A 51889-nucleotide genomic window follows, 5' to 3' on the forward strand; every position below is an offset into this window, starting at 1 on the left:
AGTCTGTAAGATATCTGTAGTAAGATTGTTCATAGGGAAGTCCTCTTTTCTGTGAATGTAGTGTGGTAACTCTATTCTACAGAAGGGGCTTCCTTTTTTCTATTTACACAAGATATTTTACACTCTCGCCTTACTTATTATATAGATAAATTCCAGCATGACAAGTCAGTTTACACTAATTTAACTTAAGGACATTATAAGCAATAAGTGTGAAAAATAAATGAAATATTCGCTATCTTTAATAGGTAAACGTCTTTTAAGATATTTGATATCTATTGATATTGCCTGAGCAATTAATGCAAAACAAAAAACTACTGGATACACATAAGCTATCCAGTAGTTTTATTAATTAATTATTCATTGAGTAACTCTTCGTATAAATTAATATAGTCTTGAGCTGGGCCTTTCCAACTAAAGTCACTCTTCATTGCTTGCTCTACTAGCTGGTTCCAAGTTTCTTGATCATTGCGGTAGATATGTAGGGCTAAATTAATTACATCCATCATCGTTTGAGCATTAAATGGCGAGAAGCTGAACCCAGTCCCTTCACCAGTGAATTGATTATATGCCTGAACAGTATCTACAAGGCCACCAGTTTCGTGAACGATTGGTAAAGTCCCATATCTCATGGCCATCATCTGTGATAAACCACAAGGTTCAAACGCACTTGGCATTAAGAACATATCCGAACTCGCATAAATCATTTGAGCTAGCTCGACATCAAACATAATGCAAGAACGCATCTTATCGCGGTAAACTTCTTCAAAATATCTAAACGAGTTTTCAAATTGCTCTTCACCCGTACCGAGTAAGACGACTTGAACATCTTGTTGAAGTAAGTCATTCAATTTTTCTTCGATTAACTGGAAGCCTTTTTGATCTGTTAAACGACTTACCATTCCAATGATTGGTACATCAGGATTCTCTGGTAAACCTAAACGTCGTTGAAGTTCAAGTTTATTCTTAGTTTTCCCTGACATATCTTCAATTGAAAAATGATGTGGAATAAGTGGATCAGTTTCTGGATTGTTTGAATCATAGTCAATACCATTAATAATCCCACGTAATTTCCAACGATTATGACGAATCACAGCGTCTAAACCTTCACCAAATTCAGGTGTCGTAATTTCATTCGCGTAAGTTGGGCTGACGGTTGTTACACGATCAGAGAAATTAATTCCACCTTTTAGATAGTTAACTAATTCATTATATTTAACGCCGTCATCCGTAAAAGTGTTATAACTTGTCCCAAAGACATTCGTTAATATATTTGGATCATAAATTCCTTGGAAGCGAATATTATGAATCGTAATCACTTTACGAATTGACTTCAAGGCATTCTTCCAATGATATCTATCCACTAACATGGCTGGTATCATTGCTGTTTGCCAATCATTACAGTGAATAATATCTGGAATGAAGTCTACTACTTCCATCATTTCTATAATAGCAGTTGAGAAGTAAGCAAAGCGCTCGCCATCATCCCACTCACCGTATAAATCGGGTCGATCAAAATAACTTAAATTATCTATAAAGTAGTACATGACATTATCATGTTTCAATGTTTTGATTCCACAGTATACGTTTTTGTTTCCTAATTGAAAACGGAAATGAGAATGCTCCTCTAATTGGCTTTTGTATTTTTCTGGCATCTTTGTGTAATTCGGTAATACAACTCGAATATCAACGCCTTGTTTAACTAATTCCTTAGGTAATGCCGAAGCAACATCCCCTAGTCCTCCAGACTTAAAGAATGGTGCTGATTCAGCTGAAGCAAATAAAACCTTCATTTTTACCCTCCTAGTCTGCTAATACGTGTGAATTTTTACCAATAACTTTTATATCATCGGGTGCTCCAATAATTTTAGCACCTGGTTCCACAACCGTATTCTTATCGATGATTGCATAGTCAATTTGAGCACCTTCACCGACTTTTGTTCCCTGTAAAAGGATACTATTAAGTACAGTAGCATCTTTTTCTACAACCACACGACGGTTTAAAACTGAACGTTTAACTGTTCCTGAAATAAATGTATCACTCCCAACAAATGACTCACTTACTTTTGATTCAGGAGCATAGTAAGTGGGTGATCCGTGTTTTGATTTTGTTAAAATTGGAATGCTCGTTTGGAATAATGAAGAAAAAGTTGGGAAACTTAATAAATCCATATTCGCTTTGTAGTATTTATCAATTGTATCAATATTTGAAGCATAACCAGTATATTCAAATCCGTTTAATGAACAAGCTGTCGCATAATGTTGTAATAATTCATTAAGTTCTAGATAAACTTCGTCTTCAGTGGCTTGATCTAAGATACTTAGCATCTTATCAACACTTAAGAAGTACATATTTAAACCAAGATTTACTTTCCCTGTTTGACTTGGTACAACATAGTTTGTGAATTTCTCAATCTCATCGCCATTAAAGACAATACCATGTGCTAACATTTCATCGTCTGAAACTTGGTTCTCATCGAAGTGTTTGTAAACAACAGTTACACCTTTATCGTTTTGGATATGTTGTTGTCTAACTGCAAGAATATCAACGTTAGCAATAATTTTACTTCCGGCAACAAAGACATAATCTGCATTTGATCTCTCTAAAAATAAGCGGTGGTTATAATAAAAATCTTCATGTTCATGAGATTTTGGATGGTTTTTCTTCCAATCTTGGTGTGAGAAAGTAAATATACCTCCACTGACTTCAGATTGTAAATCCCAAGCAGCTCCTGAACGAACGTGGTCATAAATAGAACGACCAGATTCACCAATGAATAATCCGACAGATTCAATCTTAGCATACGCTAAGTCTGAAAGCATAAAGTCAATAATACGGTAACGTCCTGCGAATGGTAATCCAGCGATAGGACGATTGTTTGTTAAGGGTTTTAGTTGAGTTGTATCTTCTGTTAAATTTATAATTGCACAAATATTATTTTTCGCCATCATTCTTTGGGCCTCCTACCTTATCATAAAATCCAACTACAGCAATTTCATCTCTTGTTCCGACAACTTTCGCTCCGTCTGCGATCACTGCACCTTCACCAATGATTGCGTAATCTATCTCACAGTTTTCTCCAATGACAGCGTCAGACATAATGACTGAATTTGATACTGTAGTACCATGAGAAACGGTTACGTCTTGTGAAATAATTGAATCTGACACTTTACCAGCTACATAACTTCCGTCTACAATTAAAACATTCGAAATTTCTGCATCTTCAGTTAAGAACTGAGCACCCGTTACTTTATTTGATGTGTAGACTCTCCAAGAATTTCGCGTTTCATTTAATGGATGATCAGGGTTTAAATATCCCATATTCGCTTCCCATAGACTTTCAATCGTTCCTACATCTTTCCAGTAACCTTCGAATGAATAAGCAAAACAGTTCTCAGCGTTATCTAAATATGTTGGGATAACATCATGACCAAAGTCTTCTAATACACGGTCTTTAGCTGAATCTTTCACTAAATATCTACGAAGTGTTGGCCAGTCAAAGATATAAATTCCCATTGAAGCTAAGTTGCTCTTTGGCTCTGCTGGTTTTTCTTCGAATTCAATAATGCGGTTACTGTGATCTGTATTCATAATTCCGAAACGTGATGCTTCGCTCATATCAACTGGGATAACCCCAACTGTTAAACTTGCATTATTCTCAACGTGGAAATTATACATTTCACTGTAATCCATCTTGTAAATATGGTCTCCTGATAAAATTAAGACGTTGTCAGGATTTAAAGAGTCTATATAACTTATGTTTTGATAAATAGCGTTCGCAGTTCCTTTAAACCACTTTTCGCCATCTGTACTTGAGTAAGGTTGTAGTATGGTTGCTCCACCATCACGACTATTTAAGCCCCAAGAAGCACCTTTTCCAATATGTTCATTTAACTCTAATGGTTGGTATTGCGTAACAACCCCAACGTTTTTAACTCCAGAGTTAGCACAATTACTTAAAGCAAAATCAATAATTCGATACTTTCCACCAAAAGGTACGGCTGGTTTAGCGATATTCTTCGTCAGGACTCCTAATCGAGTTCCTTGTCCACCAGCTAAAATCATTGCTATCATTTCATGTTTCATTTTACAGTTAGAATATTGTTGATCGTTGGCGAGACGGTTTAACTATGTTAACCAATATTCTATCTCCTTTCCTATTTCTTTACGCCTGAAATACGTTTGGGACGGATGTAAAGGACTGAAGTAGCAGGAATAATCGTCTTAATCGAAAACGGTTGGTCATTTGTGTCGATTGCTTCGGTTTTTAAATCTGCTATCGGGTCAACCCACGCACCACCGAATTCTTTCATTTCTGAATTTAATAAAACTTCATAAGTACCCTCGAATGGAACGCCAATGCGAACATCTTCTCTTTGTACAGGAACGAAGTTACAAATAATTATTAAAAAATCATTTGTTTTTTTACTATGTCTAATAAAGGTTAAAACACCTTCGTCATAATTATCTGCATCTAATACCGTCAACCCATCTACGGAATGATCCAATTCATGCAGTGATTTTTCTTTAAGACCTAAATGGTTTAAAGTACTCATGTAGTGTTGATATTCACTATTGTATTCTCTTTCCAAATCAATCCATTCTAATTCGTTATAGTATCGCCACTCTAAATATTGACCAATTTCATTCCCCATGAAATGCAGTACTTTACCAGGTTGAGCCATCATATAACCATGAATTAGTCTCAATGTTGCGAATTGATTGTAGCGGTCTCCTTGAATTTTACCTAACATAGAATTCTTACCATGTACGACTTCATCATGTGAGTATGGTAGGATATAGTTTTCATTTAACTGATACATGAAAACAAAGGTAATCAATGTTAAATTTTTTGGCCGATAGAGTGGATCCATCTCAAAGAATTTCAACGTATCATTCATCCAACCCATGTTCCATTTGAAGTCAAAACCAAGGCCACCTTCCTCGACACTCTTTGTGATGCCGTTCCAATTAGTACTTTCCTCAGCCATCATGATTGCTTGGGGCCATTCTTCATGAACAACGGTGTTTAATTTCTGTAAGAAATCAACACCTTCAAGCTTAATGTTCGTTCCTTCTTCATTTGGAGTCCACGGCCCTTCATCAAAATCTAAGTAAAGCATATTAGATACGGCATCCACTCGAATGCCATCTATGTGAAACTCTTTTAACCAGAATAATGCGTTGGACATTAAGAAGCTTTGAACTTGAGTTCTCCCTAAGTCAAAATTAAGTGTTCCCCAGCCAACATTATTCGCTTTATTCAAATCTTGGTATTCAAACGTTGGTGTACCATCAAAATATGCTAACCCATTTGAATTTCGTGAATAATGTCCTGGAACCCAATCTATAAGAACGCCGATGCCGTTTTGATGAGCGTAATCGACGAATTCTTTTAATTCATCAATCGTTCCATATCGTCCACACACTGCATAAAATCCAGTGATTTGATAACCCCAAGAGGCGTCTAAGGGGTGATCCATTAATGGCATAAACTCGATATGCGTGTAACCCATCTTCTTCACATAAGGTACTAATGTTTCAGCAAGTTCTTGGAAACTATAACTTCTTCCATCTGTATGTTGACGCCAAGAACTAAAATGCACCTCATAAATTTGTAAAGGTTCTTCTAGTATGTTCTTCTCACGCTGTTTTTTAATCCAACTTGAGTCATTCCACTCATAGTCGGGTAAATCCCAAACAATTGACGCATCTTTCGGTGCCGTCTCGTGTCGGTAGGCAAAGGGATCCATCTTATATTCAATATGTCCGACACCGTTATCAATACCATATTTATAATGTTGCCCCTTTAAATCTTCATTAAAGTATATTGACCAAATGCCGCCATCAATATATTCTAATTCCTTCAAATTCCAATTTGTAAAGTCACCTTGAATAAATACTTGTTTCGCGTATGGTGCCCAAACATTAAATCGGTAACCAATCTTATTGCCGTCTTCAACCCGCTGACTTCCTAAAAATTTATAGGCTTGTCTATGGGTTCCTTGATTGAAAAAATAAATATCCTTTTCAAAATTCGAAGCTTTGGCAAGTTCACTATTCATTTAATCCCCTCCTTATTAGCATCTAGTACTATAGTTTTATTATAACATGAAAGCGCTTTTTTCTGTATCATTCTGTTAACTCCCGTAACAATATTTTGTAATAAAATATATTTAACAATGTTCATATTTTCATTATAACCTATATCTCATTTTTATTTAATCAAAAAATGAAAATTTACATTTTCTTAACAATTAAATTCGTTTATGGCACAAAAAAACCACGAAGAATTAATTCTTCGTGGTTTTATTCGAACGGCGAAATTAATATAATTAATCGAAGTCTCTGTTCACAGCAGAGAGCTTGCTATACTCGTCTTCCCGACGTTGATGTTAGTCAGTAGTATATCACCTTGCAATCTACCTGATCGCTTTTCGACTCATCGCATAATACTATTATATAGCATTATCATTTTTTAGCAATTACTTTTTTAACGAATTTAATTAGATTATGATTAAATCAATTTCTTTTTTTTATTTGTACTCATTAATTTAATTTTATCTTGAGTTTTATTTAATTTATATAGTTAAAGTTTTCATAAAAGATTTTAATTCAGCGATGAAATCTGTTTCATAAATACTTTTTTAATTAATTAATTTTCCCTTTATGAAGATAGGAAACTATATCTACCATTCTTTGGCGGTGATGTGCCAGGTTTATTAGATTAAGATTAAAATAAGTGTTGATTTTTAATTTTAATTATTATACACTTACTTTATCAACAAAAAGGAGGCAAAGTATTATGCAAAAATCTAACCCAAATATTCAATCTAACATTCAGCGATGCTTTGCTATCCAAAATATAGCTTTATTATTAGACATGCCTTAGGATTTTAATCATTAATGATTAGAGTCCTATTCTTCGTGAATACGGGCTCATGTCACATGACGAGCCTGAATAACTCAGGCTCGTTTTTTTTGTTGACTATTACTAAATAAATGAGGTGGTAAACGTGGATAGCTTATCAGACTTATCAGATTTATCGGACTTATATATGACTTTAAAATACACAATTTACCAAATTAAACTAGGAGGAACTTAAATGTTCAATTCAATTAGAAAAAAACTTACAAAAATTATTGCTACTGCTACCATTGCTACTAGTGCATTCACACCTACCTTTACAGCTTTTGCCCAGGACGAAGATCCAATTAATCTAGGTGTTATTTATGAATTATCCGGTGCCGTAGCAGCATACGGAATTACACAATCCAACGCGATTAAGATGGCGGTTGAAGAAATTAATGAAGATGGCGGAGTGATGGGTCGTCCTTTTAATATCGTTGAGTACGACACTAAATCAGATGATACAGAAGCTGCCATGATTGCGACTCGTTTAGCAACCCAAGATGATGTTGTTGCAATGATTGGTCCTGCGACAACAAGTCAAATGCAAGCAGCAATCCCAGCAGCAAATGAATATCAAATCCCATTAATTTCTCCATCAGTGACTAATAATGATATTACCTTTGATGACGATGGAAATGTTCAGCCCTTCGTATACCGTTCATCATGGCCAAATTCATTCCAGGGTTCTGGGATTGCTAAATTTGGATACGAAAATATGGAAGCAGAAAAGATGGTCGTTCTATATGATAACTCAAGTGATTATGGTTCTGGGCTATATGATAATTTTGTTGAAGGTTATGAAGGAGAGATTGTCCATACTGAAACTTTCACACCGGAGATGAATGACTTTAGTGCGATTATCTCAAACATTGCTGCTCAAGATTTTGATGCAATTACTATACTAGCCTTTTATCAAACTGCTGGTCCAATTGTTAAACAAGCTCGCGAGTTTGGTATCGATGCTCCAATATTAGGTTCTAATGGATTCGGTAATGATATTATTTATGAATTGGCTGGCGCTGAGAATATGAATAACGTTTACTACGCTTCACTTTACCCTATTCAAGATGAAGACGAATTTGTTGAAAAATACCGTGATCAATTTGACTCAGATCCAGATATGTTTGCTGCTCTAGCTTACGACACAATTTATATGCTTAAGAGTGCCATTGAACAAGCAGGTAGTGATGACCCAGTTGCAGTCAATGAAGCGCTTGAAAATCTTGAAGAATTCTCTGGAATTACCGGCGACTTTATCTTTGATGAAAACCATAACCCGACAAAAAATGTTGTAAATATGATTGAAATTCAAAATGCTGAAGAAACTGCAGTTCATGAAGTGGTCTTTGACTAAAAATAGAAGTACCCAAAAAACCGCTACAAGCTTGAATTCAAGCTTGTAGCGGTTTTTTGGTGTCTTGTTATTTGTTAGACATTACTTCTAAACGGTATCCATCTGGATCTGTAATAAAGAAGTATGTAGTTGAATTATCTGATAAAGATTTCATTTCGGTCATTTCATAGCCAGATGCTTTTGCTTTTTCGAAAGTTTCTTCTAAGTTATCAACACCTAAAGCTAAATGACTGAATCCATTACCGATTGTATAAGTTTCTGAATCGTAATTGTAAGTAAGCTCTAATTCAAAATCACTTCCAGGAACCGTTAAGTATGATAAAGTAAATTTATCTTCCGGAAAATCTTTCTCGCGACTCACTTCAAAATCAAATACACCCATATAGAATTCTTTTGATGCTTTTAAATCTTGTACACGAATACAAGCATGTAGTAATGTTTGTGCCATTCCCTCACTCCTCATTTATAATAAATTAAATATATCAGACAAACGAATGACAAACAAATTATTGGCCTTACATATCCATCGTTGAGAATGCAAATGGTACTAAACCTTCCACACTAGTTTCTAAGACTTTACCATCTTTACGCGTTAAGTATACTGGTGTCTCAGGTTCACAAAATTCGACCATCACTTGACGACAAATACTGCAAGGTGGTAGAAATTCATCTGTATCGCCTGAAACCGCAATCGCTTTAATTGTTTTAGGTTGATAGCCTTGACTGATTGCTGTGAAAATTGCGCTACGTTCTGCGCAATTAGTTGCACCAAAGGAAACGTTTTCAATATTTACCCCGGTAAATAATTCTCCATCATTCATTTCGATGGCTGCACCGACTCTAAAATTTGAATAAGGGGAGTACGAATTAGGCTTAATATTTATTGCTTCTTCGACTAATTTATCTATCTTTTCTTGCTTCATACTAACACCATCCTTTTATTTGTAACTATATTATAGCTTATAATCAGCTAAAATAATTATTTTTTTGTAAAAAAAAGTCTTTTAAGTGAGGATGTTACGCCTCACTTAAAAAACTTTATATATGACTAATTTTCAAATTTATTTCTTAATTGGTCCCCATCAAAAAGGTAATCTTTATCTTCTGTTACTAATACTGGGATACCTACTTGATTCGTTTCTTTTTTATCATTAAAGACAGCTTCATTATCCCGAACTGCCAAGAATTCTTTTAGGTTGGAAATCGATTCAGTGATATTCACACTTTTGAAACGAACCTCTAAACGGTTCAACTCATTTAGAAACGATTTGGTGTCTGGACATACATCACTATAATATAAAATATTGTTTTCCATTTTTTCACTCCTATTTGTTACCTAATTTATTTATACGTTACATTCCTCATAATTTCAACTATTTTGATTTGCTCATCATTCAACTTTTAAGTATAATTGGACAGTGAGTGATAAAATTTGATAGAAAAAACTTGAATTCTATTTAATATTTATTGTCATATTAATGGAGGTAACAATGGAAAAAAATGAAAAAAACGATAACCAAAGTTGGTTGCTTCGTTTCGTAAAAGGTATGTTTGTTGGATCAGGCTTTATTGTTCCTGGTGTCAGCGGGGGTGCACTCGCAGCAATCTTCGGTATCTATGAAAGAATCATTAATTTTTTAGCTAATATTACTAAAAACTTTAAAGAAAATGTTCGCTTCTTTTTACCGGTTGGTATTGGGGCGTTGGTAGGTATTGCCATTCTTTCTTGGGGAATCAGTTATTTACTTGGTTCTTTCGAAGTCATTATTACTTGGTTCTTTATTGGTGCTATTGTTGGAACCGCTCCGGCTCTTTGGGCTGAAGCTGGAAAAGAAGGGCGTGATAGAAAAGATTATATAATTATGATCATCGCTTTTGTTTTCGGTATTATTCTACTTGGTTTTGGGAATCAGCTATTCAATGGTGCGGTTCAACCAAGTTTTATTGCTTGGATGGTCTGTGGTGCTTTAATTGCTTTGGGAATCTTAATCCCCGGAATGAGCCCATCAAACTTTATTCTATATATGGGATTATATCAAGCAATGGCAGACGGATTTAAAACTTTTGATTTGGTTATCATTATTCCAATCGGAATTGGTGGTTTAATCACTATTTTATTACTTGCTAGAGTGATTGAGAAGATTTTCAGTACAAATTATAGTGAATTCTTCCACTTTATCGTTGGAATTGTGTTGGCATCAACTTTAATGATTGTACCTCTTGGTTCAAAATACGCTGTCTTTAGCTTTTTAGAATTCTTGATGTGTTTTGTATTATTCACTCTGGGTGCTCTTTTAGGCTGGTGGATGTCACAACTTGAAAATCGTTATAAGTAAACTAATATTTAATAAAGCTCCTCATTTAATCCTGATATTGGGTTAAATGAGGAGCTTTTTGGTACAGCTGATTATAAGACTAGTTCTGCTTCGACAATTTCTTGGATATATCTTTGTGTATTATTCTCTGCATGCTTAAATGTAATTATGTCTAAAAGCATCGACAGTGCGCTATTCCCTAATTTTTGAGCATTAATATCCACGAATAACTCGTACTTTTCACAAGATTTATAAGACTCATATGCTTTAAAAGTTGCCATTGGAATAGGCTCTTTTCCAGCTGTTTCCCAGCCAGAACGAATCCCCCGAGCAACCAGCTGGTCAGCTATAACCACCCCATCTAATTCGGGCAATTCTAATAATTTTTCAACTAACTGATATCCTACGTTTGATAGGAATTGAAACTCATTGAATACAAGCGACTGATCCACTTCTATTCCATGCTCTTCAAGCGCTTTACGATACCCTTCATATCTTAATTCGATAAAGTTTAACGACTTCTCTCCCCCAACAAAAGCAATCTTTTTCCTGCCTTGCTTAATAATTTGAGAAGTTATTTCATATGACATGCCTTCATTGTCATTATCCACTGAGTTCACCGCCTTAATTGTTGGCGTTCCAATAACAACAAATGGAAAATTAATTTCTTTTAAGAAGTGAATAATTTTATCATTTATTTTTGAATAAAGAAAAATCAATCCATCGACTTGTTTACCAAATACCATAGTCTTAATTCGATCAAGTCTCTCATCTTCCGTATTTCCTGAACTTAAAAGTAATGTATACTTTTCTTCATTCGCCACTTCATTCATACCACGTAATACAGTTGGAAAGAATGGATTTTGATAGAATGTATCTGTATTATCTGGCAATACTAAGCCAATAATACGTGAGGTACTATTAACAAGACTTCTTGCGTTCATATTTGGATAATACTTTAATTCATCCATAATTGTTCTAACTTTTGTCTTTGTCTTTTCACTGATTGATGGGCTATTTGATATAACCCTAGAAACAGTAGAGGGAGAAACTCCTGCTACTCTAGCAACATCTTTTATTGTTACTGACATTTTTACACCTCAATCTGATAATTCGTCCCTTTTACGCAAACGATTGCGTTTTTTTAATTATACTAAAACATTGTCCTTAAAGCAATCACAGTCTGTAATAAAATATTTTAATCGCTTTCATTACGAAAACGTTTGTTTTTTATTTGTTTCTCTCTTATAATGGAATTGTATTAATTATTACATCTCCTTTTCGTTATGTAAGAGTTTTCAGTTATCTTAGCGAAAGCTTTTGCATAACGGAAAGGATACAAGAAAATTATTTTAGTAGGAGGTTATACAATTTGACACGTACAAGTGGTGTATTAATGCACATATCATCATTGCCAGGCCCTTTTGGCATTGGAACATTTGGACAATCTGCTTATGATTTTGTTGATTTTCTAAAAGAGACGAAACAAACTCATTGGCAAATTCTTCCGTTAACAACAACCAGTTACGGTGACTCGCCTTATCAGTCCTTTTCAGCTTTTGCGGGTAATACGTATTTTATAGACTATACTCTTTTGGAAGAAGATGGTTTATTAGAGAAAAATGATTATGAATCGGTCAACTTTGGAGATGATCCCGAAAAAGTGGATTATAGTTTAATTTACAAAGTTAAACGCCCTATCTTAGAAAAAGCTGTGAAACGGTTTATTGAACTGGGTGACTTTGACGATTACTACCGCTTTGAAGAAGCAAATAAGGATTGGCTCATTGATTTTAGTGAATTTATGAGTATTAAAGAAAGTTTCAATGAAGAACCTTGGTATAACTGGGACGAAGCGAGTATTAATCGAGAACCTGAAACAATGAAGGAATATCGTGAGACACTCAGTGATCAAATTAATTATCATAAAGTGACTCAATATTTATTCTTTAAACAATATAATCAATTAAAGAAATATGCGAATGATAATCACATTCAAATTGTTGGGGACATCCCTATCTACGTATCTAGAGATAGTGTAGAAATGTGGGCAACACCTCAATACTTCAAGATGAAGAACAAAGTAGAACCAACGCATGTTGCTGGAACACCGCCAGATAGCTTTTCAGATGACGGGCAATTCTGGGGGAATCCAATTTATGATTGGGAATATATGAAGGAAAATGGCTATGACTGGTGGATTTGGAGATTAAAAGAAAGCTTTAATCTATACGATGTTGTTCGTATTGACCATTTTCGTGGATTTGAATCTTTCTGGGAAGTTCCTTACGGATCAAAATCATCGGCAGCGGGTCAATGGACAAAAGGTCCTGGCTATGACTTATTCAAACATATTACTGATGCCCTTGGTGAACTAAATATTATTGCTGAAGACTTAGGTTTCATGACTCAAGAAGTTATTGATATGCGTGATAAGACTGGTTATCCTGGTATGAAGATTTTACAATTTGGTTTTAATGGTTTCGAGGATAGTATCGAACTACCTCATAACTACATTCCGAATACTGCAGCCTATGTGGGAACGCATGATAATATGACTGCTCGTGGATGGTATGAAGATACTACGAACCAAGCAATGAGAGACCAGTTAGATTCTTACTTAAACAGACGCTCTGGAGAAAAAATCTCTGAGGCATTAAACCGTGGAATCGCTTCTTCTGTGAGTGATTTCGCCATTTACACAATGCAAGACTTACTCGATTTAGATAATAGTGCCCGAATGAATGAACCATCAACCATTGGGCATAACTGGCAATGGCGTATGTTAGACGGTGCGATTGATGAACCTCTTAAAGAGTCATTAACTAAACTCACTGTCGAGTACTTCCGTGCACCTCAACAATATAACCCTGAGCAAAATGAAGAAAATACGGATGAATACGTTGAGTTGGAAGCATCAGACACTAAAGGTGAGTATCACCCAGCACCAGAATTAGATGATGTGGAAACAGATATATAAGAGTTATTAGTGTCTATTTACTTTTATAATCAGTAATATATATGTAGTACGTTACTTAAAATAAATCAACCCATAAAGGAGTTCAAAATGAGTATTTTAGAAAATTATGTTTTAGATAACTTTGATAAGCCGATTCGTGAGTGTTCGGATCAAGAGATGTATAAGGTCTTACTAGATCTTGTTCGTGACAAATCACGTGAATTACCTACAAATGATGACAAAAAGAAGAAATTATACTACTTTAGTGCGGAGTTCTTAATTGGTAAATTATTATCAACTAACCTTTTAAACTTAGGTATTTACGATGAAGTAAACAATGAGTTAATCGCCAATGGTAAAAACATCATGGACATTGAGCAAGCAGAATTAGAACCTTCATTAGGTAATGGTGGATTAGGTCGTTTAGCAGCTTGTTTTGTCGATTCAATTACAACTTTAGGTATTAATGGTGATGGTGTTGGACTGAATTATCATTTTGGTTTATTTAAACAAGTCTTTAAAGATAACCAACAAACTCAACTCCCTGATCCATGGATTACGGAAGAATCATGGTTAATCAAAAACGAAAAATCATATGAAGTGCCATTTAATAACTTTACTCTAAAATCAACTTTATATGATATCGATGTCTTAGGTTATAATAGCGATACTCGAAATCGATTACGACTGTTCGACTTAGATTCAGTAACAAGTGATATTATCGAAGAAGGAACGATTCACTTTGATAAGACTAATATCGAAGAAAACTTAACATTATTCCTATACCCTGATGATTCAGACCGTGAAGGAGAATTATTAAGAATTTTCCAACAATACTATATGGTATCGAACGGTGCGCAGTTGATTCTTGATGAAGCTGTTGCTCGTGGAAGTAATTTACACGATTTAGCAGAATATGCAGTCATTCAAATTAACGATACTCACCCTGCTTTCGTTATTCCAGAAATGATTCGTCTATTAACACAACGTGGTATTGATTTTGATGAAGCCATTCAAATCACTCAAACAATGACAGCATTCACTAACCATACAATCTTAGCTGAAGCTTTAGAAAAATGGCCAATAGATGAATTAGAACAAGTTATGCCAGAAATTGCGAACATTATCCGTGAATTAGATAATCGTAAAAAAGATGAATTCCCTAATAATCACGCCGTATCAATTATTGATGAACACGACCGTGTACATATGGCACATATGGCTATTCATTATGGTTACAGTATCAATGGAGTGGCTGCATTACATACTGAAATCTTAAAAAATTCAGAATTAAAAGCATTCTTTGATATTTATCCGAATAAATTTATTAACAAAACAAACGGTATTACGTTCCGTCGTTGGATTATGGACGCAAATAAAGAACTTGCTGACTTCATTGATGACCTTATTTCAGATGAGTGGAGAACTTCAGCGAATCTAGAACCATTATTAGACTTTAAAGATGATGAAAATGTCCTTACTAAATTGCGTGCAATAAAGTTTAATAATAAACAACGTCTAAGTCATCGATTAGAAACTATGCAAAATGTTACGATTAACGAACATTCAATTATTGATGTTCATATCAAACGTATTCATGAATACAAACGTCAACAAATGTTATTACTTTATATCATTCATAAATACAATGACATTAAGAATGGTAATATTCCAAAAACACCAATTACAATTATCTTTGGTGGTAAAGCTGCAGCAGCTTATACAATCGCAAGAGATATTATCCATGCTATCTTAACTGTATCTGAAATTATCGCCAATGATGATGAGGTCAATGAGCATTTCCAAGTAGTTATGGTAGAAAACTATAACGTAACGCATGCACAGTACTTAATTCCGGCTACAGACATTTCAGAACAAATTTCGCTCGCATCTAAAGAAGCAAGTGGAACAGGTAACATGAAATTCATGCTGAATGGTGCCTTAACATTATGTACTTTAGATGGTGCTAACGTTGAGATTGCCGATTTAGTTGGTGAGGAAAATATCTATATCTTCGGTAAACGAAGTGAGGAAATCGTAGATTTATATGCTACAAATGGTTACAACGCTCGTTCATACTATGAACGCGAAACAATTAAACCGTTAGTTGATTTCTTAATGGATCCTAAGATGCTTGAATTAGGTGACGAAGGTCGCTTATCTCGCTTACATTATGACATGATTAACAAAGATTACTTCATGGCTTTAATTGATCTTGAAGAATTCATTGAAATCAAAGAGAAAGTTTATGAAGATTACGAAGACCACGATACATGGACTCGTAAAGCATTAATAAACATTGCTAAAGCAGGATTCTTCTCTTCAGATAGAACAATTAATGAATATAACCGTGATATCTGGCATTTAGAACAAGAAATTAAAAACGTAAATTAATATAATGTTTTGATACATGAGCAAAAGGGCAATTCCGTTTGGAATTGCCCTTTTTTTGTTCAAATTAAATAACTTTACGTTCAAATGGCTCGATACTAATTCCGTCATTCAATACTTGTTTTGCATATTCTTTTGCTGAAAATAAAGAGTGGTCTTTATAATTTCCACATTCGATTGCTGTAGTTGCTTCAATCACATCTGCTTCAATAATTATATTTAAGACTTTCTTTAATGCTTCTGCAATTTCTTCTGGACTGTGATCATTCCAAGCAACCATGTAGAAACCAGTACGGCAACCCATTGGCGAGATATCAATAAGACCTTCGATTTCATCACGCATATGAATTGCTAAGAAGTGCTCTAATGTATGAACAGCACTGGTTGGTAAAGCATCTTTGTTAGGTTGCAGAAATCTTAAATCATACTTCTCAATTACTGCTCCCTTTTCATGCTCTTCTTTACCCGCTAATCTTACATAAGGTGCTTTTACTTTGTTATGATCTAACGAAAAACTTTCTACTTTAGCCATTATCATTGTCCTCCTTGTTTTATATAGACGAATTCTTATTTTCTTTCATACCATATCTTAACATATAATTGAATAAAAGGTCATTTAAGAAATATTTCAGACAAAAAAACCCAGCAAGCACCGGGGGAGATACTTGCTGGATTAGGAGATTTTGAATGATTTAGTTATATTATTTTCTATCTCTCCAAAGTTTTGTATCCCATAAACCACAGAATGGATCTACTGAGCTTGCGCCTTGGAATTCAGATTCGCCAGCTAATTTCATAACTAGTTCTTCCATTGTTACTAACATACCATCTTAAGTATTAATGTATGTACCTACCTGTGGAAAGTCAGCTAAATCGAATGGATTTTGAACTGAAACATAAATAGTTGGAAATTCGCGAACATAGAATGGACTATCTGGAGTACTTTTAGATGTTGGCCAAATAGTACGTTGGATAGTACAAGCACTGTTAACATCCCTACGTTAATGATTAAATCATAATTTTCAGTTAAGTTAAAATGGATTGTTTTTGAGCATAAACGTTCGCAATAGCTGCTCCACGTTCTTCTTCAGGTAACTTCATGATTTTATCTTCAGTTGATTCCCAAACTGATACTTCATGTCCACGTTCTTCTAATAATGCTTTCAAGTGGTCATGTGCTTTTGGTTTATTACCAGCGATCATAGCACCGAATCCACCTTTAATACCTGATACTGGTACTAATAAGATACGTTTGTAACGTTCTGGTGTTACTGGGAATAAATCTTTTTGTTTATCTTTAACTAAAGTGATTGCTTTATCTGCAACTTCACGAACAACTTCTGTGTTAGCTTCTGTTGCGATTCTTGATAGAGCTTCTTCTTTCGGTAACATAATTTCTTCACGTGGAGTATTATGTAAACCAATTTTAGCTTTAAGACCTAAAGTACGACGAATTGCATCGTGTAAACGTTCTTCAGTTAATAGACCGTTTTCTAGTCCTTCTTTCATCCATTGGAAGTCTTCGTCTGGATCATTGAAGAATAAGAATAAGTCACATCCAGCTTCAATCGCTGTTGGTAACATTTCACGACGAGGTAATGAAGCAGCCATCGCTACCATGTGTGAAGCATCTGTTACGATAATACCGTTAAATCCAACTTTACCACGTAATAATTCGTCTAATAAAGTTTTGTTTAATGACGCTGGTAAGAAATCATCTTCGCCACGTTCTGGGTGTAATGCTTTTTCTTATTCTGGTAAGTGAATATGTTCAGGAGGGAACAGTCTAGATAATGCACCGGTGGAAAACTTTTTTGGTTTATTGAAGTAAGAAATGTACTGCGGTGAAACAATTGAAAGTATCGGGGAGTTAGAAGCACGAATCAGATCATATATTTACTGGTACAATCACGAATGTATTAATACAAAACTAAGTGGCTTGTCACCTATATTGAATAGGTGACAAGCCACTTAGAAAAATATTCGATTAAAGTCCATTTTTAAGGGTCACTACATTCAGTGGTGTTTTTCAAGTTTGTCTACTTTTTATTCTTTTTTCAAGTTGTTTTTCTTATTTTGTGATAAACTTCTGCGGTTCGTTACAATATGAATTCGCATCACATCTTCCGCTAAAATCGGATCCCTACTTTTAATTGCATCCATAATCTCTCTATGCGATACAATCGTTTCGTCTTTGATTCGGTTACTTGTGTAGTAATCATAATAACGAGAAATCGATTGATTAATTATCGAAACTAAGTTTGACATAGCTACGTTGCCACTCATTTCAGAAACTAACTTGTGAAATTCAATATCCTTCTCAATATGCTCATCACTAAATGCGCCAATTTTTTCTTCGATTTCCAAACGTATTTTGTCTAATTCTTCAATTTGCTCGTCTGTTGCATTTGTTGCAGCTAGAGCAGCAACACGTGGTTCTAAAAGATATCTAATCTCAAATAAGTCTTCTGTTAGTTTAAGTGTATCCTTAACGAAGCTAAAGCCAAGTGGATCATCAACAATTCCTGTATTCTCACTGATATAAGTTCCTGAACCTTGTCTTACTTCAAGAATATTACGTGACACAAGCGTACGAACAGCTTCTCTTAATGTACTTCGCCCGACATTCACTTCTTCTGCTAACTTATATTCGTTTGGAAGCTTATCTCCTGTGGTTAAATTATTCGTAATTATATAGTTTAAGATAGACTCACTTGTTTGTTCAATTAAAGACTTAGCAGTCCCTTCCATTACCCTTCCTCCATATCATCTGATGATTTCAATCTTATATTACACTTTTTTCACATTTTTGCAAATGCTTTCAGTGTGTTTTCATCGTGTTTTTTATCATTTTATATCGTATATGGTCAGTGCATTTTGAATTTCTTTACGCATGTCCTTTGAGCGCCATTCTTTGACATAACCTAATGAATTCGTGATGTATAACGTTCCTTCTCTTTCAACTTCCCCTCTAAAATGAACATGTCCCATAATACTTTTCTCTATAGGATATTTTTCATATATGAGATTTATATCATCTGTCGCAATATAAGCATTAAAGAAATCAAAGACTCTGTGAGGTAAAGGCATCGTAAATTCTGGAATAGTAACCATATGAGTGACTAAGATATAGCTCTCAGCTTCCAATTTTTGAATGTCTTTTTCTAAAATCTCTGCAAAATATTTGGACATTTCAGGATCTTCTTTCGGCCATTGGATATATTTTTTATCCTGCCAGGTTACTCCTTTATAGCGTCCTTTTTTTATTTTGTCTAAACTAAATTTTTCTTTATTATATTTCACATAATTATACCAAGTTGTATGACCGACCAAGCCAACACGTTTGGTCAACATTCTAGGAGATTCAATGAGACATTGAGGATGTTCTTTGTATCTTTGGTAGATAGCCATTGTGTTAATATCTTCTCTATCCGTTTCTCGGTCCCACAAATCGTGATTGCCTGGAATAAAGTACACCAGAGTATTCGCTTGTTCCTGTAAGGCTTCGACAAAATGCGTCGTGACCTTATAACTATTCGCAATGTCGCCACCAATAACAAACATCTCTAATTCATTATTTTTTATTTCTTCTGTCAATACGTCAACATAGTCTTGAACTTCATATGTAAAGTTGTCTACATGTAAATCTGAAATAAAGCCTATTCGCATATTCATTCGCCTCCTTTTATTTATAATCCTGTGAAATATAAAAACGGTCCTTGTTTGTTATAAATATGCTCTTAAAGCACAGTATATAACAAATTAAGAACCGTTTCCTAATTAATTATCTATTATTTTAATTTAATAGTGGCTACTAAATCACCTTTTGACACTGTTCCGCTTGCTTTAACATCGATTTTATCAATAACTTCTGCACCGTTTGTAAATACTATAATCATATCTTTATCTTTTTCGTTCTCTTCAAGCTCAGTTAGGTTAACATCGGCAATATTATCACCTTTTGATACTTGCGTATTTTCATTTACGAGAATTGTAAATGGCTTACCTTCCAGTGATACAGTATCGATTCCCATATGTAATAAGATTTCTAATTCACCGACAGTGAAGCTCACGGCATGTTTTGTTGGGAAGATATTATCAACTTGACCATCAACAGGTGAGTTAATTGTCCCATTTGTAGGTCTAATCGCAAAGCCTTCTCCCATCATCTTTTGAGCAAAAACCTCATCTTGAACATCTTCAATATTGACAAATTCCCCGTCACACATTGCATAGACATTAACTTCTTTTACTACTTCTTTTTTATCTTTCTTCTTAAAAAAATTAAACATAGATCTTTACCTCCTATTGTTATTCACTTTAATTATACGATTAAAGCGCTCTATTACAAAATAATATCACTTAGGGTAATTTCCTCCCGCCACTTTTATAAACGTCATACCATTCTTGCTTAGTCAAATTAATTGAAAAAGCCTCACTCATATCTTTAATACGTTTAGGTGACATCGACCCAGCAATCGTCTGCATTTTAGCTGGATGACGATTAATCCAGGCAATCACAATCGCTTCTAGTGAAACGTTATAGTGTTCAGCTAAATTTCTCATCACCTTAGTCATTTCTTGATAATCAGGATGATTAATAAATAATCCTTCACTCAATGAAACTTGAAACGGCGACCACGGTTGAATCGTAATATCATTTAAACGGCAATACTCAAGAATGCTTCCATCATGATTAACTGACAAGTCATTCGTCATATTCACATTAAATCCTGCATCAATCATGGGTGTATGAGCGGGTCCAAATTGTAATTGATTGGCAACAAGTGGACGATTCAAGTGTTTTTGTAATAACTTGATTTGCCCAGGATTTTGGTTTGAAACACCAAAATATCTCACTTTACCACTCATATATAATACATCAAATGCTTCTGCCACTTCTTCTGGCTCCATTAAGGTATCGGGTCTATGAAGTAATAGCATATCTAAGTATTCTGTATCCAATCTTTCTAAGATACCGTCTGTCGCCTTCAAAATATGATCTTTTGAGAAATCAAAGTAGCCATCACGAATACCTACTTTAGATTGTAGTATAATATCTTCTCGTCTAACTTCTGAATCTTTAAGTGCTTGGGCGAACAGTATTTCCGATTGACCTTTTCCATAAATATCTGCGTGATCAAAGAGTGTAATTCCTTGTTCAAAGGCCGTATTAATGACTTCAACAGCTTTCTCTTTGGATTCATCTGCCATTCTCATACAACCTAAGCCTAATTGACTGGCTGACAGTTGTGAAGATCCTATCTTAATCTTTTCCATTACAATCCACCTTTATATTTATTGCTTATATTTTAGTTCTCCATTTAAAAATGTTGCTTTTAATTCTAGGTCTTCTCCTACAATTATAAAGTCAGCATCTAAACCTGCTTTAATTTGGCCGCATACATCATCGATATCGACTGACTTAGCTGGGGAGTAAGATGCCATTCTTAAAGCATCTGCTTGAGACACAATGCCCCATTCAAACATATTCCGTACACTTTCATTTAAGCGAAGAATCGATCCAGCTAGATTCCCACCATCTTTCAGGCGAGCTTGTCCGTCTTTTACTACGACTTCAAGTTCCCCTAACATTGATTCACCGTCACCTAAGCCTCCTGCACGCATACAATCTGTTACAAGGACCGTTTCTTTAGGTCCGCGAGCTTTAACTACGACTTGAGCTGCTCCTGGGTGAACATGATGCCCATCACTAATTAATTCTGCGAAGACATTATCTAAGCCTAGTGCTGCCCCAACCATTCCAGGATTACGATGATGAAGTCCACTCATGGCATTGTAAGTATGAACAAATATATTTGCTCCAGCGTCCACGGCTTCTTTCGCTTCTTCATAACTAGCATCACTGTGAGCTAAAGCTGTTTTTACGCCAATTGTGTTTGCGAACTTGATAAATTCTTTTACTCCATCACGTTCCGGTGCAATCGCAATCTTCTTAACTAAGTCTTTCGATAAGTCATTCCAATGTTTTAACTTTTCAATCGATGGATCACTCATATAAGCTAAGTTTTGAGCGCCTTTATACTTTTCAGTAAAGAATGGTCCTTCTAGAAAAATACCGCGTATCTTTGCGCCTGCCACATCTTCATAGTTGTCTCCGATTGTTTGGCATACGTCGTTTAACTGCTCTGTTGGCGCTGTTAACGTCGTAGGTAGCCATGATGTCACACCACACGCTAGCAGTGCTTCTGATATCTCTTTAATCCCTTTGAAATCATTATCCATCACATCATGTCCCACATACCCATGGATATGTGTATCCACAAGCCCGGGTGCAATCGTATCTTCAGAATAATCTAAGATGTCGCCATCCGTTGGTTTCTCTAATGTTATCCCATTGAACTTGCCATCTTCTATAGCTAAGTAGCCATCTTCAATGACTTCGTCGGTTAAAATTATTTTTTTAGCGTGTACATATTGTGTCATGTATTTCAACTCTTCCCTTTTCAATTTACTTATATGATTATCATACCATTTTTTCGATTGAAAATGCCTTTATTTTACATCTATTTATAATAAAACACTCGTTAAAGAATGTATCGGTGACAACTTGTAATTGTGTCAATCATTCATTCAACGAGTGTAAATCTTTTATTTTTTAATTACTTCTTCTGTGTCTACATCAAAGAAATGACCTTTATTCATATTGAAAGCGAGTTCTACCGTTTCGCCAGGTCCATGAGTATCACGTGCGTCTACACGGGCAACAAACGTTGTATCTCCTACTTTCGAGTGAAGCATTGTCTCAGACCCCATTAACTCAGACACTACAACTTCAGCGTTAACACGTGCTTCAGAGTGTAAGTCTAGTGCCACTTGCTCTGCATTAATGTCTTCTGGACGAATACCGAATACGACATCTTTTCCTTCGTAGCCTTTCTCTTCTAATAGACGACGAGCAGGTTCGTATACTTCAACATCAATTTCTTTACCATCTGTGATACGTCCATTTGAATAAGTTACATTAAAGAAGTTCATTGCAGGTGATCCCATAAAACCTGCTACGAACATGTTCACTGGACGATCATATACTTCTCTTGGTGAACCAATTTGTTGAATAATCCCACGGTCCATGATGACAATGCGTGTTGCTAAAGTCATCGCTTCCGTTTGGTCATGGGTAACGTATATCGTAGTTGTGTTTAATGTGTTATGTAGTCTAGCGATTTCAGTACGCATTTGAACACGTAATTTCGCATCTAAGTTTGATAATGGCTCATCCATCAAGAACACTTTTGCGTCACGAACAATCGCACGCCCTAGTGCCACACGTTGTCTTTGTCCACCAGACAAAGCTGCTGGTTTACGCTCTAAGAACTCTGTTAAACCTAAAGTTTCAGCTGCTGAATCGACACGCTTTTTGATTTCGTCTTTTGAGTATTTACGTAATTTTAAACCATAAGCCATATTATCAAATACAGTCATATGTGGATAAAGAGCGTAGTTTTGGAACACCATTGCGATGTTTCTATCTTTTGGCTCAACATCATTCATCACTTCTTCATCGATAACTAGCTCGCCTTTTGTAATGTCTTCAAGGCCAGCAATCATTCTAAGTGTTGTTGATTTCCCACATCCTGATGGTCCGACAAAGACGATAAACTCTTTATCATCGATTTCTAAATTAAAATCAGAAACAGAATAAGTATCATTTCCTGGGTATTGTTTATAAATATTATTTAAATTTATTTTAACCATTATAGTATAGCTCCTTTATTTTTTAGTAGTAGCAATCCATTATTATCCTTTATTTGTTTTGTACATAATGTTCATTAAAGTGTGTTTTCCAATAAACCCACATTAACATGAGAACAAACAATAATCCTTGAACCGTCAACATGGTTGTTGGATTTCCACTGACTAAACCAATCACCATAGCCATGACAGTTGGTAACCCTAAACAATTTAAGACGATCGTTAAAGCTTCAGAAAACGAATTAATATCGTACATATCATTTTTTCGCATAAAGGATAAGAAGAAACTTGATCCTAATACTAAGAATAGCAGACTCACTATTATTAGAACACTTAATTGAATATAATTTGTTAAGATAATCGATGTTCGATTACTCCAAAACCATTGTTGTGACATCAATTCTTTTAAATTCTCTACGTCTTCAACTTCATTCATCGGCTTGTCACCTGTATAAGGTTGATAAAACAGAGATGAGATGTCTTCACCAAAGATAGTCTGATCAGAAGTATAAATAATACCTCCTCGATCACTCAATAATGTTTCAGCTGCTTCGATTGAAGGTGTTAAGCCAATAATGAATTCATCATTTTCTTTAATAATCTTATCTTCAGTAATCATAAGATTTGTTCCGCTATTACCAAGAGTATTTAACTCTTGAACGACTGATTCGTCGATATAATCCATCACTTCAGGCACATAGTTTGTTAAGTCTGCGCTAGTTGTTCTACCCAACTGTAATGATAAAGGTATCATCATTAACGAAGCGAGCAGAATCATGACAACTAACTTTTGCCAGTGTATTAAATACTGTCTATGTGTAAAACTTTTTACTGCAGAGAATGCAGTTAAAAAATAATTGATTGGAAATACATGCGCCATATAAATCATTCCTTATCTAACCTTTAGTACCGCCACTCGTTAATCCAGATACAAAATTCTTTTGTAACATAAAGAATAGAATGGAGATTGGAACCGCAATTAAGATTGCACCAGCGGCAAATAGTGCGACACGTTGATTTCGTGTGTCATTAATAAAAGTTTGTAAACCAACAGCGACCGTATATGATTCTTGACTTCTTAATAAGAATCTAGCTAACATGAAATCCCCGAAAGGTCCCATGAATGCCCATAAAGCTTGAACGGCGATCATAGGTCTAACCAGTGGTGTTACAATCTCCCAGAACGTTCTAATATGTCCGGCACCGTCAATTTTTGCGGATTCATCTAAGTCATAAGGTACTGTATCAAAGTATCCTTTCATTAAGTAAGTATTCATTGGAATACCTCCACCAATATAAAGGAATGAAAGGAACCAAAATTCATTAATCGCATCTAATAAGAAAGCCATGACGAAGAAGGCTGTTAAAGCTGCGGTTGTTGGAACCATTTGGATAATTAAAAACATCATTAAACTATTTTTTCGTCCCATAAAACGGTAACGACTGTATGCGTAACCTGCTAAAGTAACAATGGTTACTTGAACAATCATTGTACTGAAGGCTACGATTAATGTGTTGACATACCATCTACCATACATCGTCTCATCGAATAATCGTCTAAAGTTATCTAACGTCCATGTTGCATTTAAATCTAATGAGAAGGACGTGATATTACCTGCCTGAAAGGCTGAACTCGCTGTTACTAAAAGCGGGTACATGATAATAATCGATAAGACAATCATAAATAAATACGTTAAGATCTGTCCGATGAGTCTTTTTGCTTTCGCTGAACCTTTCTTCTTCATAATTATTCATCCTCCATGTTAAATGCATTTGTCCGTTTAAATACAATCAACGTCACACCAATAACGATAAATGATACGATGATTGTTAAAGCAGCTGCAAGTGAATATTGAGGGGAGTTATTCGTCGTCAGCTTGAATATCCAAGAAATTAAGATATCCGTCTGTCCGGCCCCGCCACCCGCACTTCCGGGTCCACCATCATTAAATAGATAGATCATAGTGAAGTTATTAAAATTCCCAGTATATTGAGTGACGAATACTGGAGCTGCTACAGCAAAGACTGTTGGCATTGTGATGTCACGGAAACGTCTAATAGCTCCAGCGCCATCAATTTTGGCTGCTTCATATAAATCTTCAGGAATCGCTTGTAAAATACTTGTCGTCATAACGTAAATATAAGGGAAACCTAACCAACCTTGAATCATAATAATTGCAACTTTGGTCCAATAAGGATCTGTCTTCCAAGCAATTCGTCCGATATCCATGAATGGGATAAAGTTATTTAGAAACGGAATAACTTGGGTGTTAATGGCTCCAACTGAATCGTTAAACATATTCGAGAATGACATAATTGTAATGAACGCAGGCACAGCCCACGGTAATAAGAAAATAACCCCAAAAATACGTTTACCTTTAATGAACGGTTGGTTAGCAATGACTGCTGTGAACACTCCTAAAACAATTTGTAATGTAGTCGCACATAGCGTCCAAATAATTGTCCAAGAGAATACCGATGTGAATGCATCACGGAAAGTACTTAAAGTGAATATATTAAGAAAGTTTTCTAAACCTACCCAACTTAATAATTTTGCCGGTGGCATATTCATAATACTGTAGTCCATGAATGCCATAAATATCGTTACGAGAACTGGGAATATAATTGCAAAGATCATTGCTAAGTATGCCGGTACAATTAATAAATATGGAAATCCATTTTTATATACATTATTAAAAAGTTCACGGAAAGTTTTATTTACGTGAATACCAGAGTTCCAGTGTGACGCCACTTTCTTCGCATCATAAATATTGAATACGTAGAAAAATAAAAATATGATAGTAACTAATACTTGTAGTGTTCCTCGAATCATCATAAATAATGAATGATCTTCCATCGGAGTTGTTCCAAGCGTTACTAAATCATATATGGCTTGAATTCCAAAAACATTTAATTCATAAACGAATAAAATTGCTACAGCTAAAAATAAGATACCTTTGATAATTTGCTTATTATAAAGTTGCCCAAGACCTGGGATAATTGACAAGGCAGCTGCCAATTTCTCATTTTTAATTGACTTTTTTTCTACTTCCATCATAAAGCCTCCTCTAATACTTCCCAAACTAATGATTAAAAAATCTGGCTGGCGTAGGCCAACCAGACATTGTTAGTTAATTTCAGTATTAATAATTTTGTTGAATTGTTTGCGTAATTAACTCAACTGCATCGTTTGCCGATTCTTCTGCAGTTTTAGTTCCGGAAGCTGCATCAAACATTAAACTTTCAGCTCCTACCCATACCTCGGCCATTTGAGGGATATTTGGCATTGGTACTGCGTTTTCATATACTTCAATTACAGCTGCTGTTAACTCGCTGTCTGATTGAGCTGCTTGCTCACGAGCTACTTGGTTCGCAGGAATTTCGCCTAAGCGTTCGTACATAATTGTTTGTTGCTCTTCACTAGTTACCCAGTTTAAGAACTCTTGTGCTAATTCAGTTTTTTCAGTAAAGGCTGAGACTGCCCATGCTTTCCCTCCACCAAATGGTTTGTATTCTTCACCATTAGGTAATGTTGGGATTGTTGTAGTAGCATAAGGAATTCCAGAGTTATTGAAATCATTTGCCATCCAAGGTCCAGTAATTACTGCAGCAGTATTACCTTCCATGAATGATTGGTTAATGAAGTCTGTAGCACTAGTTACGTCTAACATACCTTGTGGCCAAGTGTTTTGGTACCAGTTTGTTGCGTATTCAATAGCTTCGATAGCGCCTTCATTATTTAATCCAATGTCTTCAGTATTTGTTCCATCTTCACCAAATACATATCCACCGTAACCAGCCAATAGACCATAAGTCATATAGAAGTCAACCCAGTTAGTTAAGAAGCCAACGTTACGTCCTTCTTCATCTTCAAATGCGAAACGCTCATCTTGAGAAATCGCTTCTAATTCTTCAAATGTTTCAGGGGCAGCATCTAATAATTCTGTATTGTAGAACATTACTAATGTTTCAATAACAGTTGGCGCTCCATAAATTTGACCGTCCATAGTTACTTGTTGCTGATCTGTCTCATTGTAGCCAGCATCCTCATTCAGAGTCACAGGTTGGATTAAACCTTGCATACCTAATGAACCAATACGGTCATAAGGTGCGATAACTACGTCCGCTCCTGTTCCAGCAGGTCCATCTAATGCTAAACCATCTAATACTTCGAACATATCTGTGTCCCAAACTTCAACACTTACACCATGCTCTTCTTCAAAAGCTTCGATATTTTCAATAACATAGTCATAATGACCAGCGGCAGAGATAATGAGTGTTTCCTCTTGTGCTAATACTTCCTGTGCAGGTAGTAATACACTTGCAGCGACAGATGCTCCTAGAATTGCAGTTGTAGCACCAGTAACAATTTTTTTCCAATCAAATTTCATTGATTTTCCTCCTATTTTTGCGTTTGTGTAAACGCTTTAATTACTACAATTATAATACCGCAATCGTTTGCATTAATCAAGCGTTTTCAACTAAAAAATTCACATTTATTTCATAATTAGTAATTATTCACAAGTAAAGCCAGCGGCGTATTGGCTATATCTAGCTTTCCGTCTGTAATTGTTACTTTTTCATCTGATATTAAATTCGTATATTCGCCATCTGCGACTGGGAAATCGATGGATCCTTCTGAGTCTTTTAAGTTAAATACTCCATAGAAAGTTTGTTGAGCATTTTTATAATTTAAAGTCACTGTATTTGTCTCATTATCTGCTTCAAGTGAATATAAACCATCTAAGGGAACAAATTCTTTCTGAATTTGGGCTAACTTAGCTAAAAACTCGCTAATGTCATGTCCGCTATCCCAAGCAATTGGATCACGGTCAAATAAACTTGGTGTCATCTCGGCTAATACTTCTTGTCCGTTATAAATCAGTGACGATCCTTTTTGCATAAAGGTGAAGGCTGTCCACTGCATTAATTCACTGTCTTTTGGGATACGATGTCTAATTCGTAAGTGGTCATGGTTTTCTAAGTTTCTCATCTTCACATAATTCCAAGGATACGTGTAATCTTGTACTTTAAGACGTTCGATATACGCTTCGATATCAATCTTGCCTTCTAAATATAGTTCAAAATGATCATGAACATCATAGTCATAAGTCATATCAAAGGCTTGATAAATTTCACTGTCACTTAGTGCAATCATATCTTTTGATCTTAATTCTCGAATAAAACCAGGATGGACTGATTCGGATAACCAAATCACTTCTGAATTTATTTCCTCTACGGCTTCACGTGCTTGTAACCAAAACTCAATCGGCACTAAAGGTGCAACATCACATCTAAAGCCATCTACACCACGTTTAACCCATTGTTCTAGTGTTTCAATTTGGTAATTCCATAGGTCAGGATGCTTATAGTCTAAATCGACAATATCACTCCAATCACCGACTCGGTTTCCAAAATGACCTTCGGCTGTTTTATAAAACCAATCAGGGTGTTCATTAGCAAGGATAGAATCAGGCGACGTATGATTATAGACAATATCTATCATAACTTTCATTCCACGATTGTGGATTTCTTCAATTAATTCTTCAAAGTCCTCCATAGTACCGTAATTTGGGTCGACACTGCGGTAATCTTTAATCGCATATGGTGAGCCATCTTCCCCTTTGCGGCTCTCCTCACCTATAGGATACATCGGGAGAAACCAGACGATATCTGTGCCTAAATCTTTGATTCGATCTAACTCAGAAACGACTGCTTTGAATGTACCTTCTTCAGTGAAATTTCTAACAAAGATACTGTAAATTACAGACTTTCTTAAGTTAATACTTGTTTGTTTTGCCATTCAATCTTCCTTTCTTCATTTAGTAAAACGTTTGCATAAAATATACAAAAACAATCCCCTTTTGTAAAGTGAAATGTTAATTAAAATATAATTAACTTGAGTTATAATCTTTACAAAGGGGATGTATGAGTTTGACTATTTTAAATCTTCGAGTGCATGTTCTCTCATTGATTCTTCTAATTCTTTGGCTTGTCTTTCACTTTCTTCTGAACTTAATTCTAACTCTTCAGTAATGATTGCTTGGACTGGGTCAACTAAGGGATGCATCTCATCCGTTCTAAAGAGCATGTAGTTTGTCCGTCTTAAGAAGAAGTCTTCACTTGTTAGGTTAGCTTCTTCATGAATTGCATAGAGTAAACTCATCGCATCTTTAACTGGCAATGATAATTTATCTGCATATTCTTTGGCTTGATCTAAATATTCTAATACACGTTTCGCATTCGATCCGTATAAATTCGCTAAGTAATCAGCCTCTTCTGAATTCAGACCAGCTTCTTCATATAATTTAGCAAAGTCTGCGATTGATTTATCCACTCGCATTTTATCAAAATGTCCACCAGACACTTGATACGCTTTGGAATCAATTAAAGTAAATTCTCTATCGGTCTTTTTGTTTAAAGTATCGATAATGACTTTCATCGCGCCTTCGGCCATTTTACGGTAGTCAGTAATCTTACCGCCAGCAAGTGTCAGAAGTCCAGACTCACTAACAGATAAATCACTTCCACGAGAAATTGCGGATGGGTCGTTTCCAGACTCTGCATTATTACGATTCGCGTCACGAATTCCCTTCTCAACTTCGGCTCTTGGTACTCTTCCTTCATTATATTCAGTAAATAATAAAGCTAATTCGTCAAAACTTTCATCTGATAAAGCTCCATTATGCCCACCATTATAATCCAATCCACTGTTTCCTGAAATGAGTGGTCTTAGACCTGCCCAACTCGCTTCAATATCATCAATTGTAATCTTCGCATCTGGAAAACGTCGATTCACAATCTCAAGTAAATACTCAACGTCATGTAAGCTGACTTGAGGGTGTTTTAAATCACCATCATAATCTGTATCGGTTGTTCCAAAATACGTTTTAGTTTCTCTTGGTAGTACGAATACCATTCGTTTGTCACCTTCACCACTATCAAAGTATACGGGTGAATTAACAGGTAGCTTCTTAGCATCGACCACCAAATGAATCCCTTTAGTTGGGCGCATTTGAGGTGTTGTGTCAACTTCCGTATCAAGTGCTCGAATTGTATCACTCCATGGTCCGGTTGCATTAATAACTAACTGACTTTTCACTTTAAATGATTCTTGACTCAACATATCTTTAACAACGACAGACTGAATTCTTTGTTGATTATTATATTCAAAGCCTGTCACTTTTGCCCGACTTAAGACCGCTGCACCATCTTCATGGGCTTGCTTAATGTTTTCAATAACTAAGCGTGCATCATTATTACGATAGTCTAAGTAAAATCCACCGCCAATTAAATTTTCTTTAGCCAAGTTTGGTTGTCTTTCGATAACCTCTTCTCTTGTTAAGAGTTTATTCGCAAAGTCCGTCTCTTCGACACCAGCTAAACGGTCATATAAATCCATCGCCACTTCTAACTCTAATTGAGAAAAAGATGCGCCTGGTTCGTCATATAATGGTAGTAACATTGGATCTGGTTTCGGTATGTGCGGTGCAATGCCTTGAACAACTGCACGTTCCTGAACTGTTTCAGATACAACTTCTACATCAAATTGCTTCAAGTAACGTAAGCCACCATGTACTAATTTCGTTGAACGGCTACTTGTTCCTTCAGAAAAATCTTGCATTTCGAGCAAGGCCGTCTTCATTCCACTCGCCGCTGCTTGTACCGCCAGTCCAGCCCCAGTAATACCGCCACCAATGATTACTAAATCAAATGTATCTGCTTGTAACTGTTCAATTACTTCAGATCTTGAGCGATATGATAGAACTGCCACTACTCATCTCCTCCTTGAGATTTCTTAGCATAATATATTGTTGCGTCTACTGCATTTTCCCATCCTTCATATAAAGCTTCACGATTGTCTTCTGCCATATCGGGTTCGAATGTTTCCCCGACTTCAATTAATTGTTTCAATTCTTCTTGGTCTTTCCAATAACCTACAGCTAAACCAGCTAAGTAAGCTGAACCTAGAGCAGTCGTTTCTAATAATTTTGCACGTACAACTTTTACGTTCGCAATATCAGATTGGAATTGCATTAAGTATTGGTTCATTGCTGCCCCACCATCAACACGTAATTCCTCAATCTCTAAACCAGTATCTTTCTTCATTGTTTCTAATACGTCACGTGATTGATAAGCAATTGACTGTAATGTTGCTTTAACTAAATCTTCTTTAGTAGTACCGCGCGTTAAGCCATAAACTGAACCACGAGCTGCTGAGTTCCAATGCGGCGCACCTAAACCAGTAAATGCCGGCACTAGATATACTTCATCTTCACTTTTTGATTTATATGCCATCTCTTCAGTTTCTGGTGATTCTTTGAATAACTCAAGACCATCACGTAACCATTGAATCGCTGCTCCAGTAACGAAGATCGATCCTTCTAATGCATAGTGCACTTTACCATCAATGGCGTAACCAATTGTAGTAATTAAGTTGTTCTCAGAAGCTTTAGCTTCTTCACCCGTATTCATAATCATAAATGAACCTGTTCCGTAAGTATTTTTAACCATACCTGGTTCAAAAGCCATTTGTCCAAATAAGGCTGCTTGTTGGTCCCCTGCCATCCCTGCGATTGGCACTTCTTTTCCATAGAAATGATATGTCTTAGTGTATCCATAAACTTCAGAGTTTGATTTAACTTCTGGAAGCATTGAGGTTGGAATATTTAATAACTCTAGGATTTCCTCATCCCATTTTAGATCATGAATATTAAATAACATCGTACGAGCTGCGTTTGAATAGTCCGTGACGTGAACGTCTCCACCAGTTAATTTATAAACTAACCATGAATCAATTGTTCCGAATAATAATTCGCCGTTTTCAGCGCGTTCTTGTGCGCCATCAACTTTATCAAGAATCCAACGAACTTTAGTTGCTGAGAAGTACGCATCGATGACTAATCCAGTTTTGCCTTGAATCATATCTGTGTGTCCATCTTTAATTAATTGATTAGCGATTGAAGCCGTTTGACGAGATTGCCACACAATAGCATTGTAGATTGGTTTTCCAGTTTCTTTATCCCAGATGACAGTCGTTTCACGTTGATTTGTGATACCGATGGCTTCAATGTCTTTTGGTTGTAATTCACTTTCAATAATTGCTTTTGAAATTACCGCTTGTACATTGTTCCAAATCTTATTCGCATCATGCTCTACCCAACCACTTTGTGGGTAAATTTGTTCGAATTCTTCCTGGCCACTTCCAACGATTTCACCTTTTTTATTAACAATAATTGCACGTGAACTTGTTGTCCCTTGGTCGATTGACATAATATATTTTTCAGCCATTCATATTCTCTCCTTTTTTAATCTCAATGCGTCTCAAAAAATTAAATTCCTGCTAAAACTAGATTATAAATTAGACCTCCAACGATACCACCAACGATTGGTCCTAATACTGGAATCCAAGCATAGCCCCAGTCAGCGTTTCCTTTGTTTTTCATTGGTAAGAATTGATAAACGATACGTGGCCCTAAGTCACGAGCTGGGTTAATCGCATAACCGGTTGTTCCACCAAGTGAAAGTCCGATGGAAGCTACAATTGCACCAACGACGAATGGTCCAAAACCTGATGATAAGTTATTTGGTCCCATTGCCATTACACCAATCACTAGGACTGCAGTACCAACAACTTCACCAATGAAGTTTGACGTTGTATCACGAACAGCGGGTGCTGTTGAGAATGCGGCTAATTTAGTTTCTGGATCTGGTGTCATATCCCAATGTGGTAAATATTGTAACCAAACAACGACTTGCGCTAACATTGCCCCAATCATTTGAGCAATAATATACATAAATGCTGTACCCCAAGATACTTGTCCTAAGACTGCGAAAGCAATCGAAACTGCTGGGTTTAAGTGAGCTGGACTATAGAAACCTGACACAAGTACCCCTAAAGTTACCGCAAGACCCCAACCAAGTGTAATCATAATCCAACCTGTGTTTTCGCCCTTAGTTCCTTTTAACACATTACCTGCAACAACACCATTACCTAATAATACCAATATAAACGTCCCTAATAATTCTCCTACAAAATCCATAATTGCCTACCTCCATTTTTTTATTTGTTTATTTTTAACTCATTAAGCTGTACTTCAATTACTTCTATGTCTGCCTCTGCTTGTAATAGTGCACCGGCTGTATATGCTCCTTCAACTACTGGAACTTCATATACTTTCACTTCTTTATCTGACATTTCGACTGCCATTTCTAAATTCATCTTTGCACTTCCAAGATCAAAAAACGCGAGCAGTTTATCTTTTGGATTCTTTTCAATCATCTCTGAAGCGGCGTCAAACGTTGTTCCAATCTCGCCATCTTCGTCTCCACCAGCATGGGTAATACTGACATCTTTCGCTACTTCATCTAATAAATTATGAATTCCTTGAGCTATATCTTTCGAATGTGACATAATGACAATTCCATATTCCGACATTATTCTATGCCTCCTGCTTCTATAAATGCTTCAAATAATAATCCTGAGGAGTATGCACCAGGATCAATATGTCCAATTGAACGCTCGCCAACGTAGGAAGCTCTTCCTTTCGTTGCTTTCATATCTTTTGTGTTCTCAACGGCATCTTGGATCACTTTAGAAGTTAAAGTTCCTTCTTTGAGTGCTTTCACAACGGGTGACCATGTATCAATCATTGTCTTTTCGCCTTCAGTGGATTTACCACGTTTTTTAATTGCCTCCAATCCATCATTCATTGACTCTGCCAACACTGCTTCATTTTGCACACCTTTAGCTAGACCTAAAATTGCAGAACCATATAATGGACCCGCAGACCCTCCAACTTTACTCAAGAGATTTTTTGCTACCACTTTTAGAGCGTCTGCTGCTGTTTCTGGTTGATCGGTTTCTAAGCCTTCCATAACAGCTTTCATCCCACGGGACATATTATTCCCGTGGTCTGCATCACCAATAGGTGTGTCTAGTTCTGTTAATTTAACTTTTTCTGCTTGAACTTTTTCATTGAAAAGTTCCATCCATTTTAATACTACTTCTAATTCCATAAACCATCTCTCCTATTTCCAAGCAATTGTTTTCGCTGGTGCATTTAATGCTTCTAACCATTTCTCGTCTTTGAACTTAATCAATGTTAATGAAAGTCCCTGCATCTCTAGAGACGTCATGTTGTCGCCTACTTTTTTGAAACGAACATCAATATTTTTATCTTCGAGTAAGGCACGAACATCATTCATAAAGACATATTGTTCCATTAATGGCGTACCACCCATGCCGTTAATGAAGACACCAATCGACTCATCCTCTTTAATCTCGAATGATTCTAATAATTTAGTGACTAGTTCTGTAGCTAAGTCTTTTGAAGGTTTTAGCTTCTCAGAACGATAGCCTGGCTCACCGTGTATACCAACACCATATTCAATCTCATCATCAGCTAAATTAAAGCTTGGCTTACCACCTTCAGGCGTTGTTGCCCCAGTTAAAGCGAGACCAATTGTATGAATATTTGGGACAAATGCATCTGCTATTTCTTTGATTTCTGCTAAAGACTTCCCTTGATCAGCAAAGTAGCCCACTATCTTATGCACTAAGACTGTCCCTGCTACCCCTCGCTTACCTTGAGTGTACAGTGAGTCTTCGACTCCAATATCATCGTCTACTATAATTGTTTCTACTTCGATGTCTTCCATCTCAGCTAATTCTTGTGCCATTTCGAAGTTCATAACGTCTCCTGAGTAATTTTTGATTACTAAGAATACACCTGCTCCTTCATCTGCTGCCTTAATTGCTTCTAGTATTTGATCTGGTGCTGGGGAAGTGAATACTGGACCACTTACCGCTGCAGTTAACATACCCTCACCTACGAAACCTGCGTGCGATGGCTCATGACCGGCACCACCACCAGATACAACTGCCACTCGATTCTTTTTCTCAGAAGTACGGACAATCACATCAAACCCAGATAATCTTTCTACAATGTCATTGTGCGCATATGCTAATCCCTCTAACATTTCATCAACAATTTGACTCGGATTATTCATAATTTTCTTCATGAAACGACACTCTCCTTATTCTTTTGATGTCTTAATCTTACTAGATGAAAACGCTTATATCAATTATTTTCAACCATTCTCACTTATTAAACTTATTTATGTGAACCTTAAGGCAGACTTCTAAGCTTCGCAAACGTCTTATGAAAATATTTATGCTACAATTATCCCAATATTTAGAAGAAAGAGGTCATTAGTAAATGCAAAATTATACAACGAAGCATCAATTAGAACACAGAACAATCCGCTTCTTTAAAAATAAGCCAGTTGATTCCGACTTAAGAAATAAGCTATTCACGATTATGAACCGGACAGCGACAAGTTCTGGAATGCAAACATATTCTGTGATTCGCGTCACGGACCAAGCGAAAAAGGACCAAATCGCTGAAGTGTGTAAACAGCTTATGTAGCGGAAGCACCTGAATTAATAATCTTTGTGGTAGATACTTTCCGTATGATGCAAATTGCTGAAGAGAAAGGATACAAAGGTGAGAGTTACCGAACGATGGATGTCTTTTTCCAAGGAGTTGCGGATGCATACTTAGCTGCACAAAATTTGACGACCGCAATTGAATCATACGATCTCGGCGCAGTTTACTTAGGAAGTATTCTAAATGACCCGCAAGAAATTATCGATATCTTAGAGCTACCTGAATTAACGTTTCCCATGGTTGGCATGTTGTTTGGTTATCCTGATGATAATCCTCAATTAAAACCGAGAATGGACCTTAAATATAAAGTAGGAGAAAATTCATATCCTTATGTGGCTGAAATAACTACTGAACTGAAAGAGTATGATGAAGAGATGTCGTATTATTATGACACCCGTGAAAAAAATCGTCGATCTGATACATACACCGATCAAGTGGTTCGTAAATTAAGTACACCGAATCCATTACGTCAAAAATTACTGCAAGTTGTTGAAAAGCAAGGGTTTGATTTAATGGTCGATGAATAGTTGGAATGAAAAAAGCCCCAGCCTTCCTGATTAGTTGGAAGACTGGGGCTATCAATGTGTGAATTTGATGGTTCTATTTTTTTAAACTGCAAGCCAAATTTCGCTATAAACGTTATCTTGGGATCGATCAAATTGTGTAAACGTAATTTCAGGTGCTTCGACTAATTCAATTTTCGATGATGGTAACCATTCTGAATATATCTTCTCCCATGTATCTTGCAATGTTTTAGGAAAGATCCTTTATTTGGAAATATTACCCACGTATGTTTTTCGACATTTACTTGTTCTAAATCCCCAAAGGTATTGTCCTCTGTAGTTAAAAAGTCAATCATATGAGTGCGTTCCCCTTTTTCATCAAATCCTTTGCCATCAAACTTATATGATGCGTTGACGACTTGATTTGGATACAATCCTGTTAGTTGGTGAATTTCTGCTTTTTGTTGTTTTGTAATGAACTTAGCTAAATTGGCAATATGGTTATTTTCACCTTCAAATTGAATGGGTACTGTCGCCTTAACACCAACGATATTAAACGCTTCTTTATGATCGTTTTTAAATTCTATTGTTTCACCTCCTCGAATATCTATATAGAATGTGAGTTTAAAATACGACTTCTTGAATGTTATTCTTAATGACTTCGGAAGGAAGATAATCACTCCACTCCCGAAAGGCTCTAGAAAAACCCTCCACGGATTGATAACCAAATCTTAATACAACATCTGTAACATTGTATTCTTCCTCACCTCTATATAATAACGAGTATCTTTGGATTCCACTTGATATTTCTAATACACAGAGTGTTGCATCTAGGAAATTATTACAAAATAAAAAAGCAGCCTATTGCTAGGCTGCCCTGAATTTTTAATGTGAATTATAGTTTAACGATGTTAGTCGCTTGCTCTCCACGTTGTCCTTCTTCGATATCAAAAGAAACTTGTTGTCCTTCTTCTAAAGTTTTGAACCCATCACCTTGGATAGCTGAGAAATGTGCAAAAACATCTCCACCATTTTCGCGTTCGATAAATCCGAAACCTTTGTCTGCGTTAAACCATTTAACTGTACCTGTATTCATAAAAAATTTCCTCCATGTGTGCTCTATGCACGTTGTATTTGCAATATATCGTTTTAAAATTGTTGGATTTAATCTAAAATGAATAAAAAGCCAATTAATTTGTTAACTAATAATACTACAATTAATACTATAACATTGGATCTAGAAAATGTAAAGCTTTTTAACAAAATAGTTTTAACTTTTTATAATTCTGTTTATAAGCTGTGTTTCTGACTGAAATAAGTGAAAACGCTTAACAAAAGACTTGAACAGGGATATAATATATTTATATAGGAATGTTCTAATGCTTACGTTTCTTTATGTCAGCAATATTATTTAAATAAAATTTGAAAGGTTGGTAATTATGGGAACTATTAGGAATCACTCGACTGAAACTATTCGCAAAAGTAAACCGCACTTCTCTTCTTTAAAGACAACTGTTGAAACTGCCTTTTATTCAAATAATACACGAGAAATTACTTCTGTCAAAGAAGCGTATGAATTGGCTAAAAATGCACCGCAAACAATTGTATTAGATGCTAACGTTAAACATGCTGAGGAATTAGAATTGCCGCAAGACGCAAATATTTTACTTGTAAATGATGGTGCAACAGTAGGTAGAACTGCACAGGCCCGACGAATCGTCGGATTAGATTCAAAGGAAGATAAAGAACTCTTCCCTATTGTTCGTGAGGCGATTTACGATGCGAGCTTTAGACCCTTTATCAAATCAACCGGTATCGTTGGTTTAGATGAAGACTTTATGGTGCGCGCTCACATTACAATGCCTGAAAAAGAAAGTAATAATATGTATTCTTGGTTAATGAACTTCCAGATCTTAAATGATACGTATGCAAATCGTTACCAAAACTCTAAGGAATATGACGAGAATGATATTTATATTTTCTTTGATCCTGATTGGACCCATCCTGATTATCCTCTGGGCTTATCATATATTGATGCAGATCAAAATGCTGCCTGTATCTTAGGTATGAACTACTTTGGTGAAATTAAAAAAGGAACGTTAACGCTAGCTTGGGCATCTGCTCATCGTAATAAATACGTGGCTTGTCATGGTGGTTTAAAGAAATTTAAGTCAAAAGACAACGAAAATCATGTTGCTTCTTTCTTTGGACTGTCTGGTTCAGGAAAATCTACTTTAACTCATGCCAAACACGACGACAAATACGAAATCGAAGTCCTTCATGACGATTCATTTATTATTAGTACTGAAGACGGTTCATCTGTCGCTTTAGAGCCATCATACTTTGATAAGACAAGTGACTACCCTGCTGGACATGTGGAACAAGATTATTTTGTCACTGTTCAAAACGTTGGAGTTACATTAAATGAAAATAATGAACGCGTGCTTGTCACTGAAGATATTCGAAATGGGAATGGCCGTACTGTTAAGTCTAGATATTCGACACCTAACCGGGTTGATAAGATTGAAGATCCAATTAATGCTATCTACTGGATTATGAAAGATGACGCATTACCACCTTTAGTTAAAATAACAGATCCACTACTTGCATCAACCTTTGGTTGTACTTTAGCTACAAAACGAACAAGTGCTGAGAATACAACAGATAGTTTAGACCAATTAGTTATTGAACCTTACGCAAATCCATTTCGGGCATATCCATTAGTAGAAGATTTTGACAAATTTAAGTCATTATTCGAAGACGGCGTAGATGCCTACATCATTAACACAGGTGAATTCCTTGGTGAAAAAGTAACTCCTGAAGATTCCCTCGGTGTTATTGAAGCAATTGTTGAAGGCAAAGGTGAATTTGAAAACTTTGGACCAATCAAAAGTTTCGAGTACCTTCCATTAGATAAGTTCCCTGTTCCATTCGATGATCCTGAATATACAAAATTATTAAAAGCCAGAATGCAAGTTCGATTAGACTACATTCAAAATTACAACAAAGAAAATCCTGAAGATAGCTTACCTGAAGAAATTACTCAAGCGCTAAAAGAGTTAGTTGATTCATTAAGCTAGGTTTGGATTTGGTTATTCCCCCATTGCCTGTGAATGGCAATGGGGTTTTTTGGTTAATGGGACAGGTCATGTGATGACTGGGGGAATTAGACGGTTAACGGGACAGGTCATTCTGTGACAGGGGAAATTAGACGGTTAACGGGACAGGTCATTCTGTGACAGGGGAAATTAGACGGTTAACAGGACGGGTCATGGAGTGACACGGGAAATTAGACGGTTAACGGGACTGGTCATCTAGTGACAAGGGAAATTAGACGGTTAACGGGACTGGTCATCTAGTGACAAGGGAAATTAGACGGTTAACGGGACTGGTCATGGAGTGACATGGGAGATTAGACGGTTAACAGGACTGGTCATGGAGTGACACGGGAAATTAGACAGCTACCGGGACGCGTCATTCTGTGACAGGGGAAATTGGAATCCCGCCCCCTCTTTCCCCATTCAAATTCATCTAAAATCCTATGATCGGTTAATATTTATGAATTATTTAAGAAGTTTAAGAAAAATGTAAGAGTTTTCAAGGTTATCCATTGACATTATCCTGTATTATAGTTAACATGAATGTAACGGTTGCGTAATATTTATGTAAAAATACAATTTAAGAAAAGGAGCAATAGAAATGGAATTACAAAGAAAAATTTTAACATCGTCAATGAGTGCATTGGCGGTAGTAGCAGTATTAGGCGTTGCCCCACTGAATGTTCAGGCTCAACAAACAACTCATACAGTTGAAGCTGGGGAGTATTTATATAATATTGCACCTCAATACGATGTGACAGTAGATGAATTGATTGAATGGAATAATTTATCATCAAATGATTTACAAATCGGAGATCAATTAATTGTTCAATCTCCTAATGAGGAAACTCCAGAAGAAGAAACTTCTTCTGAAATCACTGACGAAACGACTAATGAAGAGATTGATACTACGGTAGACGAAACACAAACCGTTCAACCTACTTCGGAAAATGGTCATTATTATGTAGTTAAACCAGGAGATTACTTATATAAAATTGCAAATCGCTTTGGAATCACAACTGAAGATTTAATAGAAGCTAATAACCTTGTAAGTAATAACCTTCAAATCGGTGATGTCTTATTCATACCTTCTGATTCTGCTGAAGAAGATGACGACGATAGTAACGAAGAAACGCCGTCTGAGACTTACTACACAGTTCAAGCAGGAGATTACTTATACAAAATCGCACAACAATTCGGAACGACTGTCGAAGCGATTAAAGATGCGAACGATTTAACTAACAATAACCTACAAATTGGGGACGTATTACTTATCCCGGACGGTTCTGAGGAAGATGACGAAGAAGAAACGCCGTCTGAAACTTATTACACAGTTCAAGCAGGAGATTACCTTTACAAAATCGCGCAACAATTCGGAACGACTGTCGAAGCGATTAAAGATGCGAACGATTTAACTAACAACAACCTACAAATTGGGGACGTATTACTTATCCCCGACGGTTCTGAAGATGACGACGATGAAGAAACGCCGTCTGAAACTTACTACACTGTTCAAGCAGGAGATTACCTTTACAAAATCGCGCAACAATTCGGAACGACTGTCGAAGCGATTAAAGATGCGAACGAATTAATTAACAACAACCTACAAATTGGCGATGTATTACTTATCCCTGACGGTTCTGAAGAAAATGACGACGAAGAAGAAACGCCGTCTGAAACTTACTACACTGTTCAAGCAGGAGATTACCTTTACAAAATCGCGCAACAATTTGGAACGACTGTCGAAGCGATTAAAGATGCGAACGATTTAACTAACAACAACCTACAAATTGGCGATGTATTACTTATCCCTGACGGTTCTGAAGAAAATGACGACGAAGAAGAAACGCCGTCTGAAACTTACTACACTGTTCAAGCGGGAGATTATTTATACAAAATCGCGCAACAATTTGGAACGACTGTCGAAGCGATTAAAGATGCGAACGATTTAACTAACAACAACCTACAAATTGGCGATGTATTACTTATCCCTGACGGTTCTGAAGAAGATGATGATGACGACGAAGAAACACCATCTGAAACTTACTACACAGTTCAAGCAGGAGATTACTTATACAAAATCGCACAACATTTTGGGACAACTATAGAAGCGATTAAAGATGCGAACAGTCTAACAAACAACAACCTACAAATCGGGGACGTATTACTCATCCCAGATGGTTCTGATGAAGATCCAGAAACGCCTGAATTTGTTGCACCCAAACCTGGTGACCTTGCTTATATGCCTGGCATGACTTTAGTGAAAAAATATTTTCCAACAGTTAACAGTGCAGTAACTTATGCTGAAGAGAATTTTGATTATAATGAACACATAAATTATTTTGTGAATTACTTTAAAGGAAGTTTTGTTCTATACTTCCAACCTAAATAGTTTATAGCAATGAAATACTCCCGAGAGGGAGTATTTTTTTATTTAATTATAATATTATCCTTTCATTATAATACTAAAAAATGAATTCAAAAAAATTATACGTAAGTTTTTGAAATTTAGAAACGTATGAAATAAAGTTAACAAAATAGCTATCATAACCTAATATTAGATTTTATGTTGAATTCGAGTTTAATATTTTCAATTAATATTCTAATATCGATATCTTTGATTCAAACAGATTTAACAAAAGAGGAAATTATTAGTCGCTTTCACGAAGTAGCAAGAGAAACTCCTTCTGCAAGTAACAGTCAAACAACTCGTTTAGTTGTATTATTTGGTGAAGAAAACGATAAAATTCTGGGACCATATCTTAGAAGTTCAAAAAGATGTTATGCAAAGTGCGATGTGGGATATATTCTCAGGTGTTATGGAAGGTGCTAAAGGCGCAGTAGTTACAATCTTCTTCTTCGAAGACCGTAATGCAGTTAAAGCTGGTCTAGGTGAAGGTGTTCGTGCAGATACCTAAAAAATTCATAACGATGCAAATATGCAATTCTCAATGTGGGTTACTTTAGCTGAATTAAACTTAGGAGCTAGCTTACAACATATGAATATTGGTTTTGAACAAGGCTTTGATAAATCAGTTAAAGAAATGTTCAACTTGCCTGCTTCATACGAACTGGTTGCACAAATGCCATTTGGTTCAATCGAAGGTACTCCAGGCGAAAAAGAATAAATTGATGATGAAGTACGTGTGAGTGTTATCGGTGAATTATCTACCAAGCAAAGGTAATTTCTCAAATTGGAGAAACACTTTTTCTTAACTCAACTCATACATTGTATATTCTAATGCTTCGATATCGAGTTTTTTCATATTTAACATCGTTTGTGTGACCCGCCAATGCTCTGCTTCTGAACCATTTTTCATCAGTTCATAAAACCTCACAGGCATTATTTGCCACTGGACACCGAATTGGTCTTTCAACCAACCACATTGCTCGAAGTCTGAATCATGGGATAGTTTATCCCAGTAATAATCGACTTTCGCTTGTGAACCGCACAGAATCATCAATGAATAAGCTTCATTGAAATTAAAGCCGCTGCCCATTCCATGATCCATCAGAGTTAACTTTTGACCATTAATATACAATTCACTATAATTTACTTTTTCGTGGATATCTTCGGCTTCGTCTTCATTATAATAAGATACCGCTTCGATTTCTGATTGGTTAAAAACTTCATGATAATAATTTAAAGCATCTTCTGCCTTTCAACAACTCTCACCACTAAATAATAAATTTAACTTGAGCTTTTGATTTACCGCACTATTTTCATCAACCATAATTTGTCATGTCACACCGTACTTGTCCTGAACCCAGGCATAACGTTCCCTATAAGGACAACTATCTAACGGTATTAGATCAACACCACCGACGGATAACTTCGCATATAAAGCATCAACTTCTTTAGCTGTATCCATCGAATCCATGATCGATATTGATGAGTTAAAACCAGCGTGTTCACTATCATTAAATGCTTCAAATGATAAATTTTCAATTCAAAATCCATAGATTCATAATCACCAATAAGTGTATCTTTAAAAGTTTCTCTGCGTATAATCCTTGAATTTTCAGATATCGACGTATAAAAATTACCCGCTTCTTCTGCTTCCTTATCAAACCATAGAGCTGAAACTAATTGCCTCATTACAATGTGCTCCTTTAAAATTGACAAAGTGACTATCTGTTCAAAGTGTATAATGAATGGGGATGTCGAGAGAAATCCCTTTCATTATATTGTTCGAAATAATGCGAAAAAGGCTACCTTGAATCAGTAAATTACTGATCAAAAGTAGCCCAATTATAAACTTAATTACTTATTGTACTTCGCCAATTGGTAATACGACTTTACCATATGTTTCATTAATTACTTGTGCCATTGCTGCATAAATTGCAGTAAATCCACAAATGATTCCTTCATAACCTGCGATTATTAAGATTAAAGTCGATCCGGTAAAGTTACCGATTGCCAATAAGAAGAATAAAAGTGTCAATGTTCCAAAGACTACTTGTAATGCTTTTGAGATGCGTAAAGTAGCGATAAACATAAACAATGTGAAGAAGCCCCACATAAATAAAAATGCAGCCATTGAAAGTGAATTAGCTGGTACTCCATATCCCATTTCTGAAAGGATGTTCAGAGCTGCTAAAGCCATCCAAAAAAATCCGTATGAAGTGAAAGCTGTCGTTCCAAATGTATTATTCTTCTTAAATTCCATAATACCCGCAACAACTTGTGCCGTACCACCGTAAAAAATTCCCATAGCTAGGATCATTGAATCTAGTGGAAAGAATCCTGCATTATGAATGTTCAACAGTATTGTTGTCATACCAAAGCCCATTAACCCTAAAGGTGCCGGGTTTGCAGTAATCTCACTAAATAATACATTTTTTTCTTTTTCCAAATCCATATCTCCAGTACAATACAATATTTTACACACTGTCTCTTATTGTACCTATTATACAGGCCTTTAGCAATGATTATTAAGGTTTACTTAAATAAAGCTTATTCAACTGTTACACTTTTAGCAAGGTTACGTGGTTTATCCACATCTAGACCGCGACCTAAGGCTGTATAGTATGCAATCATCTGTGTTACAACCACCATAACTAGCGGTGCTAATAACTCGTTCAAGTTAGAAACAATGAATTGATCATCTTCTCTAGATAAAGCATGTGTTGAAATCACCATCGTATTCGCTCCACGAGCTTTTACTTCTTCGATATTACCGCGAGTATGAGCTGAAGTTAGTTCGCCACTAATCAAAGCAATGACTGGTGTACCTTCTTCGATTAAAGCAATGGTACCATGTTTTAATTCTCCTGAGGCAAATGCTTCAGTTTGGATATAAGAAATTTCTTTTAATTTCAAAGCCGCTTCCATCGCTACGTAATAATCTGCAGTACGTCCAATATAGAAAGCATTACGTGTTTCCATTAAGTTTGAGTCAACCCAAGTTTTTATATCATCGCGTTCTGATAAGATTGATTCCATTGCTGAAGCTGCAAGACCAATTTCTTTAGCCATATCAAACGATGCTTCTTCAGATTTTAATGCACGAAGCGCATCCGCTAAAATTGCCATCACTGTAATTTGAGCAGTATAAGCTTTTGTTGAAGCAACTGCAATTTCAGGCCCAGCATGAAGTAATAAAGTATGACTTGCTTCACGTGAAAGTGTAGATCCTTTAACATTTGTAATTGTTAATGATGGATGACCTAATTCATTCACTTTCACTAAGGCCTGGCGACTATCTGCCGTCTCACCACTTTGAGTTAAGAAGATAAAGAACGGTTTTTCGCTTAGTAATGGAATATCGTAAGCAAATTCACTTGCTAAATGTACTTCAGTTGGGATTTTAGCTACTTTTTCCATGATGGCTTTACTTGCCCAACCCGCATTATAACTTGTACCTGCAGCGATAACGTACACACGGTCACTGTTTAACAAGTCATCTGTTAAATCTGTATCGATTTCAAACTCGTGCTGGTCATTTTGATATTCTTGAACCAAACGGCGTAATACTGCAGGTTGTTCATCAATTTCTTTAATCATATAGAAAGGATAAGCACCTTTTTCTAAATCATTGGCATCTAATTCGGCAATATATGACTCACGCTCAATAACATTACCTTCAACGTCTTCGATGATTACGTTATCTTGAGTAATTGTGATCATTTCATTATCTTTAATTTCGATATACTCATTTGTATGTTCAATGGCTGCCATCGCATCTGAGACGATGACATTGAAGCCATCACCTTTACCAATCAATAAAGGACTTTTATTTTTAGCAGCATAAAGAACGTTTGGATCTAATTGATCTACTAAACCAAAAGCATACGAACCTTTGATCACTGATAGAGCTTTTTTAAAGGCTTCTTTCGTTGATAATTCTTCCGCTTCTACAAAATATTCAATTAAAGCAACCGCCACTTCAGTATCTGTATCAGAAGATAATTCAACACCTTGTAAATATTCTTCCTTAATCTCTTTATAATTCTCAATAACACCGTTATGAACAAGAACAAATCGTTGGTTGGCTGAGCGATGTGGATGAGCGTTATAAGTTGCTGCTGGTCCATGAGTAGCCCAACGTGTATGTCCAATTCCAACTACAGATTGTAAATCAAAGTTGACTTCGCTTTTTAATTTCGCAATGCGACCTTCTTCTTTAAATAGATGCCCATTGGCTTCTTTATCAACAACAAAAATTCCTGCTGAATCATATCCACGGTATTCTAATTTTTCTAAACCACCAATTAAAACTTCTTGTACGTTACCTTCTCCAATAAATCCTACAATTCCACACATTGATTTATTTCCTCTTTTCACCTAATTATTTTGCTTTTAGGTGTGTAAGTTAATCTCTGTACCAATATTTACACAATGGTTTTTATTAACTCTAAAGATTACACTACCTTGAACCATCCGCCGAAATCTCGATAAGTTCAATCCTCGTCACCTTATATTTAAGGCCTGGCGCTATCCTGTATGTTTATACTCCTTTTAATTATTTTCTAAAAGCTATATTACTTTATCTTATAGAAGGCCATTTGTCAAAATATTTTTTATTTATTTAAGCTGATAACCTTAACAATATAGTATTACCAACATTTTAAATATATTTAATTTCAGTCAATTAATTCAGAGGTCGACAAAAAACTCGAGAAACGTTTAAGTAACTCGAGGTGTCTATCTATATATTTCCATGAAATGTGAGTGGTAACGGTCCGACTCTTCTTTGGTGATATAGCAATGGATTTTGAATATTTGTTGTGATGTGCTTGACGCTTCCGGTAATAATCGCATGGTCGCCCGCCACTATTGTTTCAAAGGTATCGCATTCAAACGTCGCATAAGCGCCTTCAATAATAGGTAAGCCACTTTCTGAAAAGCTCCACTCAATCTGTGCGAAGCGATCAATATCTTTGCGCGAAAAAATATTTACAAGTTCCGGTTGGCTTCCAGCTAATAAATGAACAGCAAATTGCTTGCTATGATTGAATATATCATAAGATGATGACTTATTACCGATTGACCATAATACTAATAGCGGGTCTATCGAAAGTGATGTGAAAGAGTTAGCAGCAATGCCCACAGGGAGTCCTTCATCATTTGTCGTCGTAACAATCACAACGCCTGAGGGGTAATTTGCCATTGCGTCTTTAAATAACTGAACTGTCTTATCTTCCAACTTTTATACCGCCCTTTATATTTATTAAATCTGCCCCAACTTAATCTAACACGTATTAGAATGTTTGTAAACATAAGCATCCCAATCTATATTTAGAAAGGGATGCTTTATTAATTAAATAGATTGATTGCCTAATAATTGTTCGACTTTGTAGTCATCTAATTGCGGGAAGTTTTCATAATAGGCGCTAACTGAACCTAAAAATGCTTCCGGAATTTGTACGTAGTAAATATTATCAACGACTTTTTCAAGAGCTTTGAAAGTGTCTTCTGGAATAATTGGAACTGCCACACTAATACTTAGTGGTTTTTTAGAGCGGACAGACTCGATTGCCGCAAACATTGTATGCCCAGTCGCAATTCCATCGTCAACTAGGATAACATGTTTGTCGGTCAATGATTGTTTCTCAATCACTTCGCTATAAATCGCTCGACGACGATCAATCTCGTCCGTAATTTGTTTCACTCGCTTCTCTAACCAAGTCGAACTCACGTGAATATCGTCATTCATTAGTGGTTCGCCACCTTCTGCCATCGCTCCAATCGCAAATTCTGAATTCATCGGATGACCTATCTTTTTGGCTAAGATGACATCTAAAGGAATATTAAATTCATCGGCTATTGTCAGTCCTAATGGTACTCCACCAAGTGGCATTGCCAATACAATTGTATTTTTTGGCTCGTCCACCTTTATCTTTTCTGTTAATTGCTTTGCTGCTTCTTCTCTATCATTGAATCGCATCATCTTACCCCTTTCTTTAATAGCTTTCAAACACTTTTCTTAATGACTTCGCTCATAATTCTAATATAGAAATATAACGACTGGTAATTATCTTTATCCACTGCCACATAAAATATGTTTATCTATACTTAAAATATACCATAGTAGCAGAATGAATCGTAATAATTTTTCCAAAAAAACACTTTTACTTACGCTTTCAATTTAATCTCTTTTAAAAACACGAACATTCTAGGGTAAAACGATATAACAACTTAGGTTACATATTCTTCATGAGTCTTAAAAACTGCACAAAAAAACCACTATATTTGTAAAGATACATCTAACAAATGTAGTGGTCTGTTCTATAAATGAGTGATTAGTCGAATTTCTTTAAGACTAAAGTGGTGTAAGAATCGATAAGTATATTATCAATTTCCCCTGTTAAATTGTCATCTTCAAGATAAACACGACGATTAGTCACTTTTTTAATGTACTCACCTTTTTTAACTGGAACATTTAACATATTCCCTTGAGCATTAAAGGTTACAAACAGCTTATAGCCGTCTCCTTTATAAGTTAATTGAACAATTTGGTAATCTGCTCTAGTTACTTCAATTCTTTCTTTAATCTCTTTATAAGTTGATAAATGGAATAAAGGTTCTTGATTTCTTAATTTAATAAGGTTTTTAACTAACTCGACTGACTCACGATACGCATCTTGTCTTAACCACTCAAGTTTGTTAATTTCATCTGGTTTATTATAACTATCTCGGACGCCTTTTTTTGTTCTAAGAAATTCTTGACCCGCATGAATGAAAGGTATTCCTTGTGATAACAGAATAATTGTCGTCGCTAATTCATGGCGTTTCGTAATGGTATTCTCATCTAAATCTGGATCTGCTGCTCTTAATTTATCATACAAGGTAAAGTTGTCATGCGCTTCAACGTATTGAATCACTTGTTGAGGATCGTTGTATGAACCAAAATCAACACCTGCCAAGACATTTTGAGCGACTTGTTGTTCCATATGCCAAGCTCCATTAATAAAGCCTCGAGCTGTTGCTTCAAAGTCATTTCCTTTTAATGCTTCTCGTAGTCCATCATTAAATTGGCCGACTCTTGGCATCAATACTGCATTATTATGATTGGCTACCATATTTTCACTTAAGGGTGTATATAAATCCCAGCCCTCACCAAAAAGTAAGATACTTGGATCAATTTCATCCAACGCTTTTCGCACGGTATTCATAGTGGTTGTGTCATGGATTCCCATTAAATCAAAGCGGAAACCATCGATTTGATATTCTTTAGCCCAATAAGATACACTGTCAACAATGTACTTGCGCATCGTATAACGTTCTGAAGCTGTATCGTTTCCGACACCCGTTCCATTCGTAAACTGTCCAACGTCATTATATCGGAAGAAGTAACCCGGTACAGTGAGGTGGAAACTATGGTCGTCCACTTCATAAACGTGATTATAAACAACGTCCATAATCACTCTTAAGCCAGCATCATGGAAGGCTTGTATCATTTGTTTCATTTCTTTAATTCGCGTAAATGGATCATAAGGATTGGTTGAATACGACCCCTCTGGCGCACCATAATTTTGTGGGTCGTATCCCCAATTATATTCACGTGGCTTTTCGACGGTCTCATCTACGGTTTGGTAATCAAATAATGGGAGAAACTCCACATGAGTCACACCTAATTCTTTTAAGTAGTCGATACCCGTTGATGAACCATTGGGATTCGTTGCATTTTCTTCAATAGCTCCAAGAAATTTTCCTTTATGAGTGACTCCGCTATCCGAGTCTACAGTAAAGTCGCGTAAATGCAGTTCATAAATTACTGCTTTACTAATATCATCCATTTCGGGCATTCTTTCTCCCCAGTTATCAGGATTCGTTCTGTCTAAATCAACGACAACTGAGCGCTGTCCATTGACCGTCACAGCTCTCACATATGGATCATTTGACGTATTCACTCGCCCATCAAAAAACGTTAACCGATAACGATATGTTAACCCATGGTTATCTCCTTCAATTGTATGGATAAATATCTTGTCGTCATTTGACCGCGTCATTACAATATTTTCTTTTAACACACCATAATGACCATCATAAATTAATATTTCAACTTGTGATGCAGTTGGAGCCCATAATTTGAACTCTGTTTTTTCTCTACTATATATAGCGCCGAGTTTTCCAGGATAATAGTTCCTTTCAACAAAAACTGAATCGTGACTGATTTGATTTATAATTGTAGTTAAATAATTGTAATCATATTCTGGTTTACTTTGAGACGTTGTACTATATTCATTCATTGAATTACTCCTATAATTTCATTCTTATCATGCAAAAGTCTCAGTTCGGTCAATTCATCTCAATAATCTTAATTTAAGTTCGTTTGTAGGTGATATTTGGGTTATATTTTTTATTCTTAGTTAGTCTATAATACACAAAATATAAATTCTGTCAAAATAAAGACCTCTTAAAAGATAGTTATCTTCTAAGAGGCTCAGTATCGTGGGATATCATCGCATATCGCTCATTCAATGGCGATTCAATAATCTCCCTTTAAGCGAATTCACTACTATTTAGTTATTATTTATTTTGTTGCGATGTGTTAGCTGACAATAACGTTCATACCAAATATCAATAAATTCTTGAGAGAATGGTCCGCGACCTTCGTCAATCCATCTCACTAACTCTTGTATTTGGTATTTGATAATGCGATCTATCTCATCTGAATAATGATACCGACGCCCATGTATTTCATATTCATCTAAATCCAATAAACGTTTCTCCCCATCTGGAAAAACTTTGATATCTAAATCATAATCAATATATTTCAAGGCTTCGTTATCCATCACATATGGTGAGGCTAAGTTACAATAATATGTAACCCCTCGTTTACGTAACATTGCGATGATATTGAACCAAAAATGTTTATGATAGTAGACAAGTGCAACTTCACGTGTAACCCATCTACGGCCATCTGATTCGACTACCAATGTATGATCATTACAACCAATAATTGATTGCTCACTCGTTTTTAAGACCATATTATCGCGCCATGTCCTGTGCAACGAACCATCGTGTTTATAACTTTTAATAGTGATGAATTCACCTTCTTTCGGTTGTTTCATCACTTAACCCACTTTCTATATTATATATTACGTTCCAGTCTATCGACTGTATGGTTATTCTCGATTATTATAACATAATACTTACACTTGTGTTACAAAATGATTTGAGTATTGACGTTTTATATAAAATAGTTGCTTTGATTTAAAATTTATCACTGTAGTCGCTGCTTTATTGATTGGTAATTTTGGTTTAGTGTGTTAATTTCCACTGTCACCTCATGACATGTCCTGTTAAACGTCTAATTTCCACTGTCACCACATGACAAGTCCTGTTAAACTTCCAATTTGCCTTGTCACCTCATGACATGTCCTGTTAAACTTCCAATTTCTCTTGTCACCATATGACATGTCCCGTTAACCCTCCAATTTCCCTTGTCATCATATGACATGTCCTGATAGAGCTCCGATTCCCCTGGTCACCTCATGACAAGTCCTGTTAGACTTCCAATTCCCCTTGTCGCATCATGACAAGTCCCGTTAAACACCCAATTTCCCTTGTCACCATATGACATGTCCCGTTAACCTTCCAATTTCCACTGTCACTGTCAAGTCCATAATCTTGTGTAAAAGTCTCAATGTAGTTATATCATCTGGTCATCATGCACATTACACTTGTAAGAATGTCCGAGCGTTATTTTCCCAATTTTCGTGGAAATCAATTAATATCGAA

General features: G+C 35.9%; 46 protein-coding genes and 4 pseudogenes. 11 read left to right on the top strand and 39 right to left on the bottom strand.

The annotated features are described in order from the left end of the window. Positions 1–353: 353 nt before the first annotated feature. The 4 genes from glgA to glgB all read right to left on the bottom strand — a co-directional run bounded on the left by glgA (position 354) and on the right by glgB (position 6063). Positions 354–1790, bottom strand: a complete 1437-nt coding sequence (glgA, locus tag ACEN3Z_RS04885) for a glycogen synthase GlgA (RefSeq protein ID WP_407089875.1) — start codon at positions 1788–1790, stop codon at positions 354–356. A 10-nt stretch (positions 1791–1800) separates the two neighbouring features. After that, a complete protein-coding gene (gene glgD, locus ACEN3Z_RS04890; protein ID WP_407089876.1) occupies positions 1801–2949 on the bottom strand; it encodes a glucose-1-phosphate adenylyltransferase subunit GlgD in 1149 nt (382 codons plus the stop codon). Then, the gene (locus tag ACEN3Z_RS04895) at positions 2933–4084 is read right to left on the bottom strand and encodes a glucose-1-phosphate adenylyltransferase (protein WP_138403977.1); all 1152 of its coding nucleotides are present in this window, start codon (positions 4082–4084) and stop codon (positions 2933–2935) included. Before ACEN3Z_RS04895 ends, glgD begins: the two co-directional genes overlap by 17 nt. Positions 4085–4155: 71 nt before the next feature. Then, entirely contained in the window at positions 4156–6063 is a 1908-nt protein-coding gene (gene glgB / locus ACEN3Z_RS04900; RefSeq protein WP_138403976.1) for a 1,4-alpha-glucan branching protein GlgB, read from the bottom strand. 1041 nt (positions 6064–7104) lie between these two features. On the opposite strand from glgB, the gene ACEN3Z_RS04905 reads away from it, so the two are divergent. Beyond that, positions 7105–8265 (top strand): ABC transporter substrate-binding protein, encoded by a 1161-nt coding sequence (locus ACEN3Z_RS04905; RefSeq protein WP_407089877.1) that lies wholly within the window; start codon positions 7105–7107, stop codon positions 8263–8265. A 67-nt stretch (positions 8266–8332) separates the two neighbouring features. Here the strand turns inward: ACEN3Z_RS04905 and ACEN3Z_RS04910 are convergent, their stop codons facing one another. The 3 genes from ACEN3Z_RS04910 to ACEN3Z_RS04920 all read right to left on the bottom strand — a co-directional run bounded on the left by ACEN3Z_RS04910 (position 8333) and on the right by ACEN3Z_RS04920 (position 9580). Beyond that, positions 8333–8713, bottom strand: coding sequence for a VOC family protein (locus tag ACEN3Z_RS04910; protein ID WP_407089878.1), 381 nt, complete (start codon positions 8711–8713; stop codon positions 8333–8335). 67 nt (positions 8714–8780) lie between these two features. Next, positions 8781–9188, bottom strand: a complete 408-nt coding sequence (gene cdd / locus ACEN3Z_RS04915; protein ID WP_407089879.1) for a cytidine deaminase — start codon at positions 9186–9188, stop codon at positions 8781–8783. 125 nt (positions 9189–9313) lie between these two features. Further along, a complete protein-coding gene (locus tag ACEN3Z_RS04920) occupies positions 9314–9580 on the bottom strand; it encodes a glutaredoxin (protein WP_407089880.1) in 267 nt (88 codons plus the stop codon). Between the two features lie 175 nt (positions 9581–9755). Here ACEN3Z_RS04920 and ACEN3Z_RS04925 point away from each other — a divergent pair, with 175 nt between their 5' ends. Beyond that, entirely contained in the window at positions 9756–10601 is an 846-nt protein-coding gene (locus ACEN3Z_RS04925; RefSeq protein ID WP_407089881.1) for a DUF368 domain-containing protein, read from the top strand. Between the two features lie 71 nt (positions 10602–10672). Here ACEN3Z_RS04925 and ACEN3Z_RS04930 read toward each other — a convergent pair whose 3' ends face one another. Next, positions 10673–11671, bottom strand: a complete 999-nt coding sequence (locus tag ACEN3Z_RS04930) for a LacI family DNA-binding transcriptional regulator (protein ID WP_407089883.1) — start codon at positions 11669–11671, stop codon at positions 10673–10675. A 245-nt stretch (positions 11672–11916) separates the two neighbouring features. Between ACEN3Z_RS04930 and malQ the strand changes: the two genes are divergently transcribed. Both malQ and ACEN3Z_RS04940 read left to right on the top strand, forming a co-directional pair. Next, on the top strand, positions 11917–13560 hold the full coding sequence (malQ, locus tag ACEN3Z_RS04935) for a 4-alpha-glucanotransferase (protein ID WP_268951522.1): 1644 nt from the start codon (positions 11917–11919) through the stop codon (positions 13558–13560). An 87-nt stretch (positions 13561–13647) separates the two neighbouring features. Beyond that, a complete protein-coding gene (locus ACEN3Z_RS04940; RefSeq protein WP_407089884.1) occupies positions 13648–15933 on the top strand; it encodes a glycogen/starch/alpha-glucan phosphorylase in 2286 nt (761 codons plus the stop codon). A gap of 64 nt (positions 15934–15997) precedes the next feature. Here the strand turns inward: ACEN3Z_RS04940 and ACEN3Z_RS04945 are convergent, their stop codons facing one another. Both ACEN3Z_RS04945 and ACEN3Z_RS04950 read right to left on the bottom strand, forming a co-directional pair. Beyond that, on the bottom strand, positions 15998–16462 hold the full coding sequence (locus tag ACEN3Z_RS04945) for an S-ribosylhomocysteine lyase (RefSeq protein WP_407089886.1): 465 nt from the start codon (positions 16460–16462) through the stop codon (positions 15998–16000). Between the two features lie 169 nt (positions 16463–16631). Next, a pseudogene (locus ACEN3Z_RS04950) lies at positions 16632–17700 on the bottom strand (glycoside hydrolase family 3 N-terminal domain-containing protein); the annotation flags it as partial. Positions 17701–17707: 7 nt separating this feature from the next. On the opposite strand from ACEN3Z_RS04950, the pseudogene ACEN3Z_RS04955 reads away from it, so the two are divergent. Then, a pseudogene (locus tag ACEN3Z_RS04955) lies at positions 17708–17893 on the top strand (IS3 family transposase); the annotation flags it as partial. A gap of 83 nt (positions 17894–17976) precedes the next feature. On the opposite strand, the gene ACEN3Z_RS04960 reads toward ACEN3Z_RS04955, so the two are convergent. The 17 genes from ACEN3Z_RS04960 to dhaK form a co-directional block, all read right to left on the bottom strand. Further along, on the bottom strand, positions 17977–18681 hold the full coding sequence (locus ACEN3Z_RS04960; protein ID WP_407089887.1) for a FadR/GntR family transcriptional regulator: 705 nt from the start codon (positions 18679–18681) through the stop codon (positions 17977–17979). Positions 18682–18777: 96 nt separating this feature from the next. After that, complete coding sequence (locus ACEN3Z_RS04965; RefSeq protein WP_407089888.1) at positions 18778–19599, bottom strand: metallophosphoesterase; 822 nt, start codon at positions 19597–19599, stop codon at positions 18778–18780. 122 nt (positions 19600–19721) lie between these two features. Then, positions 19722–20222, bottom strand: coding sequence for a PTS glucose transporter subunit IIA (locus ACEN3Z_RS04970; protein WP_407089889.1), 501 nt, complete (start codon positions 20220–20222; stop codon positions 19722–19724). Between the two features lie 70 nt (positions 20223–20292). After that, positions 20293–21210, bottom strand: a complete 918-nt coding sequence (locus ACEN3Z_RS04975; protein ID WP_407089890.1) for an aldo/keto reductase family oxidoreductase — start codon at positions 21208–21210, stop codon at positions 20293–20295. A gap of 18 nt (positions 21211–21228) precedes the next feature. Next, complete coding sequence (nagA, locus tag ACEN3Z_RS04980) at positions 21229–22377, bottom strand: N-acetylglucosamine-6-phosphate deacetylase (protein ID WP_138405113.1); 1149 nt, start codon at positions 22375–22377, stop codon at positions 21229–21231. A gap of 165 nt (positions 22378–22542) precedes the next feature. Next, on the bottom strand, positions 22543–23649 hold the full coding sequence (locus tag ACEN3Z_RS04985; protein ID WP_138405112.1) for an ABC transporter ATP-binding protein: 1107 nt from the start codon (positions 23647–23649) through the stop codon (positions 22543–22545). Positions 23650–23698: 49 nt separating this feature from the next. Next, positions 23699–24526 (bottom strand): hypothetical protein, encoded by an 828-nt coding sequence (locus ACEN3Z_RS04990; protein WP_138405111.1) that lies wholly within the window; start codon positions 24524–24526, stop codon positions 23699–23701. 16 nt (positions 24527–24542) lie between these two features. Continuing rightward, positions 24543–25391 carry a sugar ABC transporter permease gene (locus ACEN3Z_RS04995; RefSeq protein ID WP_138405110.1) on the bottom strand — a complete coding sequence of 283 codons (849 nt, stop codon included), beginning with the start codon at positions 25389–25391 and terminating at the stop codon, positions 24543–24545. A gap of 2 nt (positions 25392–25393) precedes the next feature. Continuing rightward, positions 25394–26701, bottom strand: coding sequence for a carbohydrate ABC transporter permease (locus ACEN3Z_RS05000; RefSeq protein ID WP_407089912.1), 1308 nt, complete (start codon positions 26699–26701; stop codon positions 25394–25396). Positions 26702–26789: 88 nt separating this feature from the next. Further along, positions 26790–28037 (bottom strand): extracellular solute-binding protein, encoded by a 1248-nt coding sequence (locus tag ACEN3Z_RS05005; protein ID WP_138405108.1) that lies wholly within the window; start codon positions 28035–28037, stop codon positions 26790–26792. Between the two features lie 116 nt (positions 28038–28153). Then, positions 28154–29449, bottom strand: a complete 1296-nt coding sequence (locus tag ACEN3Z_RS05010) for an alpha-amylase family glycosyl hydrolase (RefSeq protein WP_407089893.1) — start codon at positions 29447–29449, stop codon at positions 28154–28156. 135 nt (positions 29450–29584) lie between these two features. Further along, positions 29585–31420, bottom strand: a complete 1836-nt coding sequence (glpO, locus tag ACEN3Z_RS05015) for a type 1 glycerol-3-phosphate oxidase (RefSeq protein WP_138405106.1) — start codon at positions 31418–31420, stop codon at positions 29585–29587. Beyond that, positions 31420–32937, bottom strand: coding sequence for a glycerol kinase GlpK (gene glpK, locus ACEN3Z_RS05020; RefSeq protein ID WP_407089894.1), 1518 nt, complete (start codon positions 32935–32937; stop codon positions 31420–31422). Before glpK ends, glpO begins: the two co-directional genes overlap by 1 nt. 41 nt (positions 32938–32978) lie before the next feature. Beyond that, positions 32979–33692, bottom strand: coding sequence for an MIP/aquaporin family protein (locus ACEN3Z_RS05025; protein WP_138405104.1), 714 nt, complete (start codon positions 33690–33692; stop codon positions 32979–32981). A gap of 17 nt (positions 33693–33709) precedes the next feature. Next, entirely contained in the window at positions 33710–34084 is a 375-nt protein-coding gene (gene dhaM / locus ACEN3Z_RS05030) for a dihydroxyacetone kinase phosphoryl donor subunit DhaM (protein WP_338489610.1), read from the bottom strand. After that, a complete protein-coding gene (dhaL, locus tag ACEN3Z_RS05035) occupies positions 34084–34665 on the bottom strand; it encodes a dihydroxyacetone kinase subunit DhaL (protein ID WP_407089895.1) in 582 nt (193 codons plus the stop codon). The genes dhaM and dhaL overlap by 1 nt, the downstream gene beginning before the upstream one ends. A gap of 12 nt (positions 34666–34677) precedes the next feature. Further along, positions 34678–35670, bottom strand: a complete 993-nt coding sequence (dhaK, locus tag ACEN3Z_RS05040) for a dihydroxyacetone kinase subunit DhaK (RefSeq protein ID WP_407089896.1) — start codon at positions 35668–35670, stop codon at positions 34678–34680. Between the two features lie 197 nt (positions 35671–35867). Here dhaK and ACEN3Z_RS05045 point away from each other — a divergent pair, with 197 nt between their 5' ends. Next, complete coding sequence (locus ACEN3Z_RS05045) at positions 35868–36077, top strand: nitroreductase family protein (RefSeq protein ID WP_407089897.1); 210 nt, start codon at positions 35868–35870, stop codon at positions 36075–36077. Positions 36078–36103: 26 nt separating this feature from the next. Next, positions 36104–36625 (top strand): nitroreductase family protein, encoded by a 522-nt coding sequence (locus tag ACEN3Z_RS05050; RefSeq protein ID WP_407089898.1) that lies wholly within the window; start codon positions 36104–36106, stop codon positions 36623–36625. 81 nt (positions 36626–36706) lie between these two features. Here the strand turns inward: ACEN3Z_RS05050 and ACEN3Z_RS05055 are convergent, their stop codons facing one another. The 3 genes from ACEN3Z_RS05055 to ACEN3Z_RS05065 all read right to left on the bottom strand — a co-directional run bounded on the left by ACEN3Z_RS05055 (position 36707) and on the right by ACEN3Z_RS05065 (position 37697). Further along, a complete protein-coding gene (locus tag ACEN3Z_RS05055; RefSeq protein WP_407089900.1) occupies positions 36707–36847 on the bottom strand; it encodes a hypothetical protein in 141 nt (46 codons plus the stop codon). Next, positions 36787–37329: a GyrI-like domain-containing protein gene (locus tag ACEN3Z_RS05060; protein ID WP_407089901.1), complete on the bottom strand. Its 543-nt coding sequence runs from the start codon at positions 37327–37329 to the stop codon at positions 36787–36789. Before ACEN3Z_RS05060 ends, ACEN3Z_RS05055 begins: the two co-directional genes overlap by 61 nt. A 167-nt stretch (positions 37330–37496) precedes the next feature. Continuing rightward, the gene (locus ACEN3Z_RS05065; protein ID WP_138405099.1) at positions 37497–37697 is read right to left on the bottom strand and encodes a cold-shock protein; all 201 of its coding nucleotides are present in this window, start codon (positions 37695–37697) and stop codon (positions 37497–37499) included. A 343-nt stretch (positions 37698–38040) separates the two neighbouring features. Here ACEN3Z_RS05065 and ACEN3Z_RS05070 point away from each other — a divergent pair, with 343 nt between their 5' ends. The 4 genes from ACEN3Z_RS05070 to ACEN3Z_RS05085 all read left to right on the top strand — a co-directional run bounded on the left by ACEN3Z_RS05070 (position 38041) and on the right by ACEN3Z_RS05085 (position 42827). Next, positions 38041–39681: a phosphoenolpyruvate carboxykinase (ATP) gene (locus ACEN3Z_RS05070; protein ID WP_407089903.1), complete on the top strand. Its 1641-nt coding sequence runs from the start codon at positions 38041–38043 to the stop codon at positions 39679–39681. Positions 39682–40300: 619 nt separating this feature from the next. Beyond that, the gene (locus tag ACEN3Z_RS05075) at positions 40301–42091 is read left to right on the top strand and encodes a LysM peptidoglycan-binding domain-containing protein (protein WP_138405097.1); all 1791 of its coding nucleotides are present in this window, start codon (positions 40301–40303) and stop codon (positions 42089–42091) included. Positions 42092–42428: 337 nt separating this feature from the next. Continuing rightward, positions 42429–42617, top strand: a complete 189-nt coding sequence (locus ACEN3Z_RS05080; RefSeq protein ID WP_138405471.1) for a hypothetical protein — start codon at positions 42429–42431, stop codon at positions 42615–42617. A gap of 33 nt (positions 42618–42650) precedes the next feature. Continuing rightward, entirely contained in the window at positions 42651–42827 is a 177-nt protein-coding gene (locus ACEN3Z_RS05085) for a hypothetical protein (protein WP_407089905.1), read from the top strand. A gap of 84 nt (positions 42828–42911) precedes the next feature. Here the strand turns inward: ACEN3Z_RS05085 and ACEN3Z_RS05090 are convergent. The 9 genes and pseudogenes from ACEN3Z_RS05090 to ACEN3Z_RS05130 all read right to left on the bottom strand — a co-directional run. Beyond that, positions 42912–43349: pseudogene (locus ACEN3Z_RS05090) on the bottom strand (VOC family protein); the annotation flags it as partial. Positions 43350–43439: 90 nt separating this feature from the next. Beyond that, complete coding sequence (locus tag ACEN3Z_RS05095; RefSeq protein WP_138405473.1) at positions 43440–43649, bottom strand: VOC family protein; 210 nt, start codon at positions 43647–43649, stop codon at positions 43440–43442. 41 nt (positions 43650–43690) lie between these two features. Then, positions 43691–43798 (bottom strand): annotated as a pseudogene (locus ACEN3Z_RS05100) (VOC family protein); the annotation flags it as partial. 169 nt (positions 43799–43967) lie between these two features. Next, entirely contained in the window at positions 43968–44555 is a 588-nt protein-coding gene (locus tag ACEN3Z_RS05105; protein ID WP_407089906.1) for an acetate uptake transporter, read from the bottom strand. Between the two features lie 101 nt (positions 44556–44656). Next, complete coding sequence (gene glmS / locus ACEN3Z_RS05110) at positions 44657–46465, bottom strand: glutamine--fructose-6-phosphate transaminase (isomerizing) (protein ID WP_218930002.1); 1809 nt, start codon at positions 46463–46465, stop codon at positions 44657–44659. A 385-nt stretch (positions 46466–46850) separates the two neighbouring features. Continuing rightward, on the bottom strand, positions 46851–47348 hold the full coding sequence (locus tag ACEN3Z_RS05115; protein ID WP_407089907.1) for a flavin reductase family protein: 498 nt from the start codon (positions 47346–47348) through the stop codon (positions 46851–46853). 114 nt (positions 47349–47462) lie between these two features. Further along, positions 47463–48092 (bottom strand): phosphoribosyltransferase, encoded by a 630-nt coding sequence (locus tag ACEN3Z_RS05120; protein WP_407089908.1) that lies wholly within the window; start codon positions 48090–48092, stop codon positions 47463–47465. A 352-nt stretch (positions 48093–48444) separates the two neighbouring features. Further along, positions 48445–50394, bottom strand: a complete 1950-nt coding sequence (gene pulA, locus ACEN3Z_RS05125) for a type I pullulanase (protein WP_407089910.1) — start codon at positions 50392–50394, stop codon at positions 48445–48447. Positions 50395–50667: 273 nt separating this feature from the next. Next, entirely contained in the window at positions 50668–51219 is a 552-nt protein-coding gene (locus ACEN3Z_RS05130) for a DUF402 domain-containing protein (RefSeq protein ID WP_138405463.1), read from the bottom strand. Positions 51220–51889 lie beyond the last annotated feature (670 nt).

This window comes from Ruoffia sp. FAM 26254 (assembly GCF_045528545.1).
Lineage (GTDB): Bacteria > Bacillota > Bacilli > Lactobacillales > Aerococcaceae > Ruoffia > Ruoffia halotolerans.

Bases quoted from the DNA above. Each gene is read 5' to 3' on its own strand.
- ACEN3Z_RS05045 (WP_407089897.1), top strand. From the start codon at position 35,868: ATGCAAAATTATACAACGAAGCATCAATTAGAACACAGAACAATCCGC.
- nagA (WP_138405113.1), bottom strand. From the start codon at position 22,377: ATGACACAATATGTACACGCTAAAAAAATAATTTTAACCGACGAAGTC.
- ACEN3Z_RS04895 (WP_138403977.1), bottom strand. From the start codon at position 4,084: ATGAAACATGAAATGATAGCAATGATTTTAGCTGGTGGACAAGGAACT.
- glgB (WP_138403976.1), bottom strand. From the start codon at position 6,063: ATGAATAGTGAACTTGCCAAAGCTTCGAATTTTGAAAAGGATATTTAT.
- glgD (WP_407089876.1), bottom strand. From the start codon at position 2,949: ATGATGGCGAAAAATAATATTTGTGCAATTATAAATTTAACAGAAGAT.
- ACEN3Z_RS05005 (WP_138405108.1), bottom strand. From the start codon at position 28,037: ATGAAATTTGATTGGAAAAAAATTGTTACTGGTGCTACAACTGCAATT.
- ACEN3Z_RS04995 (WP_138405110.1), bottom strand. From the start codon at position 25,391: ATGAAGAAGAAAGGTTCAGCGAAAGCAAAAAGACTCATCGGACAGATC.
- ACEN3Z_RS04960 (WP_407089887.1), bottom strand. From the start codon at position 18,681: ATGGAAGGGACTGCTAAGTCTTTAATTGAACAAACAAGTGAGTCTATC.
- ACEN3Z_RS04910 (WP_407089878.1), bottom strand. From the start codon at position 8,713: ATGGCACAAACATTACTACATGCTTGTATTCGTGTACAAGATTTAAAA.
- ACEN3Z_RS04970 (WP_407089889.1), bottom strand. From the start codon at position 20,222: ATGTTTAATTTTTTTAAGAAGAAAGATAAAAAAGAAGTAGTAAAAGAA.
- glpK (WP_407089894.1), bottom strand. From the start codon at position 32,937: ATGGCTGAAAAATATATTATGTCAATCGACCAAGGGACAACAAGTTCA.
- ACEN3Z_RS04930 (WP_407089883.1), bottom strand. From the start codon at position 11,671: ATGTCAGTAACAATAAAAGATGTTGCTAGAGTAGCAGGAGTTTCTCCC.
- dhaM (WP_338489610.1), bottom strand. From the start codon at position 34,084: ATGTCGGAATATGGAATTGTCATTATGTCACATTCGAAAGATATAGCT.
- glgA (WP_407089875.1), bottom strand. From the start codon at position 1,790: ATGAAGGTTTTATTTGCTTCAGCTGAATCAGCACCATTCTTTAAGTCT.
- dhaK (WP_407089896.1), bottom strand. From the start codon at position 35,670: ATGAAGAAAATTATGAATAATCCGAGTCAAATTGTTGATGAAATGTTA.
- ACEN3Z_RS05070 (WP_407089903.1), top strand. From the start codon at position 38,041: ATGGGAACTATTAGGAATCACTCGACTGAAACTATTCGCAAAAGTAAA.
- glmS (WP_218930002.1), bottom strand. From the start codon at position 46,465: ATGTGTGGAATTGTAGGATTTATTGGAGAAGGTAACGTACAAGAAGTT.
- pulA (WP_407089910.1), bottom strand. From the start codon at position 50,394: ATGAATGAATATAGTACAACGTCTCAAAGTAAACCAGAATATGATTAC.
- dhaL (WP_407089895.1), bottom strand. From the start codon at position 34,665: ATGGAATTAGAAGTAGTATTAAAATGGATGGAACTTTTCAATGAAAAA.
- ACEN3Z_RS04985 (WP_138405112.1), bottom strand. From the start codon at position 23,649: ATGGTTAAAATAAATTTAAATAATATTTATAAACAATACCCAGGAAAT.
- ACEN3Z_RS04920 (WP_407089880.1), bottom strand. From the start codon at position 9,580: ATGGAAAACAATATTTTATATTATAGTGATGTATGTCCAGACACCAAA.
- ACEN3Z_RS05000 (WP_407089912.1), bottom strand. From the start codon at position 26,701: ATGGAAGTAGAAAAAAAGTCAATTAAAAATGAGAAATTGGCAGCTGCC.
- ACEN3Z_RS05130 (WP_138405463.1), bottom strand. From the start codon at position 51,219: ATGAAACAACCGAAAGAAGGTGAATTCATCACTATTAAAAGTTATAAA.
- ACEN3Z_RS05075 (WP_138405097.1), top strand. From the start codon at position 40,301: ATGGAATTACAAAGAAAAATTTTAACATCGTCAATGAGTGCATTGGCG.
- ACEN3Z_RS04990 (WP_138405111.1), bottom strand. From the start codon at position 24,526: ATGGCGCATGTATTTCCAATCAATTATTTTTTAACTGCATTCTCTGCA.
- ACEN3Z_RS05010 (WP_407089893.1), bottom strand. From the start codon at position 29,449: ATGGCAAAACAAACAAGTATTAACTTAAGAAAGTCTGTAATTTACAGT.
- ACEN3Z_RS04965 (WP_407089888.1), bottom strand. From the start codon at position 19,599: ATGCGAATAGGCTTTATTTCAGATTTACATGTAGACAACTTTACATAT.
- ACEN3Z_RS04905 (WP_407089877.1), top strand. From the start codon at position 7,105: ATGTTCAATTCAATTAGAAAAAAACTTACAAAAATTATTGCTACTGCT.
- ACEN3Z_RS05065 (WP_138405099.1), bottom strand. From the start codon at position 37,697: ATGAATACAGGTACAGTTAAATGGTTTAACGCAGACAAAGGTTTCGGA.
- ACEN3Z_RS04925 (WP_407089881.1), top strand. From the start codon at position 9,756: ATGGAAAAAAATGAAAAAAACGATAACCAAAGTTGGTTGCTTCGTTTC.
- ACEN3Z_RS04945 (WP_407089886.1), bottom strand. From the start codon at position 16,462: ATGGCTAAAGTAGAAAGTTTTTCGTTAGATCATAACAAAGTAAAAGCA.
- ACEN3Z_RS05085 (WP_407089905.1), top strand. From the start codon at position 42,651: ATGTGGGTTACTTTAGCTGAATTAAACTTAGGAGCTAGCTTACAACAT.
- cdd (WP_407089879.1), bottom strand. From the start codon at position 9,188: ATGAAGCAAGAAAAGATAGATAAATTAGTCGAAGAAGCAATAAATATT.
- ACEN3Z_RS05120 (WP_407089908.1), bottom strand. From the start codon at position 48,092: ATGATGCGATTCAATGATAGAGAAGAAGCAGCAAAGCAATTAACAGAA.
- ACEN3Z_RS04975 (WP_407089890.1), bottom strand. From the start codon at position 21,210: ATGGAAAAGATTAAGATAGGATCTTCACAACTGTCAGCCAGTCAATTA.
- ACEN3Z_RS04940 (WP_407089884.1), top strand. From the start codon at position 13,648: ATGAGTATTTTAGAAAATTATGTTTTAGATAACTTTGATAAGCCGATT.